The organism is Campylobacter concisus, from assembly GCF_003049085.1.
GTDB classification, from domain to species: domain Bacteria; phylum Campylobacterota; class Campylobacteria; order Campylobacterales; family Campylobacteraceae; genus Campylobacter_A; species Campylobacter_A concisus_H.
Map to the genome: position 1 here is coordinate 1 of NZ_PIQX01000003.1, position 57,671 is coordinate 57,671.

General features: G+C 37.5%; 62 protein-coding genes and 1 tRNA gene (1 of these 63 running past the window's edge). 54 read left to right on the plus strand and 9 right to left on the minus strand.

Annotated elements, in window-relative coordinates:
• The 15 genes from CVT13_RS03920 to CVT13_RS03980 all read left to right on the plus strand — a co-directional run.
• On the plus strand, window positions 1-449 hold a 449-nt coding region (locus tag CVT13_RS03920), incomplete at its 5' end, for a hypothetical protein (RefSeq protein ID WP_107811686.1).
• On the plus strand, window positions 446-712 hold the full coding sequence (locus CVT13_RS03925) for a hypothetical protein (protein ID WP_107811687.1): 267 nt from the start codon (window positions 446-448) through the stop codon (window positions 710-712). The genes CVT13_RS03920 and CVT13_RS03925, both read left to right, overlap by 4 nt.
• Window positions 709-849 (plus strand): hypothetical protein, encoded by a 141-nt coding sequence (locus CVT13_RS10260; protein WP_199907274.1) that lies wholly within the window; start codon window positions 709-711, stop codon window positions 847-849. The genes CVT13_RS03925 and CVT13_RS10260 overlap by 4 nt, the downstream gene beginning before the upstream one ends.
• The gene (locus tag CVT13_RS03930) at window positions 849-1,493 is read left to right on the plus strand and encodes a hypothetical protein (protein WP_107811688.1); all 645 of its coding nucleotides are present in this window, start codon (window positions 849-851) and stop codon (window positions 1,491-1,493) included. The genes CVT13_RS10260 and CVT13_RS03930 overlap by 1 nt, the downstream gene beginning before the upstream one ends.
• Window positions 1,480-1,830, plus strand: a complete 351-nt coding sequence (locus CVT13_RS03935; RefSeq protein WP_107811689.1) for a hypothetical protein — start codon at window positions 1,480-1,482, stop codon at window positions 1,828-1,830. The genes CVT13_RS03930 and CVT13_RS03935 overlap by 14 nt, the downstream gene beginning before the upstream one ends.
• On the plus strand, window positions 1,799-2,005 hold the full coding sequence (locus CVT13_RS10190) for a hypothetical protein (protein ID WP_159071103.1): 207 nt from the start codon (window positions 1,799-1,801) through the stop codon (window positions 2,003-2,005). The genes CVT13_RS03935 and CVT13_RS10190 overlap by 32 nt, the downstream gene beginning before the upstream one ends.
• Before the next feature lie 137 nt (window positions 2,006-2,142).
• Window positions 2,143-2,505: a phage holin family protein gene (locus tag CVT13_RS03940; RefSeq protein ID WP_107811690.1), complete on the plus strand. Its 363-nt coding sequence runs from the start codon at window positions 2,143-2,145 to the stop codon at window positions 2,503-2,505.
• Window positions 2,506-2,516: 11 nt separating this feature from the next.
• Entirely contained in the window at window positions 2,517-3,071 is a 555-nt protein-coding gene (locus CVT13_RS03945; protein ID WP_107811691.1) for a putative peptidoglycan-binding domain-containing protein, read from the plus strand.
• A gap of 534 nt (window positions 3,072-3,605) precedes the next feature.
• Window positions 3,606-5,276, plus strand: a complete 1,671-nt coding sequence (locus CVT13_RS03950; RefSeq protein ID WP_107811692.1) for a retention module-containing protein — start codon at window positions 3,606-3,608, stop codon at window positions 5,274-5,276.
• A complete protein-coding gene (locus CVT13_RS03955; RefSeq protein ID WP_107811693.1) occupies window positions 5,269-5,538 on the plus strand; it encodes a hypothetical protein in 270 nt (89 codons plus the stop codon). The genes CVT13_RS03950 and CVT13_RS03955 overlap by 8 nt, the downstream gene beginning before the upstream one ends.
• Window positions 5,535-5,918, plus strand: a complete 384-nt coding sequence (locus tag CVT13_RS03960; RefSeq protein ID WP_107811694.1) for a hypothetical protein — start codon at window positions 5,535-5,537, stop codon at window positions 5,916-5,918. Before CVT13_RS03955 ends, CVT13_RS03960 begins: the two co-directional genes overlap by 4 nt.
• Complete coding sequence (locus CVT13_RS03965; protein ID WP_159071104.1) at window positions 5,845-8,592, plus strand: hypothetical protein; 2,748 nt, start codon at window positions 5,845-5,847, stop codon at window positions 8,590-8,592. The genes CVT13_RS03960 and CVT13_RS03965 overlap by 74 nt, the downstream gene beginning before the upstream one ends.
• 100 nt (window positions 8,593-8,692) lie before the next feature.
• Window positions 8,693-9,286 carry a LemA family protein gene (locus CVT13_RS03970; protein ID WP_107811696.1) on the plus strand — a complete coding sequence of 198 codons (594 nt, stop codon included), beginning with the start codon at window positions 8,693-8,695 and terminating at the stop codon, window positions 9,284-9,286.
• On the plus strand, window positions 9,286-10,140 hold the full coding sequence (locus CVT13_RS03975; RefSeq protein WP_159071105.1) for a TPM domain-containing protein: 855 nt from the start codon (window positions 9,286-9,288) through the stop codon (window positions 10,138-10,140). The genes CVT13_RS03970 and CVT13_RS03975 overlap by 1 nt, the downstream gene beginning before the upstream one ends.
• A 66-nt stretch (window positions 10,141-10,206) precedes the next feature.
• A complete protein-coding gene (locus tag CVT13_RS03980; protein WP_107811698.1) occupies window positions 10,207-10,887 on the plus strand; it encodes an ABC transporter substrate-binding protein in 681 nt (226 codons plus the stop codon).
• A 70-nt stretch (window positions 10,888-10,957) separates the two neighbouring features.
• Here CVT13_RS03980 and CVT13_RS03985 read toward each other — a convergent pair whose 3' ends face one another.
• Both CVT13_RS03985 and CVT13_RS03990 read right to left on the minus strand, forming a co-directional pair.
• Entirely contained in the window at window positions 10,958-12,208 is a 1,251-nt protein-coding gene (locus CVT13_RS03985; RefSeq protein ID WP_107811699.1) for a polysaccharide lyase family 1 protein, read from the minus strand.
• Window positions 12,209-12,330: 122 nt separating this feature from the next.
• Entirely contained in the window at window positions 12,331-13,428 is a 1,098-nt protein-coding gene (locus CVT13_RS03990; protein WP_107811700.1) for a CinA family protein, read from the minus strand.
• A 95-nt stretch (window positions 13,429-13,523) separates the two neighbouring features.
• Between CVT13_RS03990 and ileS the strand changes: the two genes are divergently transcribed.
• From ileS to CVT13_RS04060, 14 genes are all read left to right on the plus strand, one after another.
• Window positions 13,524-16,280: an isoleucine--tRNA ligase gene (ileS, locus tag CVT13_RS03995; protein WP_107811701.1), complete on the plus strand. Its 2,757-nt coding sequence runs from the start codon at window positions 13,524-13,526 to the stop codon at window positions 16,278-16,280.
• A 99-nt stretch (window positions 16,281-16,379) separates the two neighbouring features.
• Window positions 16,380-17,738: an Asp-tRNA(Asn)/Glu-tRNA(Gln) amidotransferase subunit GatA gene (gene gatA, locus CVT13_RS04000; RefSeq protein ID WP_107811702.1), complete on the plus strand. Its 1,359-nt coding sequence runs from the start codon at window positions 16,380-16,382 to the stop codon at window positions 17,736-17,738.
• A 4-nt stretch (window positions 17,739-17,742) separates the two neighbouring features.
• Window positions 17,743-19,191 (plus strand): IMP dehydrogenase, encoded by a 1,449-nt coding sequence (gene guaB, locus CVT13_RS04005; protein ID WP_107811703.1) that lies wholly within the window; start codon window positions 17,743-17,745, stop codon window positions 19,189-19,191.
• Window positions 19,191-20,297 carry a homoserine O-acetyltransferase MetX gene (gene metX / locus CVT13_RS04010; protein WP_107811704.1) on the plus strand — a complete coding sequence of 369 codons (1,107 nt, stop codon included), beginning with the start codon at window positions 19,191-19,193 and terminating at the stop codon, window positions 20,295-20,297. Before guaB ends, metX begins: the two co-directional genes overlap by 1 nt.
• A gap of 3 nt (window positions 20,298-20,300) precedes the next feature.
• Window positions 20,301-20,492: an exodeoxyribonuclease VII small subunit gene (gene xseB / locus CVT13_RS04015; RefSeq protein ID WP_004317712.1), complete on the plus strand. Its 192-nt coding sequence runs from the start codon at window positions 20,301-20,303 to the stop codon at window positions 20,490-20,492.
• Entirely contained in the window at window positions 20,485-21,279 is a 795-nt protein-coding gene (locus tag CVT13_RS04020; RefSeq protein WP_107811851.1) for a carbon-nitrogen hydrolase family protein, read from the plus strand. Before xseB ends, CVT13_RS04020 begins: the two co-directional genes overlap by 8 nt.
• Window positions 21,280-21,398: 119 nt before the next feature.
• Entirely contained in the window at window positions 21,399-21,752 is a 354-nt protein-coding gene (locus CVT13_RS04025) for an MmcQ/YjbR family DNA-binding protein (RefSeq protein ID WP_107811705.1), read from the plus strand.
• An 85-nt stretch (window positions 21,753-21,837) separates the two neighbouring features.
• Complete coding sequence (gene murC / locus CVT13_RS04030) at window positions 21,838-23,145, plus strand: UDP-N-acetylmuramate--L-alanine ligase (RefSeq protein WP_103616451.1); 1,308 nt, start codon at window positions 21,838-21,840, stop codon at window positions 23,143-23,145.
• The gene (locus tag CVT13_RS04035; protein WP_107811706.1) at window positions 23,145-23,462 is read left to right on the plus strand and encodes a hypothetical protein; all 318 of its coding nucleotides are present in this window, start codon (window positions 23,145-23,147) and stop codon (window positions 23,460-23,462) included. The genes murC and CVT13_RS04035 overlap by 1 nt, the downstream gene beginning before the upstream one ends.
• Entirely contained in the window at window positions 23,456-23,800 is a 345-nt protein-coding gene (locus CVT13_RS04040; RefSeq protein ID WP_107698161.1) for a hypothetical protein, read from the plus strand. The genes CVT13_RS04035 and CVT13_RS04040 overlap by 7 nt, the downstream gene beginning before the upstream one ends.
• Window positions 23,797-26,001 carry an endonuclease MutS2 gene (locus tag CVT13_RS04045; protein WP_107811707.1) on the plus strand — a complete coding sequence of 735 codons (2,205 nt, stop codon included), beginning with the start codon at window positions 23,797-23,799 and terminating at the stop codon, window positions 25,999-26,001. The genes CVT13_RS04040 and CVT13_RS04045 overlap by 4 nt, the downstream gene beginning before the upstream one ends.
• Window positions 26,002-26,076: 75 nt before the next feature.
• Entirely contained in the window at window positions 26,077-27,990 is a 1,914-nt protein-coding gene (locus tag CVT13_RS04050; RefSeq protein WP_107811708.1) for an EAL domain-containing protein, read from the plus strand.
• Between the two features lie 8 nt (window positions 27,991-27,998).
• Window positions 27,999-29,087 (plus strand): succinyl-diaminopimelate desuccinylase, encoded by a 1,089-nt coding sequence (gene dapE / locus CVT13_RS04055; RefSeq protein ID WP_107811709.1) that lies wholly within the window; start codon window positions 27,999-28,001, stop codon window positions 29,085-29,087.
• A 380-nt stretch (window positions 29,088-29,467) separates the two neighbouring features.
• A complete protein-coding gene (locus CVT13_RS04060; protein ID WP_234411970.1) occupies window positions 29,468-29,866 on the plus strand; it encodes a DUF2809 domain-containing protein in 399 nt (132 codons plus the stop codon).
• Between the two features lie 75 nt (window positions 29,867-29,941).
• Here the strand turns inward: CVT13_RS04060 and polA are convergent, their stop codons facing one another.
• Complete coding sequence (gene polA / locus CVT13_RS04065) at window positions 29,942-32,578, minus strand: DNA polymerase I (RefSeq protein ID WP_107811710.1); 2,637 nt, start codon at window positions 32,576-32,578, stop codon at window positions 29,942-29,944.
• Window positions 32,579-32,697: 119 nt separating this feature from the next.
• Here polA and CVT13_RS04070 point away from each other — a divergent pair, with 119 nt between their 5' ends.
• The 7 genes from CVT13_RS04070 (at window position 32,698) to CVT13_RS04100 (ending at window position 38,623) form a co-directional block, all read left to right on the plus strand.
• The gene (locus CVT13_RS04070) at window positions 32,698-33,741 is read left to right on the plus strand and encodes a glycosyltransferase family 4 protein (RefSeq protein WP_107811711.1); all 1,044 of its coding nucleotides are present in this window, start codon (window positions 32,698-32,700) and stop codon (window positions 33,739-33,741) included.
• Window positions 33,738-34,682: a lipopolysaccharide heptosyltransferase II gene (gene waaF, locus CVT13_RS04075; RefSeq protein ID WP_107811712.1), complete on the plus strand. Its 945-nt coding sequence runs from the start codon at window positions 33,738-33,740 to the stop codon at window positions 34,680-34,682. The genes CVT13_RS04070 and waaF overlap by 4 nt, the downstream gene beginning before the upstream one ends.
• A gap of 140 nt (window positions 34,683-34,822) precedes the next feature.
• Complete coding sequence (exbB, locus tag CVT13_RS04080) at window positions 34,823-35,251, plus strand: TonB-system energizer ExbB (protein ID WP_021090579.1); 429 nt, start codon at window positions 34,823-34,825, stop codon at window positions 35,249-35,251.
• Window positions 35,238-35,621, plus strand: coding sequence for a TonB system transport protein ExbD (exbD, locus tag CVT13_RS04085; protein ID WP_072593836.1), 384 nt, complete (start codon window positions 35,238-35,240; stop codon window positions 35,619-35,621). The genes exbB and exbD overlap by 14 nt, the downstream gene beginning before the upstream one ends.
• Window positions 35,596-36,372 carry an energy transducer TonB gene (locus CVT13_RS04090; RefSeq protein WP_035167259.1) on the plus strand — a complete coding sequence of 259 codons (777 nt, stop codon included), beginning with the start codon at window positions 35,596-35,598 and terminating at the stop codon, window positions 36,370-36,372. Before exbD ends, CVT13_RS04090 begins: the two co-directional genes overlap by 26 nt.
• Window positions 36,373-36,534: 162 nt before the next feature.
• Window positions 36,535-36,610 (plus strand) — tRNA-Phe (locus tag CVT13_RS04095).
• Window positions 36,611-36,955: 345 nt separating this feature from the next.
• Entirely contained in the window at window positions 36,956-38,623 is a 1,668-nt protein-coding gene (locus tag CVT13_RS04100) for an anaerobic C4-dicarboxylate transporter (RefSeq protein ID WP_087585498.1), read from the plus strand.
• Window positions 38,624-38,674: 51 nt separating this feature from the next.
• On the opposite strand, the gene flhB is transcribed toward CVT13_RS04100, so the two are convergent.
• A complete protein-coding gene (flhB, locus tag CVT13_RS04105; protein WP_035167257.1) occupies window positions 38,675-39,748 on the minus strand; it encodes a flagellar biosynthesis protein FlhB in 1,074 nt (357 codons plus the stop codon).
• A 133-nt stretch (window positions 39,749-39,881) separates the two neighbouring features.
• Between flhB and CVT13_RS04110 the strand changes: the two genes are divergently transcribed.
• The 3 genes from CVT13_RS04110 to rpmA all read left to right on the plus strand — a co-directional run bounded on the left by CVT13_RS04110 (window position 39,882) and on the right by rpmA (window position 41,537).
• Window positions 39,882-40,844 carry a hypothetical protein gene (locus tag CVT13_RS04110; RefSeq protein WP_107811713.1) on the plus strand — a complete coding sequence of 321 codons (963 nt, stop codon included), beginning with the start codon at window positions 39,882-39,884 and terminating at the stop codon, window positions 40,842-40,844.
• Window positions 40,845-40,953: 109 nt separating this feature from the next.
• Window positions 40,954-41,268 carry a 50S ribosomal protein L21 gene (gene rplU, locus CVT13_RS04115; protein ID WP_021090648.1) on the plus strand — a complete coding sequence of 105 codons (315 nt, stop codon included), beginning with the start codon at window positions 40,954-40,956 and terminating at the stop codon, window positions 41,266-41,268.
• An 11-nt stretch (window positions 41,269-41,279) separates the two neighbouring features.
• Window positions 41,280-41,537 carry a 50S ribosomal protein L27 gene (rpmA, locus tag CVT13_RS04120; RefSeq protein ID WP_002942569.1) on the plus strand — a complete coding sequence of 86 codons (258 nt, stop codon included), beginning with the start codon at window positions 41,280-41,282 and terminating at the stop codon, window positions 41,535-41,537.
• A 45-nt stretch (window positions 41,538-41,582) separates the two neighbouring features.
• Here rpmA and CVT13_RS04125 read toward each other — a convergent pair whose 3' ends face one another.
• The 5 genes from CVT13_RS04125 to CVT13_RS04145 form a co-directional block, all read right to left on the minus strand.
• Window positions 41,583-42,689, minus strand: a complete 1,107-nt coding sequence (locus CVT13_RS04125; protein ID WP_107811714.1) for a glycosyltransferase family 4 protein — start codon at window positions 42,687-42,689, stop codon at window positions 41,583-41,585.
• A complete protein-coding gene (locus CVT13_RS04130; RefSeq protein ID WP_107811715.1) occupies window positions 42,686-43,957 on the minus strand; it encodes an O-antigen ligase family protein in 1,272 nt (423 codons plus the stop codon). Before CVT13_RS04130 ends, CVT13_RS04125 begins: the two co-directional genes overlap by 4 nt.
• A complete protein-coding gene (locus CVT13_RS04135) occupies window positions 43,941-44,612 on the minus strand; it encodes a glycosyltransferase family 4 protein (RefSeq protein ID WP_159071106.1) in 672 nt (223 codons plus the stop codon). Before CVT13_RS04135 ends, CVT13_RS04130 begins: the two co-directional genes overlap by 17 nt.
• Window positions 44,613-44,701: 89 nt before the next feature.
• Window positions 44,702-45,064: a hypothetical protein gene (locus CVT13_RS04140; RefSeq protein WP_107811717.1), complete on the minus strand. Its 363-nt coding sequence runs from the start codon at window positions 45,062-45,064 to the stop codon at window positions 44,702-44,704.
• Window positions 45,061-46,143, minus strand: a complete 1,083-nt coding sequence (locus tag CVT13_RS04145; RefSeq protein WP_107811718.1) for a glycosyltransferase family 4 protein — start codon at window positions 46,141-46,143, stop codon at window positions 45,061-45,063. Before CVT13_RS04145 ends, CVT13_RS04140 begins: the two co-directional genes overlap by 4 nt.
• Window positions 46,144-46,296: 153 nt before the next feature.
• On the opposite strand from CVT13_RS04145, the gene obgE reads away from it, so the two are divergent.
• From obgE to CVT13_RS04220, 15 genes are all read left to right on the plus strand, one after another.
• Window positions 46,297-47,355, plus strand: coding sequence for a GTPase ObgE (obgE, locus tag CVT13_RS04150; protein WP_107811719.1), 1,059 nt, complete (start codon window positions 46,297-46,299; stop codon window positions 47,353-47,355).
• 46 nt (window positions 47,356-47,401) lie between these two features.
• Complete coding sequence (locus CVT13_RS04155) at window positions 47,402-47,737, plus strand: GDP-mannose dehydrogenase (RefSeq protein ID WP_107811720.1); 336 nt, start codon at window positions 47,402-47,404, stop codon at window positions 47,735-47,737.
• 16 nt (window positions 47,738-47,753) lie between these two features.
• A complete protein-coding gene (fmt, locus tag CVT13_RS04160; protein ID WP_107811721.1) occupies window positions 47,754-48,659 on the plus strand; it encodes a methionyl-tRNA formyltransferase in 906 nt (301 codons plus the stop codon).
• Between the two features lie 16 nt (window positions 48,660-48,675).
• The gene (thiD, locus tag CVT13_RS04165; RefSeq protein WP_107811722.1) at window positions 48,676-49,464 is read left to right on the plus strand and encodes a bifunctional hydroxymethylpyrimidine kinase/phosphomethylpyrimidine kinase; all 789 of its coding nucleotides are present in this window, start codon (window positions 48,676-48,678) and stop codon (window positions 49,462-49,464) included.
• Between the two features lies 1 nt (window position 49,465).
• Window positions 49,466-50,101, plus strand: coding sequence for a biotin--[acetyl-CoA-carboxylase] ligase (locus CVT13_RS04170; RefSeq protein ID WP_107811723.1), 636 nt, complete (start codon window positions 49,466-49,468; stop codon window positions 50,099-50,101).
• Window positions 50,098-50,880 carry a ParA family protein gene (locus CVT13_RS04175; RefSeq protein WP_103604270.1) on the plus strand — a complete coding sequence of 261 codons (783 nt, stop codon included), beginning with the start codon at window positions 50,098-50,100 and terminating at the stop codon, window positions 50,878-50,880. The genes CVT13_RS04170 and CVT13_RS04175 overlap by 4 nt, the downstream gene beginning before the upstream one ends.
• 15 nt (window positions 50,881-50,895) lie before the next feature.
• Window positions 50,896-51,756: a ParB/RepB/Spo0J family partition protein gene (locus CVT13_RS04180; protein ID WP_107811724.1), complete on the plus strand. Its 861-nt coding sequence runs from the start codon at window positions 50,896-50,898 to the stop codon at window positions 51,754-51,756.
• A 95-nt stretch (window positions 51,757-51,851) separates the two neighbouring features.
• Entirely contained in the window at window positions 51,852-52,274 is a 423-nt protein-coding gene (locus tag CVT13_RS04185) for a FoF1 ATP synthase subunit B' (RefSeq protein ID WP_054196218.1), read from the plus strand.
• A gap of 9 nt (window positions 52,275-52,283) precedes the next feature.
• Window positions 52,284-52,796 carry a F0F1 ATP synthase subunit B gene (locus CVT13_RS04190; RefSeq protein WP_107811725.1) on the plus strand — a complete coding sequence of 171 codons (513 nt, stop codon included), beginning with the start codon at window positions 52,284-52,286 and terminating at the stop codon, window positions 52,794-52,796.
• Window positions 52,796-53,326 carry a F0F1 ATP synthase subunit delta gene (locus CVT13_RS04195; RefSeq protein ID WP_107811726.1) on the plus strand — a complete coding sequence of 177 codons (531 nt, stop codon included), beginning with the start codon at window positions 52,796-52,798 and terminating at the stop codon, window positions 53,324-53,326. The genes CVT13_RS04190 and CVT13_RS04195 overlap by 1 nt, the downstream gene beginning before the upstream one ends.
• A 14-nt stretch (window positions 53,327-53,340) precedes the next feature.
• Window positions 53,341-54,858, plus strand: a complete 1,518-nt coding sequence (gene atpA, locus CVT13_RS04200; RefSeq protein WP_107811727.1) for a F0F1 ATP synthase subunit alpha — start codon at window positions 53,341-53,343, stop codon at window positions 54,856-54,858.
• A gap of 9 nt (window positions 54,859-54,867) precedes the next feature.
• The gene (gene atpG, locus CVT13_RS04205; RefSeq protein ID WP_107811728.1) at window positions 54,868-55,755 is read left to right on the plus strand and encodes an ATP synthase F1 subunit gamma; all 888 of its coding nucleotides are present in this window, start codon (window positions 54,868-54,870) and stop codon (window positions 55,753-55,755) included.
• Window positions 55,756-55,766: 11 nt separating this feature from the next.
• Window positions 55,767-57,164: a F0F1 ATP synthase subunit beta gene (atpD, locus tag CVT13_RS04210; protein WP_002939420.1), complete on the plus strand. Its 1,398-nt coding sequence runs from the start codon at window positions 55,767-55,769 to the stop codon at window positions 57,162-57,164.
• 18 nt (window positions 57,165-57,182) lie between these two features.
• Complete coding sequence (gene atpC / locus CVT13_RS04215) at window positions 57,183-57,572, plus strand: ATP synthase F1 subunit epsilon (protein WP_002939398.1); 390 nt, start codon at window positions 57,183-57,185, stop codon at window positions 57,570-57,572.
• Window positions 57,573-57,671 carry the start of a MotA/TolQ/ExbB proton channel family protein gene (locus CVT13_RS04220; protein ID WP_107811729.1) on the plus strand. The gene runs 486 nt beyond the window's last position, so only the first 99 of its 585 coding nucleotides appear in the window; the start codon lies at window positions 57,573-57,575; the stop codon falls past the right edge of the window.

Sequence of the window (57,671 nt, forward strand, 5' to 3'; positions counted from 1 at the left end):
TTATGAAAATTTATATTTATGACACCAAAAATAATGAATATCTATACGAGGCAGAAGCTCAAATAGACCCGCTAGCAAGTAGCAAGGGCGAAACGATCTACCTAATGCCGCCAAATGCAACACAGATTGTACCAATTGAGCCAAAAGCTGGCTTTGTAAACGTTTTTACTAATGGAAAGTGGGAGCAAATCAAAGACGAGCGCGGCGAGATCTACTATGACAATGACAACAACGCCATAACAATAACCCGGATAGGGGAAGAAAAGGGACTAAACAAAGAGCCTAAGGTAGATAAAAAGGCACAAGAGCTAACGGAACTTGAAGCCGAGATCGCCGAGTGCGAAAATTATATACGCCACGCCCTAATTATCGGTAATAACGCCGTACTTGAAAACTTAAGGACGGAGTATAAGGAGCTAATCGCTCAAAGAGAGGATCTAAGAAAATGAGCTATTTTTTAATCTGCGTATTGTCGCTAATTTTAGGCGTTTTACTCTGCCCTATTGTGATTTTTCTAAGGGCACGTAAGTGCGACCAGTGGGATAACTCAAACATGACAAACATTATCAGGGTATTTGCCCATTTGGCGGCACACCCTGATGACTTTGCCAAATTTCAATACGAGAATGGTAAAAAACCATTCTGGTACTTAGACAAAGACGAATTCACAGATGTGGTTCAAACTAGACCAACACAAAAGGATAAGAAATGAGAGTAAGAATAAAAAGGTGCGAAATCTGCGCATCAAAGCTAGATAAAGACGGTGCTTGCACTTGGAGCGAGTGTCCAAAATGCCCTAACTATAAAGCAAAAGAGCAAGAAAAGCCAAAAGATAAAAAGGATGAGTAATGCTTAAATTTAAAGAGTTTTTACAGCTCTTTTGCATTATAGCTATTGAGTTACCGCTCGAGATACTTGGCTATTTAATAGTACCTATCGCTTTGGCATTTTGTGATAAAAATAGTGAGCGTTTGCCAAGGTGGGCCAGATGGTTTGAAGATGCAAACGACTACTACAACGGCGAGAACTCTGCGATAAATGGCGATAGTGGCTGGCGTAAAGAGCACTTTAAAGAGCCAAAGAATAGGACGTATTTTGCACGTCTATTATGGCTTTATCGTAACCGAATAGGCTACTTTTCAAGCAGAATAAACGGCGTAAAAGTGAGCGAGATAGAGCCGTCAAGCGTAATCACTCAAGGCAACCCAAGAGTAACAAGTAATGGCGGAGTGATAAGTGATTTTTGTAAAGTTACTTGTAAGCTTAAAGATGGTCGCACTCGTTTTGGACTTTTCAAAACGATCCGATACAAAGGCTTTTTAAGTGGCTTTTATTGTCGTATTTACGTCGGGTGGAAACTGCTCGACGTGGTAGAGATGAACGAATACAACAAGGCTACATTTATGCAGCCAGACGACAAAGAGTATCTTAAGAGCGTGTGGGCGATAAATCCATTTAAAAGGGTACAAGGGAGTAATAATGCTAAGCCCTAGTTTATATCTTAGTGGCTTCTTGCTACTAACTACCCTATTTCTTGGGTATAGGTATCAAAGCTTAGACAATGAGCTAAGCATTACCAAAGAGAGATTAGATGCTAGCGATAAGCTAAACCTTAGGCTAAAAGATGAGATAAACGAGCAAGATAGGCTCATCTCTCTTAAGCTTGATGTTATAGAAAAAGCTAGCAAGCAAAGACAGGTAATAGAGATAAAAGCAAATAAAGTTAAAGAAAGGGTACTAAATGAAGATAAAAAAGATATGTCTAACGCTCTTAACCTTAGCGTATCTTATGTGCTTGATGGGCTGCGTAAGCAAGGAAGCAGTAAATAAGTATGACAAGATACCTAACCACTTGTTACAAGCTCCTATTATTGCAGATAGAAATGTAACAAATCAAAGTGATGCTGGAGTGCTTTTAATAGATGTTTATAGTGGTTATGAGAAGTGCGTAAAAAACTTAGAAGCTATAAAAGAATACGAAAGAAAAAGGGATGGACAAAAATAATATAAGGATGTGCAGATGGAAGCGATCATAAAAAGGACTAAGAAATTTTGGCTGAATAAGATGGTTGTAGTAGAAATAATATTATCCGTCATAATAATGTACATCTTTACTTATAAATTTTAAAAAAGAGGCGGATAATGGACGATCTTATAAACAAAGTAGGCATTTATTTTTGGGTTGTAGTTGTCGGCTTTTTAGGTGGAGCACTAGGATCTATAAACAACAAAGAACAAGCCATAAATAGAGGACGTAAAGTATTAAATTTTATAGTTGGCACTATTAGCTCAGGTTTTATTTGCTGGATATTTTTTGAAATAACATCATTTTTTACAAATAATAATGATCGCTTTAGTCTTGCAGTCGGTGGCTTTTTTGCTTGGCGTGGCACAGCTTGGATATGTGCCATAGTTGATAAAGCGATTGATAAAAAAATAGATAGCTTTGGCGGTGGCGGTTATGATGATTTTTCTACAAAACCGCCAAGAGATTTAAATTTTTAAAGGATTAAAAAATGAAAAACTTTACTAACGCATTTTATACATTAATGAGCTTAGAATTTAACAGCCCTAAAGACGCACTACACAAAAACCCAAACGAAAAAGGCTTAACTTTTATAGGTATTTATGAAGCTGCTCACCCAAGTTGGCAAGGCTGGGGGCAAGTTAGGGCGGCAATAAACGCATACGGTGATCTTGAAAAGGCTAGCGTCGCCCTATACAATGATGACGCATTAATCGAAAAAGTAAAAATATTTTATAAAAAAGAATTTTGGGACAAAATGAGGCTTGACGAGGTAGATAGTGAATTAAAAGCGTGTGAACTTTTTGTTTTTGGTGTAAACGTAGATGTAGTACCAGCAGTTAGGGTTTTACAAAGGCTTTTAGGTGTAGTGGTGGATGGCATTATGGGTGCCCAGACTCTTAAAGCATTAAACAACTACGACGAGCGAGCCTTTGACGTTGATTTTGATAGAGCAGAGATTGCTTATTATAGAAATCTAGTAAAAGCAAGACCTGAATATCATGTTTATGAAAGAGGCTGGATCAATAGAGCCGAAAAAGTATAAGCAAAAATATCTTTTAGCTGATGTTTTGGCTGACTAATATTTTTAAAATAGCGTATAATAAGCGATAAAAGTTGATTTTTCGAATCTCTCTCTACCCGCCACTACTTATAGATAATCATAAATTTTTATTATTGTTTAACATTATTTTTTTGAACATCTTTATATAAAATTTCTGCGTTAGAAAATTGCTTAACTGTATAAGTAAAATTTCATGACAATCGCATATTTTTTGAAAAATTATGATTTTTTTGGTTATATTGTTGTTTCAAACTAATTAAAAATATCTTAAATTAAGTTTTTATTATAAAAAGTATTATATTTTACATGATTAATTATATCGACAATCAAAAAACTATTTTTTTGATAAAAGCTCAGAATTCGCTTTTTACAAACTATTGACATTTGGAATTTATATGTTTATTTAATATATTTTTTTCTTAAAATATAAAATTTCTCATATAAAGTTATATCTTATAAAGATAGTATATAATCACGCAAAAATTTAAATAATACAAAAAGTAATAAGCAGTAATCTTGGCTAAAGAAGCTGGAGTGGTAAAATTTATTAGTGGCAAGGCGGTCGCTATCGATCAAAACGGAAATGAGAGAGAGCTAAAAGTAGGTGACATCCTTTATATGGGAGAGAGCATCAAGACAAGCGATGCGGCTGATAAAATAACAATCGTTTCAAATAATGGAAAAGAGATTACGATTGTAGGCAATGATACACTTGCGTTAAATCAAAGTACTATAGGCGCGGAGGGCTTGGCAGATGTTAGCGATTTGCAAAATGCTATTTTAAATGGCGGAGATTTAACAAAACTTGAAGAGACCGCAGCTGGTGGAAACACTGCTGCTGGTGGTGGAGATGGTGTTAGTCTAAGTGACGCTAAATTTGCTGAGGGTGGTCACTACTCAAACATTAATGCAACATATAGAAATTTAAGTGATACAAACAGAGCTTTTGCATCATACGATAGCCCAATAAGCGGATACAATGGTGGAGATGATACTATAATCCCAAGCAATCCTCTTGTAACTTTTATAAGCGATCTTAATAACGATGGTACTTTAAGTAGGGTTGAGCATGCACGCGATACAAATTTAAATATATCAAAAGTTCTTATTACAATTCCAAATGATGGCACAGTAAGGGCTGGAGATATACTAAATATCACTATAACTAAGCCAGATGGTAATACTGAAAATAAAACAATTCCTATCACTCCAACTATCATAAGCAATGGTTATCAGTTTGATGTACCAATACAGACTGGCAAAATTTCAAAAGTTGATGCAACTATTACAAATTTTCAAGGAAATGTTAGTGGTAGAAGTGAAGATAGCGTAACTTCAAGTGGCTTTAGTGCTCCAGAGGTTAAATTTACAGAGGATAACAGTCCTGATAATAATCTATTAACATATACTGAAAATGCTAAAGATAGTAAATTAAATGAAACTCCAGTACTTATAACTGTAAAAGATGTGATTGTCGGAGATGTGCTTCACGTGACTTTAACAAAGCCTGATGGCACAACTGAGGTTAAAAATGTATCTATTGATCAAAACATAATAGATAATGGATATAAGATAAGTAATATCCCAGTTGAGCACGGTAAGCCTTCAAAAGTAGAAGCTTACGTAGCAGATAGTACAAACACGATGAGAAGTGCAACTGCAAGCGACTCTACTACTCTTGATGTGAAGCCGACTTTGACATTTACAGAGGATCAAGACAGCAAAGATGGTGATGGTTATTTAAATGATCAAGAAAATAGTAAAGACAATGACTTTAGAAGCACTACAGTAGAAATAACTCTACCAAAAGATGTAGTTATTGGCGATAAAATCGTTATAACTTATACCGATCCACTAACTAAGCAAGATACAACAAAAGAAATTTCCCTTACACAAGAGATGATTGATAATCAAAAAGTAAATACCTCTCTTCCGATATTTCCAGATGTAAAAACATCAGCTAGTGTTCATGTGGTAGATAAAAACAATGTTCGAAAAAGTGAAAATTCAGATCAAGATAGTGTAATGCCTATTGGTAGAAATTTGTATATGACACTACCAGAAGAAAAGACTCTTCATGAAATTTCAAGACAAGAGAGTATGGATGAGCATGAAGTAAATGAGACAACAGCTCTTATAAGACTTCCGAATAAAATAGATAATGGTGACAACTATAAATATGAATGATAAAGGTGAGGTAACAAGTATAACAGAGATCGGCAATGGCGGACAAAATTTCCCATTGACAAAAGAGAGTTATAATCAATACTCATTTAAAGTACCAGGCTTTGATCTAAGAAATGGACAAGATACGACTATCAGAGCCAGCATCACAAACATGACACCAGGCAGACATACATCTATAAATGAGTCAGAAGTATCGGCTAGTTTAGAATATGTAAAAAACCTGAAGTTATCTTTGGAGAGGCTAATGGCACTAGGAGTATGAGCAGAGAGCAAGCTATGAGTGATGGTAATCTTAATAGTACAACAGTTACTATAAAGCTTCCTAAAAATGCAGTAAGTGGAGATAAACTAACTGTAACTATAAAAGAGCCAAATGAAGCTACTGCTAGAGAAATAAAATACACTATTGGAAAAGATAATAATGGTAAGTTCTTTGTAAAAGATAGCGATGGCAATAAAATAGATACAGAAACAGATGGCAGAAGCTTTAAAATTTCTGGCATTAAAACAGCAACTGGTCTAGAAACTAAAGTAACAGCTGAGATAAAAGATAAAGATGGTATTCAGCATGCAGAAAGATACAAGCACAGTTACTATCTCAAATATAAACGATATGGCGGTATATTTCAAAGAGGACGCTGACCGTAACGTATCTTTAACGAGAGCAGAGAGTAAAGACGCAGATGGCGACCTACATAAAACGACAGTAGTAGTAAAAGTGCCAAATAACGTTATAGCTGATGATGTGGTAACTGTAAAAATAGATAATGGTACTTCACCTGAGACTAAAAAGTATAATGTTATAAGCAATGTAAATGGAGAAATAAAGTTAAAACATGTAAAAGAAGATGGTACTAAAGAAACCATTACTACAAATGCTACAAAGAATAATGAGATAGAAATTCCTGGCGTAGATATCGTACCAGGCAAAACCATAACTGTAAAAACAAAAACTACTGATGCAAAGGGTAACGGTAAAGCTGAAGCTGAAAATCACAACATCCTTGAAACGCTTAATGATGACATGAGAATCACTTTTGAAGAAGATACTGACAATGATGGCATCTTATATAATGCTGAAGCAAATCGTGATCACAGTGAAAACACCACAACAGCAATCATCAAGCTTCCTTCTAATTTTGTTATAGGCGATAAATTAGTAATAGAAATTACCGACAAAAATACTGGTGCTAAAGTAGAAAAAATATATGAGATCACTACTGGTGCTAACAATAATCTAGTAGTTAAAAATGGTAGCGAAGAGCTAAATATCGCTACTGATAATAAGGGCAATAAAGTAGTTAACTATACACTTGGTTTGACAGAAGATCATACTACTATTATTAATGCCAAGGTTGTTGATAGCAAGGGTGCCGATAAGGTAGAGACAACTAGTGATATCACACTTGATGCTCAAGGCAATGGATCTGGAAGCGGATTTAGACTATTTATAGATGAAGATATAGATAGAAATGAAGTGTTAAGTAGAGATGAAGCCATGAAAGATCAACACTTAAACACTACTTCGGCAACACTTCAGATACCAGTTAGTGTAAATCCAGGCGATACTATAAAAGTCAAAGTAAATGGCGGAGCAGAAAAAACTTATACTGTTGCTTCAAATAATGGTACAACCGTTACCATAAATGATGCAGATGGTAGCCTTGTTACACTTGAGCCTGGTAACAAACTAAAAATTCCTAATGTTCATATAGACAAAGATCATCCTGCAGAAGTGGAAGCTACTATAGGTGGAGTAACAAAAACAGCCAAAGCTACGCTTCAGGCGATGGATATAAAAGATCTAAAGGTTGAATTTGTAGAAGATAATGCAAGTAGAGATAATGTAATAGATAGAGATGAAGCTTTATTGGATGGTAGAATAAAAGAAACAACTATAAGTGTTCAACTACCATATAATGTTGTAGCCGGTGATAAAGTGGCAGTGACTATCAAAGAGCCTCAAGCTAACGGCTCTACGTCAACTAGAACTGTAACTTATACTGTCACAGGAAACGCTAATGGTAAAATTTCACTTACAGATGATAGTGATACTACTCATACTCCACATGAACTAGAAAATAACACTATAAAAATTCCTGGCGTTGCTATGCTTCCAGATCGCGAAACTAGTGCAGTAGCTACTATAACAAATGGTGCTGAGACTACAACTAGCAGCGAAGCAACAGCTAAACTTGCACCTTTAAGTGAAGCGGGATTAAGTGTAAGCATAGTTGCTGATAAAAATGATAATGGCATTATCTCAAGAGATGAGTCAGGTAGTAAAATTTCAAAGGTTTATGTTTCTATCCCAGGAAGTGTGATAGAAGGCGATAAGATAGATGTCAAGATAACAAATCCTAATGGATCTATCTTAACTAAACATTATGAAGTTATGGGAAAAGATGTAAATGGGAAAATTACACTAAAAAATTTAGATGATAATTCTCAACAAACGCTTGGTAGAGATACCCCACTTGATCTTGATGCTACTATCGCAGTTGATAAAGAAACAAAAGCTGAAGTTACTCTAACTGACACATTTGGTGAGAGTAAAACAGTAAGCGATACGGCACACGCTGAGATCGATGCTATAAGAGGCATCATGTTTAATAAAGATATAAAAACCTCAGAAAGTGGCGAAAAATCTACTACAGTCAAAGTTTATCTTAATGAAGATGCTAGAGAAGGGGATACGGTAGAGTTTAAATACACTAATCCAGACAATCATACACCAACCAAGACTGCAACACATACTCTATCAGCTGCAGATATAGCAAAAGGCACATTTGACCAAGAGCTTGATATCAATGCAAGATCAGCCTATGATCTAAATGTTAAAGCCTCACTTAAAACTTCAGATGGCTTAGAGTCTAAATCTTATGAGCCTTATAAACCACTTCATATAGGCGTTGAAAACTATACGGTTAAATTTGACGCAAGTAAAGATATGAAAGGTGGCGAAGGTCATGATACTTTGGTGTTTGATAAGCAAATAGTTGATCTTAGAGGCATTAATAATCTTGATTCAAAAGTGGAAAGCTTTGAAAATCTTGAGCTTAAAGGAAAGACAGAGATCAAATTTAATGTACAAAATATCCTTGATATCACTGATAACCCTGATACGGTGCTTAAGATAAAAGGTGGTGATGTTGATGCTAATGGCAATAAAATCACAAAAGTTGATCTAGACCACAAATGGACTGCTGATTCTAACTACGATGCTAGTGGCTTTAAGGGCTACACAAGCATAGATCAAATAAATGGTAAAACTATCCATATCCAAATAGACGACAAAATCCAAACCGATCTTTAATCCCCAAAATGAGTGCGTAAATTCGCACTCATTTTAAACTCAAACTCACATTATTTTTTAAGTCTTGTTTTACTAATATTTGCTCCTTAAAGGAGAAAATGTGAAAAATTTAATAGCCGTTATTATAGTTATTGCTGCACTTGCTTTTGGTGCTTTTAAGTATATAAATTCATTTGTTGCGCTTGATGAAAATGTAAATGCAAAGTGGTCACAGGTGTTAAATCAATATAAAAGAAGAGCTGAGCTTGTGCCAAATTTGGTTGAAACTGTAAAAGGCTACGCAGCCCATGAACAAAAAATTTTTGAAGATGTGGCAAATGCTAGAAGCAAGAGCATGCAAGTAAGCGTTGATGCAAGTGGTCTTAGCGATGAAGCTAAGATGAAAGAATTTATGACAGCACAAAGCTCATTTGGCTTGGCGCTTGGCAGACTGATGGCAGTTAGTGAGAACTATCCGGAGCTAAAAGCAAATCAAAATTTCTTATCTCTTCAGAGTCAGCTTGAAGGTACGCAAAACCGCATAAGCGTAGCAATACACGATTATATCGAAGCTGTAAAAGAGTATAACGTAGCCCTTAGAAGCTTTCCAAATAAATTTATAGCAAGTGCTTTTTATCCTGAGCTAAAGCCAAAACAAAATCTTGAAATAAGCAACGAAGAGAAAATAAATCCAAAAGTTTCATTTGAGAAATGATGAAGAAAATTTTTGCTCTTTTATTTTTTACATTTTGCTTTTGTTTTGCCATAAATTTTAACGAGCAGATAAATGACGAGGCTCAAATTTTCTCTAAAAATGAGAAAGCTGAGCTTTTGGGCTTGGTGCAAAATTACGAGCAAAATAGTACGACGCAAATTGCTATCGTGACGCTTAAATCACTAGAAAATAAAAGCATAGAAGATATCTCTCTTGAGGTAGCTAGAGGCTACAAGCTGGGACAAAAACAAAGCAGTAATGGAGTGCTTTTAATAATCGCTCCAAACGAGAGAAAAGTACGTATAGAAGTTGGTTATGGGCTTGAAGGCGTACTAACTGACGCTATTTCTAGCCAGATCATAAATGATGTGATAGTGCCTAAATTTAAGCAAGGCGATATGGGCGGTGGCGTCATAGAGGGCACAAAAGCTATCATAAAAGTAGCTAGTGGCGAAGAATTTGAAAGCGAGAGTGATGATGAAGAGATGCCATTTGGAATAGTTGCCTTTTTTGCTGGTATGATCTCGTGTTTTGTCTCTGGCTTTTTAGGTAAATTTTTTATGCGAATTGGCTTTAGTGCATGTTTTGCAGGGCTGATATCTACGGTATTTGATAAATTTTTTGGCGTGCAAAATTACTTCATTGTCTTTGCCATTGTGTTTGTAATATTTTTTATTATTTTAAAAAATGCCTTTAAAAAAAATACTCAAAGCAAAAATACACACAGTGATTTCGGGCGTGATAGATCAGACTCAAATAGCAGTGGCAACGGCCATTCAAGCAGTTCAAGAGGTGGTGGCTTTAGTGGCGGCGGAGGCGGTTTTGGCGGAGGTGGAGCAAGTGGCAGTTGGTAAAATTTCATCAAAGATTAGTTTGTAAAACTCAAACCCTTTAAAATATATAAAAACTTAGGAGCAAAGATGCTAGCTGGTGAGTTGCTTAAAAGCCATTTTGCTAAATTTGATCTAGTGGCAGTGCTTAGTAAATTTTTAGAGCAAAGTCATTTTGATAAAGAAAAATTTGATCTGCTTAAACAAAATAACTTTAAAATTTTAGATAAAAATATAAAGCAAGAGATAGTTGGTACTACTGGTTTTAAAGAGTTTTTTGACGATAAATTTCAGAGCTTTTTATGCGAGCTTATGCAAAGTAAGGTTTTAATTGTTTCTGGCAAAGAGTATAAATTTAGCGAGCTTGAAATTTATACTTGTTTTGACGCAAATACTTATAAACGGCAGTGTGAGGCAGGAGAGATTTACTTTCATAACTTTGGTTTTGACATATCTTTTAAAAGTGATCTATCACTTTATGGTGGCGTTTTAGTAAGAAGCCTAAAGCCCTTAAACGGGCAAAATTTTATCTTGGGACCAAGAAAATGTGCCTTGCATATCTTAAATAGCAAAATGAGCAATCTAAACTTTGATCTAAAAGAGGCTGATTTTAGAAAAGATAAGATTACTTTTACGTCACGTATTAGATCATTTTGCGATGAAAATCAGCAAGAAAATGATTGTCTTAGAGCATTTACTGCTGAGTTTGAAAAAGCCTTAGAGTTTGATGAAAATTATAAAAAGAGATTAAATGCCTATAAAAAGGGGTGAAATTCATCTTTTTATCAGCTTTTGCGGTGAGAAATTTAGCCCCAAGCGGCTTGCTCGGGGCTTTGATTTCTTATCTTATAACGTCTAGTTTGCCGGTGCCGGCGTTTTTATTTACCTCGTTTTGGACATTTGAGGCTTTGAGGAGCTCAAATTTATATGGAGGCTCAAATGGCGGCTTAGTTAGCTTTTCGCAAACGCTGCCTTTTTTTGAAAGGTCTATGTTGCCGCTTTCAAAAATTGTGCCTTTGTTACATTTATAGCTTATCTTAACACCTTTTGCAAAGTAGTTGTTTTGAGCGTATATTAGCGAGCCAAAACGCACGCCAATGGCGTATTTTTGGTCATAGAAGCCATCTTTTGAGTCGTAAAAGTTGTTATAGACGTGCACCTTTGCATTGCGTGCCATAGGTAAGCGTTGCGCGCAGTTGTCAAAAATGTTATGAGCGACCGTTATCGTCCTTGTTTCGCTGCTGCCGTCTGAGTCTCTTGAGCCTATTAGCATCGTTTTGTCGTGGTTTTCAAAAATGTTGTGCGAGATCGTGATAGCCGCACTATCTCCCTTGATGTCGCATAGTCCGTCGTAAGTCTGCCATTTGGTAAGCTCTCCGCCTGCTAAATGCACATGACCAAGCTCGACCGTGTCCTTAAAATGGCAGTGATCTACCCAGATGTTTTTGCTTGATTCTATGCTAACGCCGTCATATTGTGCGTTAAAGCCGTCATTTTTTTGTACATCTGGAAATGGATCAAAAGTATCTTCGATCTTCATATTGCGGATTGCGATATTTTGGGCATTTTTTAACAAAAGCGAGCCGCCTTTTATGCCTGAGTTTTCGCCTAAGCCGATTATTGTGGTGTTGCTAGCTACCGGCACTACGATGATCTTTTTGTACTCGTTGGCTAAATTTTTGCGAAGCGCTGCTAACTTTGGATCTTGCGAACCGTCTAAATTTGCACGGCATGAAGCGCCGTAAGCCTGTATAAATTTGGCATAAGAGCTAAACTCGCTACCGCTAATCTCACTTATAAATTTATCCAGCCCATCGCTATTGCCATTTTGTGGGATCTTGCCTTCGCTAAGGTCTATGAGCCCATCCACATAGATGACGTAACCACCCATTTGAGCGTATTTTACGAGTTCTTGTCTATCTTTTACGACGACTTCTTTACTCTCTTTGCCGGCGTATCCGCCAAAATTTTGCTCCGCACCAATGCTAGCGTAACCAAAAGGCGAGTCACTTGCTTTTATCTCGCCAGCTTGTGTCTCAGCACCAAATGCAAATAACGCGCCAATGGCGAGAAACAATATCTTTTTAAACATCTTTAGCCTCCCAAATTTAGCTTTTTATTTTTGATCTTCTGTTAGAAAATCGCTGCCGAATTTTATTTTGGCTCATTAAATTTAGCGTAAGACTTTTATAAATTTTTAGTAAAAGCGAAATTTTACGCGAAAAATATCTCGCTTTTTAGACGAAGCAGGCAAAGATAGGCGCTTAGCACGCTTTGTTCTCTAATGTAGTTGCGATCTCCTTTTAAAAGTAACCTCTCAACCTCGATGTTGCCGTTTCTATCGCCAGCTGCGACATATACCGTGCCAACTGGCTTACTAGCTGTGCCCCCACCAGGTCCTGCTATACCGCTAATAGCAAGTGCAAAGTCCGTATTTGTCGTACTTAGCGTGCCTTTTACCATCGCTTTTACGCAAGGCTCACTCACGGCTCCATAAGTTTCTAAAATTTCATCCTCGACGCCCAGCCACTCGTGCTTTATGTGATTTGCATAAGTTACTAAGGAGCCATCAAAGCTAGCTGAGATGCCGCCATATCTTGCAAATTTAGCCGCCGCAAGTCCAGCCGTGCAAGACTCGGCAAATGAAATTTTAAGCCCCTTTTGCATAAGTTTGTTTGCCACGAAGGCAATCACATCTTTTTGTGGGATAAATTTTTGTGAAAATAGTGTTTTTACCCCTTGCAAAAAGCTCTCGATCTGGCCAAATTTATTGCTTTTTGCTTTAATGAGTATTAAATTTGGTAGGATCTGAGCAAGAGTGATATCAACCTCGTAAGTTTTAGCAAGTGGTAGCATGAGAATTTTAGCGCTATCAGCGTCTATGTCTATGAGGTGAAAGTAGCTAAAATCAGTCTTGAAATCAATTAAAAACTCGCCGAGTTCTTCATTTGGATTAGCTTTTATGAGATTTATTTGAGCGTTATTTAGTTTGACTAAAAAGCTATTTTTTGTGTAGTCTAAGCTATCTTTAAGTGCAAGTGTCGTGCTATCTTTTAGCTCAAGCGAGCCCCCAGTTAGCGTCGCTATGATCTTTGCAGCGATGGCAAAATTTTCATCCGAGCCAAAAATGCTTACAAAGTCGTAATCTTTTGATAAATTTTCGATGATAAAAGGTAGCTCTTTGCTATTTTTTGGAGCAAAACTGACCACTCCAAGCTCGCCAAAATGATCCTCGTAGCTTTGAAAAATGTAGTTTAGAAATTCTCTATTTATCTCAAGATCTTCGCCTATTATCAAGATACTTTGTCTCATTTTTAAGCTCCTTTTTTTGCCCCATTATACTATTTTTCAGTGTGATTTAACCAGCACAGGTGTAAAATTAGCAAATTTTAAAATCAAGGTAAAAAATGGACTACAAAGAGACACTTTTACTCCCAGAGACAAATTTCCCGATGCGCGGAAATCTCCCACAAAATGAACCACAAAGACTAAAATCATGGTACGAAGACCGCAAGGTTTACGAAAAAATGAAGAAAAATCGCCAAAATGCGGTTAAAAGCTTCAACATCCACGACGGCCCTCCGTATGCAAACGGCCACCTTCACATCGGCCACGCGTTAAATAAAATTTTAAAAGATATCATCACAAAAACGCACTATTTTTACGGCGAAAACGTCCGCTATGTGCCAGGCTGGGACTGCCACGGTTTACCTATCGAGCAACAAGTTGAAGTAAAGCTTGGCGATAAGAAAAAAGAGCTTAGCAAGGTCGAGATCAGGGAGCTTTGCAGACAGCACGCGAGAGAATTTATAGACATTCAGCGAAATGAATTTAAAGGCCTTGGCATCATCGGCGACTTTGAAAATCCATACATGACGATGAAATTTGAATTTGAGGCTGACATCTACAAAGCACTTTGCGAGATCGCTAAAAAGGGGCTTTTGGTAGAAAGAAGCAAACCAGTTTATTGGAGCTGGGCAGCTAGATCGGCGTTAGCTGAAGCTGAGGTCGAGTACGAGGAGAAAGAAGACTACTCTATTTACGTAGCATTTGAGCTTGATGGCGACGCGCTAGAAAAGCTTGGCGTAAAAGAGGCAAGCGCTGTCATCTGGACTACCACGCCTTGGACACTCCCAGCAAATCAAGCCATAAGCCTAAAACCAGATGAAATTTATGTGCTAACGGCTGAAAATTTGATATTTGCAAAGCCACTACTTGAAAGCGTTGTGCAAAGCGGCCTAAGCAAAGGCGAGGTCAAAAAAGAGTTTAAATCAAGCCTGCTTGAAAACACTCACGCGATAAATCCACTAAACGGCAGAAAGTCTAAATTTTTACTAGGCGATCACGTCATGATGGATGGGGGTACTGGACTTGTTCATACAGCTCCAGGACACGGCGAGGACGACTACTACGTCTGTTTGAAATATGGCTTTAGTGAAATTTTGATGCCAGTTGATGATAGTGGCTGCTATGATGAGAGCCTAAAACATCACGGACTATTTAGAAGTGACGTGGTAGACGAGTTTGTCGGTATGCACATCTTTAAAGCAAATGAGAAAATTTTAGAGCTACTTGGCAAAAATTTGCTTAGCGTCTCTAAATTTAGACACTCTTATCCATTTTGCTGGAGAACGCATAAGCCTGTTATTTATAGAGCCACAAAGCAGTGGTTTATCGCTATGGACGAGGCTAAACTAGGTGGCAAAACGCTTAGACAAACAGCGCTAAAAGAGCTTGAAAGGGTTAAATTTTACCCAAGCGTTGGCATAAAAAGAATAGGCTCAATGATAGAAAATCGCCCAGACTGGTGTATCTCTCGTCAGCGTGACTGGGGCGTTCCGATCGCGTTTTTTAGAGATAAAGCGACAAAAGAAGTTATATTTGATAGTGAAATTTTAGACCACATCGCAGGCATTTTTAAAGAAAAAGGCGCTGATGCGTGGTGGGCGCTAAGTATAGACGAGCTTTTACCAAAAGGCTCAAAATACAAGGCTGAAAATTTAGAAAAAGTGATGGACATCCTTGATGTTTGGTTTGATAGCGGCTCGACGTGGCATGCGGTCTTGCAAAGCGACAACTATGACGCTGGCAAATACCCTGCAAGCATGTATCTAGAGGGCTCAGATCAGCACCGCGGCTGGTTTCAAAGCTCGCTTCTAGTAAGCACAGCTATAAATTCTCACGCACCTTACGAGAGCATCCTAACTCACGGCTTTACAGTCGATGCTAAGGGCGAGAAGATGAGTAAGAGCAAGGGTAACGTCATCGCTCCACAAGACGTGGCCAAGACTCATGGCGTAGAAATTTTGCGCCTTTGGGTTGGTATGAGTGATTATTCAAGCGATTTAAAGATAAGTGAAGATATATTAAAACAAATAAGCGAACAATACCGCAAAATCCGCAACACCATACGCTTTTTACTAGCAAACGTAAATGATCTTGAGAGCTTAAATACAGAGTTTAACATCCTTGATAAATGGATATTAGCACGTGCTAAAAAGGTCTTTGATGAGGCGAGCGCTTGTTTTAGAAACTACGACTTTTCAAAGGGTTTTAACATCCTTTTAAATTTCCTATCAGCCGATCTTAGCGGCGTATATCTTGACGTTTGCAAAGATAGGCTCTACTGCGACGCAAAAGACGCATCAAGAAGAAGATCAGCTCAAAGCGCAATGGCGATCATAACAAAGGCACTTTTGCCACTCATCGCTCCAACGCTTACTTACACCGTTGATGAGGTGATGGACTACGCTCCAAAGATCATCAAAGGCGATGCAAAAGACGCGTTTGATCTAGTCTATGAGCCTATCAAATTTGATCTTAGCTTTGAAGATGAGCTGCTTTTTGCCAGCAGGGAGAAATTTAATGAGATCGTGGATGTTCTTAAAAAGGACAAAAAGATAAAATCAACTCTAGAGCTAAGCTTGGAGACTACAAACCACAACATCACAAGCTACGACGAGCGCGAAGTGGCCGATCTTTACATGGTAAGCTCAGTTAGAGCTTATGATGATAGCGAGCCACTAGCCGAGTTTGAGCTTGAGGGTGATAAATTTAAGATCATAGCAAGCAACCTTCACAAATGCCCAAGATGCTGGAAATTTAACGCTAGCAAAGAAGATGCGCTATGCCCAAGATGTGAAGAGGTCATAAGTGCTAAGTGAGCCAGTAAGCGCAACTATCATAGTCGCAACGATCGCTGCAGTGGTCGTTGTTAGCTTGTTTGGCATATTTTTGGTTAATAAATTTAAAGGATAAAAATAGTGGTAACTTTAAAAGAAGCTTTGAAATTTTCAGCTGAAGAGATAAAAAATTTAAGAGCCGAGCTTGAGGCGAAGATCATAAAAGAAAAAGAGCTTGGCGCTTATGTCGAGCAGCTAGCAAATTTAGAGATCGCAAAACTAGGCGAGGGCGTGCCTATCGCTATAAAAGACAACATCCAAGTAAAAGGCTGGAACATCACGTGTGCTTCTAAAATTTTACAAGGTTACGTAGCACCTTATAACGCAACTGTTATCGAAAAGCTACTTGGCAAAAATTTAGCTCCATTTGGCCGCACAAATATGGACGAATTTGCGATGGGAAGCACAACTGAGAGCTCATTTTACGGCAAAACACTAAACCCACTAAATCACGCTCACGTCCCAGGTGGCAGTAGCGGTGGCTCGGCAGCAGCAGTCGCAGCTGGCCTTGCAGTGGCCGCACTTGGTAGCGACACTGGTGGCTCGATCCGCCAGCCAGCGGCATTTTGCGGATGTGTGGGGCTTAAGCCAACTTATGGCAGAGTGAGCAGATATGGCCTTGGCGCATACTCAAGCAGCCTTGATCAAATAGGTCCTATCGCTCAAAACGTAGAAGATGCAGCTATTTTATATGACGCGATCGCTGGACATGACACAAAAGATAGCACGAGTGCAGATGTGCCGTTTGTGAGCGTTAGCGATAAGATAGATGGCAACAAAAAGCTAAAAATTTGTGTCATCAAAAACTACGTAGAAAACGCAAGCGAGCAGACAAAAGCTGCTTTAAATTTAGCTATAGAAAAGCTAAAATCACACGGACACAGCGTAACTTACACAAATTTTGAAGACTCAAAATATGACGTCGCTGCCTACTACATCATCGCAACCGCAGAGGCAAGCGCAAATTTAAGCCGCTACGATGGTGTAAGATACGGCAGACGCGCGGATGCTAAAAATTTAAAAGAGCTATATGTAAATTCGCGATCTGAAGGCTTTGGCGAAGAGGTAAAAAGAAGAATTTTACTTGGTACATTTGTACTAAGTAGCGGATATTACGACGCTTACTACATCAAAGCGCAAAAAGCAAGAGCGCATATAAAAGCTCAGTACGAGAAAATTTTAGAAGAAAATGATCTCATATTCATGCCAGTTGCTCCAAGCACAGCTTATAAATTTGGAGCACACAGCGATCCGCTTCAAGCCTATCTAAGCGATATCTACACGATAAGCGTAAATTTAGCAGGCCTACCAGCTATCTCTGTGCCAGTTGGCAAAGATGATCAAAATTTAAACGTGAGCGCCCAGCTCATCGCAAAAGCGTGGGATGAACAGACCTTGATAAATGGTGCTAAGAGCCTAGAAAATTTAATAAAAGGATAAGAATATGAAGATAGTAAAGAGAGCTTTAACATTTGAGGATGTGCTTCTTGTGCCGCAATACTCTGAAATTTTGCCAAAGCAAGTTGATGTAAAAACCAGGATCAGCAAAAATGTCACGTTAAATATCCCGATCGTCTCTGCTGCGATGGATACGGTGACTGAGCATAGAACTGCTATCATGATGGCGAGGCTCGGCGGTATCGGCGTTATCCACAAAAATATGGATATCGAAAGCCAAGCAAAAGAGGTCAAACGCGTCAAAAAAAGCGAAAGTGGCGTCATCATCGATCCTATCTTTATAAATCCAGAAGCGACCGTGGCTGAAGCTCTAAGCCTTATGTCAGATCTTCATATTTCAGGCGTTCCAGTCATCGACAAAGACCGCAAACTAATAGGAATTTTAACAAATCGTGATTTGAGATTTGAGACAAATATGAGCACTTTGGTAAAAGACCGTATGACAAAAGCACCACTTATCACTGCACCAAAGGGCTGCACGCTTGATGATGCGGAGAAAATTTTCTCTCAAAATAGAGTTGAGAAGCTACCTATCGTCGATAAAGACGGTAAGCTTGACGGACTTATCACCATAAAAGATCTAAAAAAACGTAAAGAGTATCCAAATGCAAACAAAGACAGCTACGGCAGACTTCGCGTGGCTGCGGCTATTGGCGTGGGTCAGATAGAGCGTGCCAAGGCACTAGTTGATGCTGGCGTAGATGTCATCGTCATCGACTCAGCTCACGGCCACTCAAAGGGCATCATCGACACTTTAAAAGAGGTAAAAGCAAATTTCAAAGTCGATGTCGTAGCTGGCAATATCGCAAACCCAGCAGCTGTAAAAGACCTAGCAGAAGCAGGAGCTGACGGCATAAAAGTAGGCATCGGACCAGGATCTATTTGTACCACAAGGATCGTTGCTGGCGTTGGCGTGCCTCAAATTTCAGCTATCGATGACTGCGCAAGCGAAGCAGCGAAATACGGTATCCCAGTTATCGCAGATGGTGGTTTAAAATACTCAGGCGACGTGGCAAAAGCTCTTGCTGCAGGTGCAGCTTGCGTTATGGCTGGTAGCTTGCTTGCAGGTTGCGAGGAGAGCCCAGGCGAGCTTATAACATTCCAAGGTCGTCAGTATAAAGTATATCGCGGCATGGGATCGATCGGTGCTATGACAAAGGGTAGTTCTGACCGCTACTTCCAAGAGGGCACCGCTCAAGACAAGCTTGTGCCTGAAGGCATCGAAGGCCGTGTGCCATTTGCTGGCAGCATAAAAGATGTGATACATCAGCTAATAGGCGGCCTAAGAAGCGCTATGGGTTATGTCGGCGCAAAAGATATCCCAACTCTTCAAGAAAGAGCTGAATTTGTCGAGATAACAAGCGCTGGACTAAAAGAGAGCCACGTCCACGACGTAGTTATCACTCACGAGGCACCAAACTACAAAGTTAATTAGTGTTAGACCTGCAAACTAGAACTATTAAATTTAACGAGCCACTCTATCTTGAGAGTGGCCGTATGCTATCAAATTTCAAGCTTATTTACGAGACTTACGGCACGCTAAATGCTGATAAAAGCAACGTTATCGTAATCTGTCACGCTCTAACTGGCTCACACCACGCTGCTGGCACCTACGCAGGCGATGAGAAAGCTGGCTGGTGGGACGGGCTAATAGGCAGCAAAAAGGCGGTCGATACCGATAAATTTTACGTTATTTGCGTAAATATCTTAGGCTCGTGCTTTGGCTCGACTTCGCCACTAAGTGTGGATAGAAGTAGCGGCAAAGAGTATAGGCTAAATTTCCCAGTTCTTGCCATAAGCGACGTGGTAAAAGCGCAAATGAGGCTATTTAGCGAGCTAGGTATCACAAGAGCAAGAACCGTGATAGGCGGTAGTCTTGGCGGTATGCAAGCACTTTGCTACGCTATCGAGTTTCCAGAATTTGCGCAGGATATCATAATGCTAGCAAGCACCTACCAGACTAAGCCATGGGCGATAGCGTTTAATAAAATCGCCATCGAAGCCATTTTAAACGATGAAAATTTCAAAAACGGCGAATACGACGCAGAATTTATAAGAAAAAATGGTCTAAAAGGCATGGCTTACGGCAGGATGGCAGGTCATATCAGCTTTTTAAGCCCTGATAGCATGGATGAGAAATTCGGGCGAAACTATGTTGAGACAGACGGCCTTTATGAGCTTTATGGGCGCTTTCAGGTGGATCGCTACATGGAGTACAACGGCTACAACTTTCCAAAGAGGTTTGATCCGCTAAGCTACCTATATATCGTAAAAATGATGAATATCTTTGACTGTACAAGGCACTATGACAATCTAAAAGACGCCCTTGCGCCGATAAAAGCAAACTTACATCTAATCGCTTTCAAAGGCGATCTACTCTTTCCGCCATGCTGTATGAGAGAAATTTATGACACACTTTGCGAGATGGGGCGAGGAGAGAATACAAATTTCGTAGAGATAGATAGCAACTACGGCCACGACGCATTTTTGGTCGAAATAGAAAAATTTGATGGATATATAAAAAATATATTAAAAGGATAGAAAATGGAGCAAAAAGAGCAAAGCTTTGAAGAAAAATTAGCCCTAGCAGATAAAATTTTAAACGATCTAAACAAAGATGATGTGAGCCTAGAAAATAGCATAAAGCTGCACGAGCAGGGTAAAAAGCTCTTAAATGAAGCAAGAGAAATTTTAGAAAATGCAAAACTTAGCATAAAGCAGGTGGATGATGAGTAGAATTTGTGCTCTTCAGCTACCAACGCAGCCCTTAAGCGAGGCTAGGCTTGATTATTACCTAAAAATTTGTGCGGATGAAAACGCAAGGCTGGTTGTGCTTGGTGAATATGTGCTAAATAGCTTTTTTAAAGAGCTCATTAGCATGCCAAAAAGCCTTATAAAAGAGCAAAGCGAGCGCAAAAAAGAGGCTCTTTTTGCAATGGCAAAAAAGTATGATCTAAATATCGTTGCACCCATTGTAAATCTAAAAGGCAAGGAAATTTTTAAAAGTCTAGCTAAATTTACCCCAACACAAGTAAAGCTATATGATCAGCAAATTCTCATGCCTTACGCTCACTGGAATGAGGCGAAATTCTTTAATAACACAAGCGATGAGCTAAATTTGCCTATTTTTACCTACGATAAATTTAAGGTTGGCGTCATGTTTGGCTATGAGGCGCACTTTGATGTGTGCTGGGCCTATATGAGCGCCAAAAAGGTCGATATCGTGCTCGTGCCAACGGCTTGTACATTTTTTTCTCAGGCGCGCTGGGAGGAGCTTTTAAAGGTTAGAGCCTTTACAAACAACGTCTATGTTCTCCGCGTAAACCGCGTAGGAAGCCACAAGAGCGATGATGTGCAGTGGAGTTTTTACGGCGATTCGATGCTTATTAATCCATTTGGTGAAGTTAAAAATAGGCTTGGTAAAAATGAAGAGATGATGATAGATGAGCTTAGCAAAAAGGAGCTTAGCGAGGCTAGAAGCACTTGGGGCTTTATGCAGATAGAGGCGAAATTTAAAAGATGAAGTGCTGTGCCTAGGTAGAAAAGAGCAAATTTAGCAAAAGTTATCACGATTGTGAGTTGAGTAATGTGTCATCACAACTATGATAATGATCGCTCTTTAAAGGAATTTTGGAGTGAAATTTGAAACGAAGTGACGTTGAGGGATATATAAAAGAGAAATTTGACGTTTTAGGTGAGCAAATTTTCCCAAAATATCCAAAATTTAGTGCCTTTCGTCACAAGAAAAATGAGAAGTGGTTTGCGCTGATTATGCAGTTAAGCGCTAGCAAGCTTGGGCTTGAAAGTGATGAAATGATAGAAGTTTTAAATCTAAAATGCAGTCCAGATCTAGCGATGGTGCTAGTTGATGAGCAGCAAATTTTTAAGGCATATCATATGAATAAAAAGCACTGGATCAGTGTAAATTTAAACTCCAAAATCTCACAAAAAACAGTTTTTGACCTGATAGACGAGAGCTTTAGCTTAAGCAAATAAAAGCCATTTTCAGCCTTAAATTTAGTAGTTTTTGTTAAAATCACGAAAAACTTAAGGATAAAATTTGCAAGAGCTAAACAACGAAATCAAAAAAGTCCATTTCATAGGCATCGGTGGTATCGGCATCTCAGCCATCGCTAGATTTTTACACGAAAAAGGCCACAAGATAAGCGGCAGCGACATCAAAGAGAGTAAGACGACGCTAGAGCTAAAAGATGAAGGCATCGAAGTCATCACGCCGCACTGCAAAGAGGCGATAAAAGACCAAGACTTTGTGGTCTACTCGGCCGCGATAAAAGAGGATAACATCGAGCTAGTGGAGGCCAGGAGAAAGGGCATAAAGTGCTTTTCTAGAAAAGAAATTTTGCCTTATGTGCTTGAGGATAAGTGCGTCTTTGCAGTAGCTGGCGCGCACGGTAAGAGCACGACTTCAGCGATGCTAGCAAGCCTAATCGAGGGCTCAGTGATCATTGGCGCCATATCAAAGCAGTTTGGTTCAAATATGCGCTACGCCAAAAGCGATAACGTCGTATTTGAGGCTGATGAGAGCGATTCGAGCTTTCTAAACTCAAACCCATATCTAGCCATCGTCACAAACGCAGAGCCAGAGCACATGGAGCACTACGATTATGATCTAGCTAAATTTTACGCAGCCTACAAGGGTTTTTTGGAGCGTGCGAAAGTTAGGGTGATAAATGCTGAGGATGAGTTTTTAAGCACGCTTAAGCTTGATGCGATCAGGCTTTACCCAAGCACCGACATCACGGAGCTTACAATGGTTGTAAGAGACTATCAGCCATACACCAGCTTTAATCTTAAAAATTTAGGCAAATTTGAAGCCTTTGGCATGGGTGAGCACATCGCCATAGACGCATCTTTAGCCATCCTTGCTGCGATGCATGAGACACCGCTTAAAGACATAAGAGAAAATTTATTAAATTTTAAAGGTATCAAAAAGCGTTTTGACATACTTAGTGCAAACAAAAATTTCGTCCTAATCGACGACTACGCGCACCATCCAACCGAGATAAAAGCAACGCTAAAATCAGTCTTTGAATACGCCAAAATTTTAGGTATTAAGAGCGTCACAGCGATATTTCAGCCACACCGCTACACAAGACTTAGCACAAATTTACCTGGCTTTAAAGAGTGCTTTAAAGGCGTTGATGAGCTTGTCATTTTGCCAGTTTATGCAGCTGGAGAAAATCCGATTGAAGTTGATATGAAGAGTGAGTTTAGCGAGTATAACCCGATCTTTACAGACAAGGTCGAGAGGGTTGAAGAGGGCATAGAATTTACAGATGAATTTGGCGTGAAAAACCGCCTAAGTGATGGCATCGTAGTTGGCTTTGGAGCGGGCGATATCAGCGTGCAGCTAAGGGGCGGATATTAATGGATCTAAGCACTTTCAAGCTTCAAGATGAAAATGAAATTTTAAAAGAGATAAAAGAAAAAGAGCTTAGTGAAGAAGAAATTTCAAGCCTTATAAATTTAGGTAAAAAAGATATCTTGATCGCGCTTGCAAGGGAGCAAAAGCTAAGTAGCACTCAGATAAAAGAGATGCTACCAAATGCCCCGTATATGGCTGTTTGCTTGCTGGTTGAAAAGCAAGATATCAGCGAGGTTAGGGCTGAAATTTTAGAAAAGATCGAGCCTCATGCTGAGCTTTACAAAGAGCTCATCGCAAAGTATAAAGGCGTGAAATGGTAAGAAATTTGATAATAATCGCCGGCGTGATGCTGCTTTTTGGAGCGATCTGGGCGATAAAAGATGAAAAGATCAGCAAAGGCGTAAAAGCGCTTGTTAGCGCGGTGCTTGTAGCGATCCTTGTTTGCGTCTATTTTTACGAGCAAAATTTATCAAAAAATGAGGACGCCATCTCAAAGCTAGTTAGCGATTTTAAACAGGGCAAAGTGCTAAAATGTGGCGAATACAACGTTAGCGCTGAGAAATTTAACTATGAATTTGGCACGGCTTCATTTTTAGCTAAAAGAGAATTTAGCGATCTCTCAGGCGTCATCGTGCCTATAAAAAGTTGTGAGCAATGACTGAAGAGATATTTTTAAAGCTAGATCTTGGCGAGTATCTGGATAAATTTAACTCCTTTTTAGCAAGGCAAAAACCGCTATTTTTACAAGGCGACAGCAAAATCCACTTTGAAAACATTAGCGAGCTTTCAAAGTATGATTTCAAGGCACCTGACGAGATAAAAGAGCTTGATGACGCGCTTATGAGACTTAGCAAGCAAGCAGTGCTTCACATCAGCGAAATTTACGAGTTTGCAAAGATCATTAAGTATTTTTCATATCTAAAAAAGCAAAAATTTGAAGGTAGGCTTGGCGAGTGGATCGCTAAAGTTGAAATCCCTGAAGCGATGAGCCATATGGCAAACAGCTTTGATGAAAATGGCGAGTTTAGCGACAGCGTTGATGAGAGATTTGCTGCGATAAAGCAGGCATTTAGCGAGAAAAAGCGCCAGATCGACGCTGAGCTTAAAAAGCTCATCTACTCAAAACACATCACGCCCTATCTAGTCGATACCCAGACGCACTACATCAACTCGCAAGAGGCACTTTTAGTGCGTGGCGGTTTTAATCACGCCCTAAAAGGCACCGTGATCGCTAGAAGCTCAGGCGGCTACTTCTACGTCGCACCTGCAAGCACTGAGCGCCTAAAAAAGGAGCAAAGCGAGCTGCTTGATAGAAAAGAGGAGATCATTTTTGAGCACTGCAAGAAATTTAGCTTGCAGATGAGCAAGAGCCTGCTTTTTTTGAAATTTATAAATAACGCTTTTGATCAGTTTGACGCATATCAGGCTCGTGTAAATTTGGCTAGATCACGTGACTATGAGTTTGTTTTGCCAAATAGCTCGCATGTCATAAAGCTTGAAAAGTTTGCCCATCCAGCGCTAAAAAACCCAAAGAGCGTGAGTGTGGATTTTAGTAAAAAAGTGCTTTTAATAACCGGCGTAAATGCTGGTGGTAAGTCGATGCTCTTAAAATCGATCATCTCAGCCACGCTTCTTGCAAAGTATCTGCTGCCTATGCGTATCGACGCAAACCGCTCAAGTATCGGCTCTTTTAAAGAATTTGACGCGATCATAGAAGATCCGCAAAGCGTGAAAAACGACATCTCGACCTTTGCTGGCAGGATGGTGCATTTTGCAAGGCTTTTTACTAAAAAATCTATCATCATAGGCATCGACGAGATCGAGCTTGGCACCGACTTTGAGGAGGCTGCGAGCTTGTATGGCGTCATGATAGAGCGCCTCATCACTCAAGATATCAAAATGATCATCACGACCCACCACAAGCGCCTTGCGATGCTATTAGCTAAAAACCCAGAGGTTGAGCTAGTGGCGGCACTTTACGACGAGGCGGCTCAAAGGCCTAAATTTGAGTTTTTAAAGGGCACGATCGGCAAGTCTTATGCCTTTGAAACGGCGGCAAGATACGGCATATCTCAAAATTTAGTGGCTCAGGCAAAGAAAATTTACGGCGAAGATAAAGAGAATTTAAACGAGATCATCACAAAGACGCTAAATTTACAAACCAAGCTTGACGAGGGCATAAAAGAGGTCACGGCAAAAGAGGAGCGACTGGAGCGCTTGCTTGAGGAGCAAAAAGAGCTAAAAGAGAAAAATGAGATCAAGTTAAATGCGACTATTTCAAAGCTTGAAAAAGAGTATTATGAAGCGATAAATGCGGCAAAAGCTGTTATAAATTTCAAGGACATTAAAGACAAGCAAAGGGCGCTAAACGTGGCAAATGAGAAAAAAGCCGCCATCGTTAAGCCTAAAAAAACTGAACGCGAGAGCCTAAAAGTAGGCGATAGAGTGAAGTATGAAAATATCAAAGGCACGGTTTTAAGCATCTCTAAAAACGATGCGATGATCGAGTCAAATGGTATAAATTTACGCGTGCCACTAGAGCTTTTAAGAAAAAATGGTAACGAAGTGGTCTTGCCTAAAAAAGGCGGCGTAAGTTTAAACGTAGATAAGCCAAAAACGGCTTCGCTCTCGCTTGATCTGCACGGCATGAGAGCTGACGAGGCGATAGCAAAGCTTGATAAATTTATCTCAGATAGTCTTGTTATGGGATTTGATGAGGTTAGCGTATTTCACGGTATCGGCACTGGTAAGCTTGCCTTTGCAGTTAAAAATTTCTTAAAAGAGCATCCAAGCGTGAAAGAATTTTTTGACGCACCGGCAAATCAAGGCGGATATGGAGCTAAAATAGTCAGGCTTTAACTTTTTCCCAAAAGTTAAAATTTATTTTAAGGTTGATATAATCAGGGCAAGTACACAAAATAAGGGAAGTAACTTTTGAGTAACAAGGACGAGCAAACGGGTAAAAATCTAAACATCACTAAAACTATTATAGGTTTAGTGTTTGTTTTGGGAAGTATTTTTTTAGTCGAAAACCTGGCAGTTTTTTATTTTAAATTTAATAATGCTTCTGCTGAAAATGGTTTTAATCTTCGAAAGAAAGTTGATTATTTGACATATCAATATGTTGATTATTTCAAAAATGTCAGCAAATATGATGTCGCAAATTTCCAATCTTACATTAACGATAGCGCTATGGGTGATGTTCTTTTATTAAAGGATGATAATAAAAATGGATACAAGGTCGTAGCGTCTTCAGATAAAAGAATAATAAATCAAGAGTTTAACGACAAAAGCTGTGGAAATATCTTTGCTCATAATTTCCAAAAAGATTATTTTTGGGCAAAAATTTTGCCAGAAAACGCTGCTCAAGTTTGTATGTTTGTACCGGTTGGAGAATATATATTAGGCTTTAAAGGAAAGGTCGATCAACGTATTACCGGTACGCATGATGAGTACTTTTTTGAGTGGCTTTTAAACAATATGGCTTTAACATTCATCTTAAGCCTCGTTGGTGCAATAGTTGCTTTATCTACTTGTATATGGTACGCGGTTAAATATATAAAAGAAAAAAATAACTATAATGCATTAAAAACAGATACTAAAAAACAGATAGAAGAGCTTGGAGAAAAGCTTTATATCGATCCAATGACTGGACTTTTAAATAAAACAGCATTGGTGCGTGATATTAATAGCTATGAAAATCCTAAAGTAGTGCTTATAGATATTGACGATTTTGGTAAGATGAATGACTTTTACGGTAAATTTGCATGTGATCAGATTTTGGTAAAGATGGCTGATTTGATCAGTGAATTTGCCAAAGATGAGAATATGAAAGCTTACTGCATAGAAGCAGATAGGTTTGCTCTGGTAGAAGATAGCGATAGCTTTATCGATAGATATGAAGATATGGTTGAAGATTTGATAGAAATTTTTAAAGGTCGTATGCTAAGTATAGTCGATGAAGATGGTAGAGAGATAGAAGGTATCGAGATACATAGCACGATAGGCTTTGCTCTTGATAGTGACCAAACACTAAGAAAAGCAACAATAGCGTTAAAAACAGCAAAAGAGCAAGATAAAGACTATGTTTGCTATTTCAAAGGGCTAAATCAAAAAGAGGAATACGCAACTCAAATAGAACGCTCCAAACTGATACAATACGCCACTATAAACAACAATATTGTTCCTTATTTTCAGCCGATAGTTAATGACCAAAAGGTACCTGTAAAATACGAATGCTTGATAAGACTTTTAGATAGAGGCGACATTATATCACCAAATGTCTTTTTAGATATCTCAAAGCGCATTAAGCGTTATGCTGATCTTGAGAAACAACTCATTAAAAAGTGTTTTAAGCAGCTTGTAGAGGATAAGAATTTAGTACTTTCTATAAATTTAAGCAGTAGAGATATGATCGATGGTGATGTTAGCTCACTTGTTTTAAATTTATTAAACAAGCACAATGTTGCCGGCAGAGTAGTATTTGAGATCGTTGAAGATGAAGAGCTTAAAAATTTAGAGAGAGTTTCAAATTTTATCGAGCGTGTAAAAAGCATGGGTGCAAAGATCGCTATTGATGATTTTGGCTCAGGATATTCAAATTTTTCTTACATCATAAAGATCAAGCCTGACTACGTGAAGATCGATGGCTCTATTATAAAAGATATAGACATAAATAAAGATTCACACTCTATCGCAAGTGCGATCGTAGCATTTGCAAAAGACCTTGGTATAAAAACTATTGCTGAATATGTGCATTCAAAAGAGATATTTGAAATCTGTAAAGAGATCGGTGTAGATGAGTTCCAGGGCTTTTATTTTGGTGCACCAGAGCGTGCCGGCTCATAAGGTGCTTAGTGGTAATTAGCTTTTTAAAAGAGCTTTTAAGCTTTCGCTCTATCACACCTAATGATGCTGGAAGCTTAGAGCTTATCGCTAAATTTTTGCCTGATTTTGAGGCAAAATTTATAGAAAAAAATGGTACAAAAAATCTCATACTTTCTAAAACTTATGGAGACGGCGAGCATCTAGCTTTTGCTGGGCATGTTGACGTCGTGCCTCCAGGTGAGGGCTGGGATAGCGAGCCATTTACACCATATGAAAAAGATGGCTACATCTACGCAAGAGGCGCACAGGATATGAAAAGTGGCGTGGCTGCTTTTGTTTGCGCTGCTAAAGACGCAAAATTTGATGGCAAACTAAGCCTCATCTTAACAAGCGATGAAGAGGGCGATGGCACATATGGCACGCCTTTAGCACTTGAATATTTACGCGAAATAAATGATTTGCCAAAATTTTGCGTAGTGGCTGAGCCAACTTGCGATAAAAAATTTGGTGATATCATAAAAGTTGGCAGACGTGGCTCAATAAATGGCAAGATCGTGATAAAGGGTGTTCAAGGGCACGTGGCATATCCTGAAAAGTGTGTAAACCCGGTAAATTTAATAGCTCCACTTTTAAGTAAAATAGCTGATCACGATATGGACGCTGGGAGCGAATTTTTTGGCCCAAGCAAGATTGTGGTAACTGATATCAGAGGTGGCATGCAAGTTTGCAACGTAACTCCAAGTGAGCTTAGCATAATGTTTAATGTGAGAAACTCAAATTTAACCGACATAAATGATGTTGAGAGCTATCTTAGAGAGGTCTTAAAAGGGCTTGATTACGAGCTTAGCATAAAACAAAGCTCAAAGAGATTTTTAACGAATAAAGATAGCAAAATAGTAAAAAATTTAATGGCTTCTGTCACAAAGTTCACAGGCGTTACACCGGTTCTAAATACAAAGGGCGGCACGAGCGATGCAAGGCACTTTTCTGAATTTGGCGTAGATGCGATAGAATTTGGCGTGATAAACGACCGCATACATGCTAAAAACGAGCGAGTTAGTGTTGATGAGGTAAATAAACTTTATGAAATTTTTAAAGATTTGATAGAAAAATTTTAATCCATAAATTTCATTATTTTTAAACCAAAAATTTATTAATTGTCTAAAAAATATTTTCAAAAGCTATTTTGATTGATATTTTTTGTCAAAGAATTTTAAGATTAAGAAATTTTCTTTATTTGGCAATATTGCTATTATCCGTTACAATTCATGAAATAGTCGGGTTTTGGCAATTGCAAGTAAAACCTAATGGAATACTCTTTTTAACGAGCATAAGGTAGAAGTTATAAATACATTTGTGGGCGAAAAATATATCCAGTATAATCCTGGCTTTAAAGATGGTATGGATATCATTTCTAATTTGTAAAAAAGTAAAATTTCAAATAAATAAAAAAATGCAAGTAAAACGAAAAATATACAAATCTTTTCAATACGAGAAAATGAGACATAGCTTGCGAGCTAGATTGTTCTTTTTGCTCGTGGCAATCGTGATTTTGGCAATCGAAATTTTTATCGCAGTTTTTGTCAAAGGTGGCTTCGTGCGCCATTATTTGGGTGATGTGCTAGTTACGGTGATGCTTTACGCATTTGGACGAGCTGTGTTTAAAACTACACCAAAAATTTTAGCATTTGAAATATTTATCTTCTCGCTATTTATAGAAATTTTACAATACTTTAAAATGCTTGAAATTTTAGATATTCATAATTTAATAATACGCATAGTCTTTGGCGGAACATTTGACGTTAGCGACATCGTATGTTACGCGTTGGGCTGCTTGCTGGCTTATTTGACTGATACCATTTGCTTTCTGCAAAAGTATAAAAGTCCAAAGATATAGTGATAAATTACAACTTTATTTTTAAGTGTAAAGTAGGAGTTAATCATATTAAAAACTCCAGCAAAATTTATCCGTTTATTTCAGCTCGCCCCAATTTTTGGCGATATTTAGCGATGTTTTAAGTGGCACATTTAGCGTGTAAATTTCCTCCATCGTCTTTTGTGTCGCCCTACCAAATTCCTGTGCAAATTCGTCTTTTACTTCAAAGATCAGCTCGTCGTGGATCTGAAGCAACATTCTCGCGTTTTCATCTAAATTTGCTCTAACTTTTACCATCGCCATCTTGACTAGATCTGCCGCAGAGCCTTGAAAAACTGTATTTACCGCCTCACGCTCAAACATGGCTATTTGCATAGGTGTGGCACTTTTAAAGTCAAAATAACGCCTTCTGCCAAGTAGTGTCTGCACAAAGCCGTCGTTTTTGGCTGAAATTTTTATGCTCTCTAAAAACTCTTTGATCGTCGCAAATGCCTTAAAATAGCGCTCTATATACTCTTTTGCCTCGGCTCTTGTGATATTTACTTGATTTGCCAGCTTGCTTGAGCCCATGCCGTAAATGAGGCCAAAATTTATACTTTTTGCCACGGCTCTATTTTGCCCGTCACTGCTACCAAATATGCTAATAGCCGTCCTTGCGTGGATATCCTCGTCATTTTTAAACGCCTCAAGTAGTGCTGGATCACGGCTAAAGTGAGCTAGCAGCCTAAGCTCGATCTGGCTGTAGTCAAGCCCCACAAAACTATATCCCTCACGCGCCTCAAAGCACTCTCTGACGTCCTTTGCGAGGCTGCCGCGAGCTGGGATATTTTGTAAATTTGGATTTTTACTTGAAAGCCTGCCAGTGCTCGTGCCAGTTTGCAAAAAGCTCGTGTAAATTCGTGAGCCCTCATCCTTTTTCGCAAGTGCTAAAAGTGGCTCGCAGTAGGTGCTTTGCAGTTTATATAGCTCCCTGTAAGCTAAAATTTTCTCTATCACTGGATGAGCGTCCGTAAGCTCAGCTAGCACGCTCTCATCGGTGCTATATCCTGTTTTTGTCTTTTTTTTGGTTGGGAGTTTTAGATGCTCAAAAAGTATGACGCCAAGCTGTTTTACGGAGTTTATATTGAAATTTTCGCCGCTTAGCTCGTAAATTTCACTTGTTAGCGCCTTTAGTTTGGTATCGTTTTCAAGGATGAGCTTTTGCATCTTAGCTTCATTTATCTTGATGCCGTTTTGCTCCATGTCAAAGAGCGTGAGGATAAAAGGAAACTCGTGCGTATCGGCAAGGGCTAGTAAATTTTTATCAAGCGTGTTTAAAAAAGTTTTATAAAATTTAAGCGTTATCCAAGCGTCCTCGCTCGCGTATTTAGCAGCATTTTCTAGTGGCACATCGCCAAAAGTTTGCCCCTTTTTGACCACGTCTTCAAATTTGATCGTGTCGTAGTCATAAAGCCTCTTTGCTAGCGCGTCCATGCCGACACTTGAGTTTGGATCGCTAAGCCAAGCAAGGATCATTGTGTCTTTAAAATTTGCTGGGGGATTTAGACCTAGGTTGTTTTTCACGATCTCAAAGTCATATTTTAAATTTTGTCCGATCACGCAGCCTTTGTAAATTTGTTCTATCGCCCAAGTGGCAAATTTTAGGCTGACTTGCTGCGGCACACCAAGGTAGTTGTGAGCCACTGGCACGTAGTAGGCGTCCTCGTCGTTAAAGCAAAAGCTAAAGCCAACGATCTTTGCACTCCTGCTATCAACGCCTGTGGTTTCGGTGTCGAAGGCGACGATGGTCTCTGGCGTGATGTTAGAAAGTAGTTTTTCGATGCTTGCCTCATCAAGGAGTAAATTTGCTCTAAAGCCAAGCTTAAATTCAGCATTTTCCTCTTTTTGCAAGCTCTTAAGAAGTCTATTTAGATCGTACTCTTTTAAAATTTCTGAGATATTTATCAGAGGATTTTGCTCTGGAAATTTAGAGTGTTCAAGATCAAATGAACTAACTGCGTCATCAAATAAAGTGGCCAGCTTTTTGCTCAAAAATGCTTCGTCTTTTGCAGCTGCCAGCATATTTTTAGTACGCTCGTTTCTAAGAAGGGCTAAATTTTCATAAATTCCCTCTAGACTGCCATACTCAGCCAAAAGCTTCTTAGCTCCCACTGCACCGATGCCTTTGACGCCTGGGATGTTGTCCGAGCTATCGCCTGCGATCGCTAGAAAGTCCCTTACCTGAGCTGGATAGACGCCATACTTTTCAAAGCAGCTTGCGCTATCATGATCAATCTTGCTTTGTGGGCTGTAGATGCTCACTTTGCCGTCTTCTATGAGTTGGTAAAGGTCTTTATCGTGGGTGACTATTCGCACAAATATATCTTTGTCTTTACAAAATTTAACCGCACTTGCGATGATATCATCGGCCTCGTAGCCCTCACGGCTAAGGCTGTAAAGTCCCATTTTTTCTATCATATCTATGCAAACTGGAAGCTGTTCTTTTAGTTGAGCTGGCGGCTCGTTTCTGTTTGCTTTGTAATCACCTAAAATTTCGTGACGTAAGGTCTTACCTTTGCTATCAAGAGCAAAGATGAGATAGTCGCTTTGGTATTCATCCTTGAGGCTTGCTATAAAATTTGCAAAGCCACTAATCATACCGCTTGGCTTGCCCTCACGGTTTTTAAGTCCACTCATGGCGTAGTAGAGCCTAAAAAAGAAACCAAAAGTGTCAATAATCGTAAGTGTTTTCATTTTTATCCTTTGCGTAATTTTATGAAATTTAGGCAAAAAATAGGCTGATTTATAAAAATTTTTGATATTATGGCGGACATTACAAATAAAAAATCACAAAAACAAAAAGCTTTGAGGTTATGAAAAAAATAGTTTTTTTACGTATCAATCCAAACGCAGTCGGTGGTGCCGAACGCTATTTAAGAAGGCTTACCAAAGCCCTAAAAGACGTAGGTATAGACACATCTATACGCTCATATCTAGGAGAGGCTAGGATCTCATCATGGAAAAAGGCTTTGAGATTTAACGCACAGGTAAAACGCCAGAAAAAAAGTGATGAGGTATATTTTAGCTTGGAGCGAGTGAGCTGCGCAGATATTTATAGAGCAGGGGACGGCGTGCATAAAATTTATCGTGCCACAAAGCCATTTTGGTGGGTTAATCCTCTAAATTTTGTCTATCCATATCTAGAAAAACGCTGCTTTAAAAATTCTAAAAAGATAATCGCAAATTCAAACTACATAAAAGAGCAAATTATTTCAGCTTACGGTGTCGATGAGTCAAAGATCGTTACCATTTACAACGGTATAAATTTGCCACAAAAGGTAGAAAAAGGAGAAGCAAAACTTAGCGTATGCGAGGAATTTGGACTTGATTATAATTTACCAATTGTGCTTTTTGTCGGAAATGGCTTTAAAAGAAAAGGAGCAAAGGACTTTTTGCTTCTTGTCTCAAAGCTAAAAACGCCAGTAAATGCGCTAATAGTAGGCAAAGATAAAAATTTAAATTCATATAAGAAGCTAGCAAAAAAGCTAAAAATAAATGCATTTTTTACAGGTGAGCAAAAAATGACTGCAAAATTTTATGAAGCAAGCGATATTTTTATATTTCCAACACACTATGAACCATTTTCAAATGTCGTTCTAGAGGCACTTAGCTTTAAAAATATTGTCTTTACAACGGCTCAAAATGGGGCAGCTGAAATTTTAGAAAATCGTTTTGTTATGCGTGAACCAAATGATGAAAGTATACTGGAGCTAGTGGAGCAGGTGCTTAATGACAATGACATGATGAGAGAGCTGCAAGAGGAGTCATTTTTACTTTCGCAAAAATTTAGCATAGAAGAAAATGCAAGCAAAACTCTTGAAATCATAAACGAAGTGCTAAATTTGGAGCAAAAGTGAGAGTTTTTATAGAGCTTCCAACCTGGCTTGGAGATGCTGTAATGGCGAGCGCAGCGATAGAAAATTTAAGTAAAAATGCTAAAAATATTGTATTTTTTGGCTCTTATGTGGCTTGTGAGCTTTACAAATCACATCCAAAGTGCGAAAAAGTAGTCATTGACGATAGTAAAAAGCAAAACTCAAGATATTTAAGTCTTATAAAAACGGCTAGCAAGCTTGGAAAATTTGATATCGTTATTAGTTTTAGAAGCTCATTTGCTAGTAAATTTTTGCTATTTTTTCTAAAAGCAACGCAAAAATTTTGCTTTAAAAAGAGTAGCGAGAGCTTGCATCAGGTGCAAAAATATCTAAATTTCATAAAGCAAAGCCTAAATTTAAAAGAAATTTCAAACGAACTAAAAATTTACTATGAAGCTAAAAAAAGCGAGCAAAAGCTCCTCGTGCTAAATCCAGGTGCTAGCTACGGAAGTGCCAAAAGGTGGTATCCGCACTATTTTGCAGAGGTTGCACTGCACTTTAAAGATGAATTTGATGTAAAGATCACTGGCTCAAAAGCTGAGCTTGAAATTTGCAATGAAATCGAGCAAATGCTCTTACAAAATGGTATGAAATGTGAAAATTTGGCCGGAAAAACAAGCATAAAAGAGCTTTGTGAGGTTATAGGTTCTATAAAAAATGGCATCTTTTTGACAAACGATAGTGGTCCTATGCATATCGCAGCTGCTTATAAAGTGCCACTTGTGGCTCTTTTTGGACCGACTAAATTTAAAGAGACTAACCCATGGCAAGACGAAAGTGCAAAGATAGTGCATTTAAATTTAGAGTGTATGCCATGTATGAGGCGAGTATGTCCTATAAAAATACATGCCTGTATGAAGGAGCTTACGCCAAAAATGGTTATTGCTGAAATAGAGCTATTAAGAAAAAAATTAAATTTTTGAAATTCTAAACATAATTAAATATATACATACAAAATTAAAAATTTTTAGTTTTTATTTGATTACATTTTTACTAAACATTTGACATTGGTTATCAATATAGCTATAATCACGCAAAAATTTTTACTAAGTAAGAAGGTATTATGGAGCTAATTAAACATCACATTGATCATGTAATTATTGCGATTTTAGGCATTATGAGTTTTTTTGTACTTTGGTATACGATTGAGCGTATTATTTTTTATTCACGCGTTGATATAAAAGGCTACAAAAGTATCGAAGCGCTTGAAGAGGCACTAACCAAAAATTTAACCACACTTTACATTATCTACTCAAATGCGCCATATGTAGGACTTCTTGGTACAGTTGCTGGTATTATGATCACATTTTATGATATGGGAATGGCAGGCGGAATCGATACTAAAAGCATAATGGTCGGCCTCTCTCTTGCGCTAAAAGCAACTGCTTTTGGACTACTTGTGGCGATACCAACTTTGATGATTTACAATGGTTTTGTCAGAAAAGTAGATGTAATGCTAAATAGATACAAGGCTGAAAATGCGTCTAAATAAAAAAGATGGGTTAAATATTGTCCCATTTATTGATATTATGCTTGTTTTGCTTGCTATCGTGCTTAGTATTTCGACTTTTATTGCTCAAGGCAAGATAGCTATTGATCTTCCAAGTGCAAACAGTGCTGAGCAAAGCAAAGAGGACGATAAAAAGGTAAGCGTAGTAATTGATAAGGATAATAAATTTTTTATAGATGATGTAGAAATTTCTGAGAACGAACTTAAAGATAAACTAAATGCGGTTGATATAAAGACATTGATCGAACTAAAAAGCGATAAAAATTCGAAATTTGATAGCTTTGTCAAAGTAATTGATATATTAAAAGAGAAGGGCCACGAAAATTTTGCAATCCAAACAATCTCTGAATAAAATTTCAAATTACAGCGGCTTAGCTGTTTCGCTTGTAGTGCATGGAGCAGCAGTATATTTTTTGCTTTCACATAATTTTGATGAGATAAAAATAGGAGAGCAAAAACCGATAAAAATAGCTCTTAATTCATTTACTCCAGTGCCACAAGTCTCAGCACCTCAAATAGCGGAGCAAATGCTTATCCCAGAGCCAACTCCACCAGCTCCACCACCACCGCCAGAGCCACCAAAACCTGAGCCAAAGCCAGAACCAAAACCTGAACCTAAAAAAGTGGAAAAACCAAAGCGTGAAATAAAAAAAGTAGAGCCTAAAAAAGAGAAAAAAATAGAACCAAAACCTGAACCGGTGATTGCTCAGCCAGTGCAGCCTATTGTACCGCCAGCTAGTGTAAATACAAATTTACCAGCCAATAACAAGTCTATCGCTGCAGCTCCAGTTCAAAATGTAACACCTGAGCTAAATTTATCAAATTCGCAAGGTGATGAAGATTTTACGAAGGTTATAATCGCGGTTAAGAGGCATAAAAGTTACCCAAATAATGCTAGACGTATGAAGCATCAAGGTGTTGTAGAAGTTAGGTTTTTACTCAAGCAAGACGGCAGCATAGATGAACTTAAAGTTAGCAAAAGCTCTGGGTTTGAGTCGCTTGATAATGGTGCTTTAGAAAATATTCAAAGAGCAAGTTCTGAGTTTCCAAAGCCTAAACAAGATCGTTATCTGCGATTTCCGATTTCATATACACTAAAATAAATTACAAGCTTATTTAAGCTCGTAATTTATTATTTGCTTTGTAGAATTTCTTTTATATTTCAAGTCAAAATAGAAAAACATAACTTATTTTATTTAAAAAAGTGTGTATTTTAAACTTGCTTTAAATATTAAACATGTATAATCTGACTTTCTTTAACAGGTGGTTGGATAGCTCAGTCGGTAGAGCAGCAGACTGAAAATCTGCGTGTCGGCAGTTCGATTCTGCCTCTAACCACCATTACCTTTCTTTAAATATTAACCCCTTTCTCTTAGTTCTATTAAATTTAGTATTCACAATGTTTTTATGCTATTTTTCTAGGTTATTTATAAAATTTAAATAAATTTTTATTATTAATAAATTTAAAATATAACAATGCTATTTTTATCTTATATATTCTAAGTCAAATAAAATCTTCAAGATCAAATAAAAAATTTGCAAGAGATAATCTTATAAATTTTACCATGAATAAGCCTTCTTAATCAAAATGTTATATTTGTATCAAATCATCCTTAAAATATAAGTTTAATCTAAATCCATAAGAGATATAATCTTGATTAAATTTATATTAACTTAGGAGGTTTCATGGATTTTCTCATGAATTTAAGTGAAGGCATGCAGTTTGCTATCCAGCTTCTCATCGTCCTTATCTGTTTGTTCTACGGAGCTAAAAAAGGCGGTATCGCACTTGGTATGCTAGGCGGTATCGGTCTTATAGTCCTCGTTTTTGGATTTAATATCGAGCCTGGTAAGCCAGCTATTGATGTTATGCTAACTATCCTTGCTGTCGTTGTGGCAAGTGCTACACTTCAAGCTAGTGGCGGTCTTGATGTCATGCTTCAAATAGCAGAAACCATACTTAGAAAAAATCCAAAATATGTAAGTATCTTAGCTCCATTTGTAACATGTACGCTTACTATTTTATGCGGCACTGGACACGTTGTTTATACTGTGCTTCCTATCGTTTATGATATCGCTATCAAAAATGGTATCCGTCCAGAGCGTCCAATGGCAGCAAGCTCGATAGCCTCACAAATGGGTATCATCGCAAGTCCAGTTTCAGTTGCTGTTGTAACTCTTACAAGCTTTCTTATTAATGCTAAAACTCACCTAGCTGGCTTTGATGGATATTTAGATCTTTTAAAGATTACGATTCCATCAACATTTTGTGGCGTTTTAGCGGTAGGAATTTTTAGCTGGTTTAGAGGTAAAGATCTTGATAAAGACGAAGTCTTTCAAACAAAGCTTCAAGATCCTGAGTTTAAAAAATATGTTTATGGCGATAGTGCGACACTTTTAGGCAAAAAGCTTCCTGGTTACCAATGGGCTGCGATGTGGATATTCTTAGGCTCTATCCTTGTAGTTGCGCTTCTTGGATATTTTAAAGATCTTCGTCCAAGCTGGACTACTTACAAAGACGCAACAGTCGTTCAAGTAATAGCTAACCTTCCAACTGAACAAAAAGTCTTAAAAACCTTAAAAATAAAAGATGCTAGCATCCAAACAGAGGCGGCTGAGTTAAAAGTAGCAAACGATAAGCTAAATGCTAATCAAAAAGCTCAATCAGTCAAAATCATCGGCAAAGATGCAAATCAAACTCTTACTCGCACGGCTGATGGTGCAGTGACATATATAAATGAAAAAGGCGCAAAAGAAGAATTCCAAGGTGCTTACATCAATATAAGTAACAAACAAGCATCTTCAAAAAGCCTAAGTATGGTTCATGTTATCCAAATTTTCATGCTTTTAACTGGCGCTATCATTTTAATCTTTACACCAACAGATGCTAGCAAGATCGGTAAAAACGAGATATTTAGATCAGGCATGATCGCTCTTGTTGCAGTATTTGGTATCTCTTGGATGGCTGAGACTATGTTTGCAGTGCATACTCCGATGATGAAAGAGGCGCTAGGAAGCATCGTAAAAGAGCACCCTTGGACTTATGCGGTTATGCTCTTGATTATCTCAAAATTTGTAAATTCTCAAGCTGCGGCCTTGGTTGCATTTGTGCCATTAGCATTAAATATTGATGTTAATCCTGCTATCATTCTAGCCTTTGCACCAGCTTGCTACGGATACTACATCCTGCCAACATATCCAAGCGACCTTGCGGCTATTCAGTTTGATAGAAGCGGTACGACACATATTGGTAAATTTGTTATCAATCACAGCTTTATCATTCCGGGTCTTATTGGTGTTATATCCTCTTGTATATTTGGCTATATTTTTGCAACTGCTTTTGGATATCTATAATAGATAAATTCTCTTGCTACTAGTAATTTCTAGTGGCAAGAGCAGAATTTATCAAAGCTTATCTTTAAATTTTTGTTTATTGCTCATATAAACGAAGCTTAGCACTTCAGCCACGGCCCTAAAAAGATGTGCTGGTATCGTATCATCGACTTCACAAATTTTATAAAGTTCTCTTGCGAGTGGTGGATTTTCATAAATTTGCACACCATTTTCAACGGCTATTTTTTTGATTTGCAGTGCTAAAAAATCAACACCTTTGGCAAGTATTATCGGTGCCTCGTCGCGGCTTTTATCATATCTTATCGCCACGGCGTAGTGAGTAGGGTTTGTGATGACTACGTCAGCTTGTGGGATATTTTGCATCATTCGACGCTTGGCTGCACGCATTTGCGCTTGACGAATTCTGCCTTTTACCTGAGGATCTCCTTCCATTTGCTTATACTCATCTTTTATCTCTTGCTTGCTCATACGAAGGTCTTTAAAATATTGAAAACGCACAATGAGAAGGTCGATAAGTCCGATCACGAAAAGTATAAAAAGCATAACGCTAACTAGGATAATGAGCTTTTCTTTTAGCCAAGCAAGCTGATCAAACATAGAAAAAAAGAGCGTGTGCGGTAGCTCCTTTATAAATTGTAAAAAAAAGTAAAATCCAACACCAAAGACGATGCTAACTTTTAGCACGATCTTAATGCTATCTATCACTTTTTTCATCGAGAATAAATTTTTTAGCCCTTTTAGTGGGTTTATCTTGCCAAAATTTGGCATTATAGGCTTTGTGGTAAAGATAAATCCAAACTGCATTACATTTGCGATGACACCAGCGATCGCCACACAGATACAAACCGGAAGTATCATAAGAAGCGACCTTGCAAAGGTATTTACGACGATCATTTTTACAGTTGGCAAGGTAAGTGGCTGACCGATAAATTTTGAGTAATAGATATAAAGTGAGATGATCTGTTCTTTCATAAAATTTAGCATTGCAAGTAGTACGCCAATAGCGATGACAAGGGTCACGAACCCAGCCAGGTCCTGACTTTTGGGAACGTTGCCGTCTTTTTTGGCATCTTCTATCTTTTTGGGGGTCGCTTCTTCGGTTTTTTCCTGATCTTCGCCTGCCATCTTTATCCTAAGCTTGCTTAAATTTGGGGCGATTATAGCCAAAATGCGGTTAAACTATCCGCTAAAGCCACTTTTTGCACGTGGAAAATTAGGCGTTTTTGGCTAAAATTAGCAAAAATAAAGGGCAAACAAGATGTCATTTTTAGAAGGCTTATTTAACATTTTTAAAGCCAAAAAACTACCAAAAAGCGACGAAGAGCTACTTTTAGACGAATATGTAAGCATTTACACCCAAATAAAAGAGAAAAATTTAAACGAATACGACTTTTTATGTGAGCTCATACGATTACTCTCTTTTTCAAGAGCTAGACGCTACAACTTTTACCTTGAAAAGTGCCTAAATGAGGGCGACGCCGAGGTACTAAATGATCTCATTTTTCAATACGCTAAGCTAAATTTACTCCCAGGATGTAGCGGCGGATATGACCAGTGTGAGAAGCTCATCCCAGCATTTTTTGCTATCGCTTGTGGTGACACAGATAGTATGGCAAGGATATTTCCAAAAGGCCTACCACCTAGCAAAAACGGCTATAAATTTCTATGCGTGATGCATGATTTGCTCACGGCGATGCTTTGGCAAGATGAAAATTTACTTACCCCTGCCTTAGAAAAAGCCCGTACTTTTGCAGAGTCTAAAAAGCCAACAAACGAAAGAGAGGCGATTAAATTTGTGCTTGCCTTGTATGAAAAAGATACGGCCGCTATGAGTGAGCATTTGCAGAAATTTTGCTCTACATTTGGTAGGACAGATGCACCTAAATTTGAAAAATGCCTCTACATTTTCGCACACGGACTTCACGCTTTGGCACGCTACTTTTTACCGTTTGAGCTCTTTAAAGAGATCAAGCTTCCAAAGAATGAAAATTTTAGTAAATTTTACGCGCAAAGGCTCTTTCAAGACAAAATTCCTAAGCTAAAACTTTACCTTACTTTACCGCCTGAGTTTGAACTGATAAATGTGATTTTAAATGCGCCAGTAGTCAAAACACTGATATATCAGCCATATTTGCCAAATGATAAGACATTTTTTCTGGATCACGATGCGATGATTAAAAATTTAGCCGATGAGATCATAAAATCAGGGGCATTAAAGTAGAATTTATAAACTTTTAGCTAACATTCACACCTTACAACCAACAAAGCTCCATAAATCTTTTGCAAAAAAAAGTGCTTTTTGGTCTTACCAAATTTTAGAAAGGTAGAGTATGTCAAAATACGCTATATTTAAGCATGGCGGTAAGCAATATCGTGTTAGTGAGGGCGAGTACCTTAAACTAGATCACTTTAGTGCTGAAGCTAAATCAACCGTTGAGATTACAGAAGTTTTGGCTGTAAATGACGGCGAAGTAAAGGTAGGTGCGCCATTTGTGAAGGGTGCAAAAGTTGTTCTTGAGGTCGTTAATGAAGGCAAAGACAAAAAAGTAGTTATCTACAAAAAACGCAGACGTAAAGACTCAAAACTAAAACGCGGCTTTAGAAGACAATTTACACGTGTAAAAGTCGTAAGTATCGCAGCTTAAGGAGATAAGATATGGCACACAAAAAAGGTCAGGGTTCAACCCAAAATAACCGTGATAGTATTGGACGCCGATTAGGTGTTAAGAAATTTGGTGGTGAGTTCGTTCGTGCTGGAAATATAATCATCCGCCAAAGAGGAACAGCAACTCACGCTGGAAATAACGTAGGTCTTGGCAAAGATCACACAATTTTTGCATTAGTCGATGGCTTTGTAAAATTTGAAAGACTTGATAAAAACAGAAAAAAAGTATCTGTTTATCCAGCTGCATAATCCTTGGGGCGAAAGCCCCTTTTTCTTTTAAATCCACTCAAAAATTTAATTTATCTTTTCTAATTCTTTGATTATTTTTCTAGCTCTATTTTTCCAAGTATTTTCACTTATACTTTCATAAGCATTTTTTGAAATTTTATTTAGCTCATCATTACTTAATGTCTTTATATAGTTAAATTTTTCTTCTAAACTTTTTTCATCTCCTGCTTCATACAAGAAACCATTTTTGCCATCTTTTACTATTTCAGCAACTGGCGGAAAATTTGGAGCTAAGACAACGTTTGAGTTTGCCATATACTCAAAAAGCTTTAGTGGAGTACTATAAAGAGAATAAGCACTTTTTACACTAGGTATTATCAAAATTGTATTGTTTTCAATGAGGCTTTTTACAACCTCATTTTGAGGCAACACCCCTTCAAAGCATACTAGATCTTCGATCTTTCTTTCTTTAAGAGTATTTTTTAAATTTATAAAACTATTTCCACTATTCTTACCATACAGCTCGAGTTTTATCCTAGTTTTTAAAGCAAAATCCAGCATCAAATCAAGGCCTTTCCATAACAAGAATGAGCCATAATAGTTTATACTTGAAAAATCAAAATCTTTCTTCTTAAAATCATAATCTTGCTTGCAACCGTTATAAACAACTGCCGATTTTGCTATTTGTAAGCCAAAAAATTTTCTAAGCTCATTTAGTGTACTGCTATTATGCGAAAAGACAAAATCAGAATTTTTTAGTATCTCTTTTTCCATATCATAAAGTGCTTTGTTGCCCAAAGTAAAACACTCATGCGCTTCAAATACAACCTTTTGATCGGGTATTTTATTTTCTAGTAAAAATTTAGCTATCTTTAAATGCCTTGTGTAAAATATTGCATCTTTATTTGAGTCGTTATTTATTATTTTTTTTAGAAAAAAGTTAAAAATTTTATTACTTTTTAAAAATAAAATCCTTTTTCTTACAAACAATATGTCATTAGCTTTTAATTTTAAAGAAAATTTCTCATTTACCTCATTTAAATTTAAAGGGGCTTGTGGTAAGACTAACTTAGCATCACAGATATTGCTAAGCTCAAAAAATGTATTTAGAATTGCTATCTCTCTTGCATTGCCTTGCGGAATTTGTTCTGGATATATGTAAAATAGTTTCATAAATCACTCCTTGTCTTTGCACAAAACACTATAAAAAGACCAAGCATTACATAAAGATGAGTAAAGTATATGGTCTCAAATAGTCCTCTAAATATATAAGTGCAAAGTATGCTTCCAAATATTGCTATATAAAATTTGTTGTTTGACAAATACCTTTTAAAGGAAACAAAAAGCATATAAAAAACAAGCGCAACAAAAAAAGCAGTACCTACTACACCGTAATGATAATACTGACCAATAAATACTGGCTCGTCATGATGTGGGTACTTGGTTCCGTCAGCACCTATACCAGTTGGGCCAAGGTCGTCATTGTTAATATTTTTATCATTTAAAAATTTAGTATATTGCTTACCACCAAAACCTATGCCTATATAAGCTCTATCAGAGCTAAAAAGAAGCGGTAATCTTTTTGTTAAAATATCTACTCTACCAGAAGTATAAAATCCTTGTGAAATCTTAAATTGCAAAAGCGTGGAGTTATAGTAGATGCAAGCAGAGGCAACAAGTAAAATTGAGCAAATTATTATAACTTTTTTATTAAAAAGATCAATTTTTTCCTTCTTAGATATTAAAATCAACATAACTACTAAGCTCAAAGCAAGTGCAAGCCATGAACCTCTTGCTCCTGTAAGTAAAATAAAAATTAAGCCAATGATGATATTAAAAATAGTAATAAAAAATTTATAAAAATTATTTTTTATATAAAATAGTGATATCAAAGAAAAAATGAATAAATTATCAAAGAAACTTGAATAAAATCTGTCTATAGGCTGCCGAACCAGCTGCGGGTCTTGTAAATTTAAGAGAGTATATTCTTCTATTCCTTTTACAAAAAAATGTAAATTGTCTAAACTTAAAGCTACAACCATGGCAAAAAACAACCATTTTGAATTTTTATAACTACCATCATGCCAAAGGAGAATAATAAAAATAAATACAAAAGCTCGTTTAAATTCACTAAATGCTGAAAAAAATGAATTCTGGGTAGTGTCATAAGGAAAAATTGATATTCCAAAAACATATAAATTTAGCAAAATAAAAAGCAGCAATATAGTTTTATTGTTTTTTATATTATTTTTTATATTTTCTAATGTATTTTTAGTATTAATAATAAAAAGAATCATAGTTGAAAATAGAGCCAAATATATACCTAAATTCTTCACAGCAGTAATATGTTCGTTATATTGACCTATCAAAAAAAGAGATAAGAAAAATAAAATAGCTCTTTTTAAAAATATTATTAATTTTGGCTTATTTCGAATTATCATTTAAAACTTCTTCATAAATTTTTTGTACATCATCAGTAATTTTATCCCAGGAAAAATTCTCTTCACACATTTTTCTAGCGTTTGTAATAATTTTTAATTTATCCGAATCCTTTAAATTTAAAATATACCCCTTTATATTTTTAGCAAAATTCTCAAACTCAAAAAGCTTACAATTTTCACCATCCAGCATATACTCTTTACTACCACCACCTGCTCTTGCTATAACAAAACTCTCACAGCTCATGGCCTCTATGCCAACCATACAAAACGACTCTTTGTCATTTAAAGGGATGATTGTAAAGTCAAAGTCATTATATGCGGCGTGAACTTTATCTGGTGAGATATTGTCAAGAAATTCTATATTGTTTAGATTGTATTCTTTTATCTTTTTAACAAGACTTTTGTAGTATTCATAATTATCTTTTCTTTTAATTATTTCACCTATTATTTTAAAATTGTACTTAGGTAAATTTTTAAATTCTCTTGCTAGTTCGATCATATATTCAACATTTTTTTGGCTAACTATTCTTCCCACAAAACCAATAATAATTTTTTTATCTTTTTTAAAATTTATTTTTTTAAATTTATCTATATCTACACCATTTTTTATAACTTTATAAATTTTTGCATTTGGTAGACCTTCAAAATTCTTCATAAGAAAATCACTACAAGTTATAACGGCATCAAGCTTATCAAAATTTTTATTTTTAAAATCATAAAAATTATGCAGGTGAAGGATCACTTTTATATCTTTATTCCAAGTTTTATCTTTTTTGCTAACTTCTCTACACCATTATGATAGTTTTGAAAATGCACAATATCAGGATTTATTTTTTTTATCTCATTGAAAACTCTATCATTATAAGAGTAGACGTCCCAGCCTAATATCTTTTGAAAAATTCTTTTATAAATTTTTGAAAGACGAATTCTGTGATGATAAACACCATCTCTATATTCTTTTAATGGTAAAAATTCATCATCTATGCAAATAGTGTGAGGCTCATAAAACCAAAGCCTCTTTGCTACTTCATTTGTCCAAGTCTGAACAGCAGCACCCTTGAGCGGAGGTATGGCATAAAAATTACTTACATAAGCTACTTTTTTCATAATTCAACTAGTTCCTGTGCAAATTTTGACCACTCGTACATACTTTTTATGCTCTCTCTTGGTCTTAAATTTTCTATATTTTCTAGCGTTAAATTTATCTTTTCTATCATGTCACTTTCATCAGAAATTTTAAATTTATACCCATTTACTCCGTCTTTTATTATTTCTTTCATGCCGCCATTTATGCTAACTACACAAGGTTTATTGGCAGACAAGGCTTCAATTACGGTTATACCAAAAGCCTCATGACCAATGCTTGGCTGCAGATAGACGTCGCAGGCGTTATAATACTGATTTAACTCATCATGCCCGATAGCGCCGACAAAAATGACCTTTTGACTTACATTAAGTTTGCTTGCTAGCTCTCTTAGACATTGTAAATTTTCACCATCGCCAACAAGCATAAATTTAGCGTTTTTGATCTTGTCTATATTTTTCACCATCATGCCAAAGCCTTTCCAGCCAACTACTCTACCAACGCTTCCTATCAAAATTTCATCACTCTTTACGTCAAATTTCTCTCTTATTTTTTCTTTTAGTGATGCATCTGGATAAAACTTCTCTTTATCTACACCATTATAAACTACTTTTATCTCTCTGCCATATCTTTTTCGTAAGATGTCAGCATTTGCGTCACTCACACTAATGATTTTGTCAATAAATTTAACAAAAAAGCGATCAAAAAAATAAAAATCCTCTCCACCACTTACAAATATGATCTTTAAATTTTTATCATGTTTTTTAAGTATGTATGCTACAAAAAAATCAAATGGTTTATGAATAACTAAAACATCAAATTTTTGAGACTTCAAAAATTTTCTAGCATTAAAATAAAAACTAACTCTCTCAACAAATTTCCTAAATCTATTGCCTAGTTTTAAAATCTTCTCTCTTGGATAAAAGTCAAACATTTTTATATCAATATTGCTTTCTTTTAAAAAGGCTGGTACAAATTTACCTTGTCCAGTACAAATAGTGACTTTATGGTCTTTCATAAGCTCTTTAGCCACAGAATAATAAAAAGTCTCAACACCACCTATTTTTAATGCAGTTGTTACATTGTAAAGCAGAATTTGCAAAATTTTATTCCTTGAGTTAGTTTTGGGCTAATTCTATCATAAAAGCAGCTTTCATATTGATGAGATTTAATAAAAAACAAATTTTAATTATTTAAAAGATATAATCCAGCCCAAATTTAAAAATAAAAAAAATAGATAAATTTAAGGTAAAAAATGTTTATAGATAGTGCAAAATTGACTCTAAGTTCGGGGCATGGTGGAGCTGGAGCTGTGAGTTTTCGCCGTGAAAAACACGTCATTTTAGGTGGTCCTGATGGCGGAGATGGCGGAGATGGCGGAGATGTTTATTTTGTTTGTGACAACAACACCCATACTTTAGCAAATTATAAGGGCAAAAGAGCCATGAAGGCTGGCAATGGTGAAGCTGGCATGGGCAAGCGAATGACTGGTAAAAAGGGCGAAAATTTAGAACTCATAGTCCCTCCTGGTACAGCCGTTTATGATGCACAGACAAATGAACTACTCTGTGATATAGTTAGCGAGGGTCAAAAGACGCTATTTTTAAAGGGCGGTAAAGGCGGACTCGGAAATTTTCACTTTAAAAGCTCTATCAACCAAGCTCCAGAATACGCACAAAAAGGTATGCCTGAAGAGAGCATTGAAGTAAGGCTCGAGTTAAAGCTCATTGCTGATGTTGGTTTGGTGGGCTTTCCAAATGTTGGTAAATCAACTCTTATTTCAACAGTATCAAATGCCAAACCACAGATCGCAAACTACGAATTTACGACGCTTACACCAAAGCTTGGCCTTGTCGAGGTCGATGAGTTTAGCGGCTTTGTCATGGCTGATATCCCTGGTATAATCGAGGGAGCTAGCGATGGACGCGGTTTGGGCGTTAAATTTCTAAAGCATATCGAGCGAAATAAAATTTTACTTTTCATGATAGATGGAGCAAATTATAGAGGTATGAGCGAGCAGTTTAGTGTGCTAAAAGAAGAAGTTGCTAAATTTTCAAGCGTGCTTGCCAGCAGGGACTATGCTATCGCGATCACCAGAGTCGATGCGGCGGAAAATTTAGATGAAAATATAAAAGAATTTATGAAATTTTTAAAGCTAAAACTAGAGCAAAACGGTAAATTTATCTACAAACAAGATTTACTCAGCTTTGATCATTCAAAACCATATTTCATTTTGCCGATCTCATCAGCGACAAATGAGAACATCGATGAGCTTAAATTTGCACTGCTTGAGCTACTAAAAAAAGAGCTTTGAGTTGCAACTTTTTAGTGCTTTGGGCATAGATTTTTAAGAGTATAAAATGAAGAAAATTTTTTGCATTATGCTATTTTGCTTTAGCGCATATAGCTGTGATCCAGCGGATCCGGCGTATATGTTTTTGGATTACAATGACATAGATCGTGACAGCATGCTAAATTTAGATGAGTGGACGTCCTGCAAAGTGCCATCAGCGCTAAAAATAGCACCAGATCTATGCACTAGTGAGGAATTTAAGAGGCTGGATCTTGATCGTAGTGGCAAAGTTAGCATTAATGAGCTAGGAAGTTTGATATTTCAAAAGATTGACTGGCAAGAAGATCCATGCGCCTCTTGGCTGACTGGCAGTAAAAACGTAGATCAAAATAAAAGTCGTTGAAATTTAAAGGAAAGTGATGAATGTAGTTTTTATGGGTACGCCTGATTATGCTGTTAGGATACTTAGGCATCTAAAAGAGGCTGGCTTTAATATAAAAGCAGTCTTTACCCAGCCTGATAAGCCGGTTGGTAGAAAGCAAATTTTAACTCCAAGCGAGGTAAAAATTTACGCGCAAAACGAGCTAGCAGGAGTGCCTGTCCTTACTCCAAATACACTAAAAGATGAGGCGGTTGTTGCCGAGCTAAAGGCATTTGAGCCTAAATTTATCGTGGTTGCCGCATACGGTAAAATTTTGCCGCAAAGCGTGCTTGATATCGCGCCTTGCATAAATTTACACGCTTCTATCTTGCCAAAATATAGAGGTGCTAGCCCCATTCAAAGCGCGATCCTAGCAGGCGAGAAGCAAACTGGCGTCACAGCTATGCTAATGGATGCTGGGCTTGACACTGGCGATATGCTAGACTTCATCTACACGCCTTGCGAAAATAAGATGTCAAGCGAGCTTTTTAGTGAGCTAGGCGAGCTTGGCGGCGAGCTAATCGTAAAAGTGCTTAAAAATTTTGAAAATTTAAAGCCACAAAAGCAAGACAACACGCAGGCCTCGCACTGCAAAAAGATAAGTAAAAGCGACGGGCTTTTTAGCTTTGATGAAGAGGCGGGGCAAATTTATAATAAATTTCGCGCGCTCACACCTTGGCCAGGGCTTTATCTGGCAAGTGGGCTAAAAATTTTATCGCTTGAGCTAAGCGAAAAAAGTGGCAAAAGCGGAGAAATTTTAAGCATAGAAAAGGACCACATCGTGGTTGCTTGCAAGGGTGGGGCGGTCAAAATTTACGAGCTTCAAGAGCCAAGCAAAAAGCCAACAAACGCAAAAGCCTATATAAATGGTAAGCGCCTTAGCGTTGGCGATGAATTAAAATAAATTTAAAGGAGCGGTTATGAAAAATGCGTTAAGTATAGCAGGGGTTGATCCAAGTGGCGGAGCTGGAGTTTTAGCTGATATAAAGGTATTTATAGCACACGGCGTATATGCGATGGGAGCGATTACGGCGGTCACTGCTCAAAATACAAAGGGCATATTTGGCATGCAGCTAGTTGATACTAAGCTCATTGAGGATCAGATCAAGGCGATATTTGATGATATAAAAGTTGATGTGATAAAAATAGGCGTTGTCCCAAGCGTTGAGATCATAAAATGCGTCGCAAAAACGCTAAGAGAGATCAAAAATTTACCACCAGTAGTGCTTGACCCAGTTATGAGCTGTAAAAATGGCGACATCTGGCTAGAGGGCTCGGCAAAAGACGCGATCGTGGAGGAGCTTTTCCCACTTGCAAGCGTAATCACGCCAAATATCTTTGAAGCGCGCGAAATTTTAAAGCATGAGCTAAAGGGCGAGAGCGAGCTAAAAGAGGCTTGCAAGGAGCTTTTGAAATTTGGCACAAAGAGTGTTTATCTAAAGTGTGGCGAACTTGATGGCAAGTCACTTGATATATTTTATGATGGCAACGAGTATGAAATTTTTAGCGATGAGCGCATAAAAACGACTGCCACTCACGGCTCAGGCTGCTCGCTATCAAGCGCGATCGCTTCGAATTTAGCAAATGGCCAAAGCCTAAAAGAGAGCGTAAAAAATGCGCATGATTATATCTTTAACGCTATCAAAAACGCGGTTATCATCGGCGGTGGACAAAATCCGGTAAATCACTTCTATAAATTTAAGGTGTGATTTGAAAGTAGAGTTTTTTCAAAGTCTGCCTTCGACACAGGAATTTTTGATAGACGCCCTAAAAAACGGCGAGATAAAAGCTCCGTATATGGTTGTGGCGTATAATCAAACAAAAGGAGTCGGTAGCCGCGGCAACAGCTGGGAGGGACTTGGCGGAAATTTATTTATGTCGTTTTGCATAAGTGAAGATGAGCTGTCAAGCGACATACCACCGCCTTCGATCTCAATATATTTTTCTATGTTGATGCGTGAAGTCTTGAGCGAACTTGGCTCAAAGTGCTGGTTAAAATGGCCAAATGACTTTTATGTGGACGAGCGCAAGATAGGTGGCACTTTAACAAATAAAGTAGATGAAATTTACATTTGTGGCATGGGGATAAATTTAGCTAGCGCGCCTGAAAATGCGGGCATTTTGGATATAAAAACTAGCGTAGATGAGCTAGTTTGGGGCTTTATTAGCATGCTTGATAAAAAGATTTTATGGAAGCCAATTTTTAGCAAATTTAGGATAGACTTTTGCAAGTCAAAAGGTTTTATTACGCATATTGCAAATAGAGCTGTTTCGCTTCAGGATGCTGAAATTTGTGATGATGGAGCGATCTTACTAAATGGGGAAAAGGTATATTCTTTAAGATGAGCGAGATAATAACAATAGCTAATCAAAAAGGCGGCGTTGGCAAGACCACAACAGCCGTAAATTTAGCCGCATCACTGGCGGTTGCTGAGAAAAAAGTATTATTGATAGACATCGATCCACAAGCAAACGCGACAACTGGACTTGGCTTTAGTAGAAGTGACTATGAGTTTAACATTTATCACGTCTTAACAGATAGAAAAAAGCTCTCGCAAATCGTGTTAAAAACTGAGATCCCAACACTTTTTTTAGCTCCGTCAAATATAGGGCTTGTCGGTATTGAACAAGAATTTAACGATCAAAATAAGGACTATAAACTGATCCTTAAAAATAAAATTTCAGAAGTTGTAAACGACTATGATTTTATTATAATTGATAGTCCTCCAGCACTTGGTAGCATCACGATAAATGCTCTTAGTGCAAGTGATAGTGTTATCATCCCGATTCAATGTGAATTTTACGCACTTGAGGGCTTAGCTCAAATTTTAAATACGGTTAAGATCATCAAAAAAACGATAAATCCAAAGCTAAATATAAAAGGCTTTTTGCCAACTATGTTTAGTTCGCAAAATAATCTCTCAAAAGAGACGATTGCTAATTTAAAGCAGCATTTTGAAAATAAGCTCTTTAAGAGTAAGGACGGCAAAGAGGAATTTGTGGTCGTTCCAAGAAATGTGAAACTTGCTGAAAGCCCAAGTTTTGGTAAGCCAGTGATACTTTATGATATAAAATCACCAGGCTCGATCGCATATCAAAATTTGGCATATTGTATTTTAAACTAAAAAATAAGGAAAAAAATGGCTAAAAAAGGTGGATTAGGGCGAGGACTTAGCGCGATACTTGAAGATGTAGAGCAAGCCTACAGCAAAGAGATTGCAAATTTAAATGACTCTGAGATAGTCGAAGAGATAAATATAGATGAAATTTTACCAAACCCATACCAGCCAAGAACACATTTTGACGAGGAAGCTTTAAAAGAGCTAAGTGCCAGTATTAAAAGGCACGGACTGATCCAGCCAATAATCGTCATCAAAAAAGATGATGGCTATATGTTAATAGCTGGTGAGCGCAGATACCGCGCTACAAAGATGCTTGGAGCAAGCAAGATAAAGGCGATCATCGCTGACATCAAGTCTCAAAATTTAAGAGAGCTTGCACTTATCGAAAATATTCAACGTGAAAATTTAAATCCGATCGAACTTGCAAAGTCGTATAAAGAGCTCATAAATGAGTATAAGATCACACAGGATGGCTTGGCAAACATCATTCATAAAAGTAGAACACAAATAACAAATACGATGAGGCTTTTACTTCTTAGCGACTATACGCAAAAACTTTTACAAGAAGATAAACTCACGCAAGGCCACGCTAAAGTTATAGTTGGGCTTAGCACCGAAGAAGAAAAGATGGTTGTTGATACGATCATCGGTCAAAAGTTAAGCGTTAGAGACACAGAAATTTTAGTAAAAAAGATAAAAAACAAGGAAGAGATAAAAGACAAAAAAACAAAAATTTCTGAGGAAATGAGTAAAAAACTATCAAATTTACAAGAAATTTTTAAAAATTTAAAGATAAAGACAAAAGTAAAATCTAGCAATCTAGTTTTAGAATTTAATAATATTTCACAGGTAGAAGAATTTATTGCTAGGCTAAAATAGAATTACAAATTTATTTTTATTTTTAGTAATTTATTGTAAAATCAGACTTTAATTTGAATATTAAATAAAACTTAATGATAAAATAAGGAGAGTGGATGTTAGAAATAGATGTGCCATTGATGCTTTTAACGGCTGTCGTTTTCTTAGTATTGATCGCTATTTTGAATTCCTTGCTTTATAAGCCAATGCTCAAATTTATAGATGACAGAAATGCCTCTATAAAAAATGATGAAGAGAGTACTAGTAAAAATGCAAGTGATCTAAGTGTTCATGAAAAAGAGATTGAAGAGATTATATTAAACGCAAGGACTGAGGCCAATAAAATAAGGCAAGAAGCCTTAAATTTGGCAAAAGAAGAGTCTTTAAAAGAAGTAAATGCCGTAAAGAGTAGTTTAGAGGCTAATTATAATGAATTTTTAAATGCTCTAAGCTCTCAGAAAGATAACTTAAAGGCAGATCTATCAGCTAAACTACCTGAACTTAGAGCGGCTTTAAATGCCAAGCTCTCTAAAATTTAAAGGAATTTTATGAAGATAAAAATTTTATTTTTTCTAGCACTTCCATTTTTAGCATACGCTAGCGAGCATGGTGGAACAAACTACGACATAGTCGAGAGAACGCTAAACTTCTTACTTTTCTTTGCTATTTTGGTCTATTTTGCTGCTAAGCCACTAAAAGCTCTTTATCAAAGTAGGATTGATAGGATTGCAAATAAGCTTGAGAGCATCCAAGAGAAGCTTCGTGAGTCAAAAGCTAAAAAAGATGACGTTTTAAAGCGTGTAGAAGAGGCTAAGCAAAACGCAAACGCTCTAATCGAAACTGCTAAAAAAGAGGCTTTAAATTTAGCTGCTAAGGTTAAAAGTGATGCTCAAAATGATATAACAAATCTTCAAAAGAGTTACAAAGAGCAAAAAGAATTTGAAGAGCGCAAGATGACAAAAGGCGTTGTAAATGAAATTTTGAGCGACATTTTCTCAAGTGATAGCCTAAAAGTCGATCAAAAAGAGCTTGTAAATATCATACTTAAAAAGGTTAGCTAATGAATGAAGTAGTAGCTAAAAAATACGTAAAAGCGATCTTAAGCGACGTAAAATCAAATGAACTTAATGTATTTGTTGAAAATTTATCAGAGCTGGCAGCAGCTTTTGCTAGCGATAAATTTAAAAGCATTATAAGTTTGCCTACTTTAAAGGCTTCACAAAAGGTTGAATTTGTACTATCTTTGGTTAAAAATCAAGATGCTAAATTTGCAAATTTTATTAAGCTTCTTGGCGCAAACAAAAGACTAGAGCTTATCCCAGCGATATTAAACGAGATGAAGATAGAGCAGTCTCTACTTGAAAATACATATCGTGGCGAGATCATTGGAAATTTTGATCTAAACGCTGATCAGTTAAAAGCTCTAGAAGAGAATTTCTCTAAGAAATTTAACTCTAAGATCAAGCTTGATGGCTCAAAGAGCTATTACAACGGCGTAAAAGTTGAGTTAGATGATTTAGGTGTCGAGGTAAATTTCTCTATCGACAGACTAAAAAGTCAAATGAGTGAATATATATTAAAAGCAATTTAAAAAGGAGTGAAAGCGTGAGTGTAAAAATTAAAGCTGACGAAATTAGCACGATAATCAAAGAGCGTATCGAAAATTTTGATTTAAGTGTTGATATAGAAGAGACCGGTAAAGTCATCTCAGTCGCTGATGGCGTTGCTAACGTTTATGGTTTGAAAAACGTTATGGCTGGCGAAATGGTTGAGTTTGAAAGCGGCGAAAAGGGTATGGCTCTTAACCTTGAAGAGAGCAGTGTTGGTATAGTTATCCTTGGAAAAACTAGCGGTATCACAGAAGGAAGTTCTGTAAAAAGACTTAAAAAACTTCTACGCGTTCCAGTTGGCGATGCATTGATCGGTCGTGTTGTAAATTCACTAGGTGAGCCAATCGACGCAAAAGGCCCAATTGAAGCTACCGAATCTCGCTTTGTTGAAGAAAAAGCAAAAGGTATTATGGCTAGAAAGAGCGTTCATGAGCCACTTCAAACAGGTATCAAAGCGATTGACGCACTTGTGCCAATCGGTAGAGGTCAAAGAGAGCTTATTATCGGTGATCGCCAAACTGGAAAAACAACAGTTGCTATCGATACTATTATCAACCAAAAAGGTCAAGATGTCATTTGTATCTATGTAGCTATCGGTCAAAAACAATCAACCGTTGCTCAAGTCGTTAAAAAACTTGAAGAGTATGGCGCTATGGACTATACGATAGTTGTAAATGCTGGTGCTAGCGATGCAGCTGCGCTTCAATACCTTGCTCCTTATGCTGGTGTAACAATGGGTGAATATTTTAGAGATAACTCTCGCCACGCGCTAATAATCTATGATGACTTGTCAAAACACGCGGTTGCTTACCGTGAGATGTCTTTGATCTTAAGAAGACCACCAGGCCGTGAAGCTTATCCGGGCGACGTTTTCTATCTTCACTCAAGACTTCTAGAAAGAGCAAGTAAGCTAAATGACGCACTAGGTGCGGGATCTTTAACAGCTCTACCTATTATTGAGACTCAAGCAGGAGACGTTTCAGCTTATATTCCAACAAACGTTATTTCTATTACAGATGGTCAAATTTTCCTTGAGAGTGACCTATTTAACTCAGGTATCCGTCCAGCGATCAACGTTGGTCTTTCTGTATCTCGTGTTGGTGGTGCGGCTCAGATCAAAGCTATCAAACAAGTTTCTGGTACACTAAGACTAGACCTTGCTCAATACCGCGAACTACAAGCGTTTGCTCAATTTGCAAGCGACCTTGACGAGAGTTCGAGAAAACAACTAGAGCGTGGTCAAAAGATGGTTGAAGTACTAAAACAACCTCCATATTCTCCGCTTCCAGTTGAGAATCAAGTAGTTATTATATTTGCTGGTGCTAAGGGTTATTTAGATGACGTTGCAACTACAAATGTAACAAAATTTGAAGCAGAGCTATATCCATATATCGAGGCAAAATACCCTGAAATTTTTGAGCAGATCAGAACTAAAAAGGTTCTTGATAAAGAAGTAGAAGAAATTTTACATAAAGCGTTGAAAGATTTTAAAGCGACTTTTGCCGCTAACTAGGGCTAAGATATGTCAAATTTAAAAGATATAAAACGAAAGATTAAGAGCGTCCAGAACACTCAAAAGACGACGCGTGCGATGAAACTTGTCTCAACAGCAAAGCTTCGCAAAGCTGAAGAAGCTGCACGCTACTCTAGAGTTTACGCACTTAAGATCAATGAGGTTTTATCAGAGATAGCTTATAAGATCAATCAATATGCTTCAGTTATGACTGAGAGTAAATTTTTTAATACAACAAAGAGTGTAGAAAAGGTTGATATTATATTTGTTACCGCTGATAAAGGGCTTTGCGGTGGCTTTAATGTCCAGACTATAAAGACAGTTAGGCGCATGATCGATGAGCTAAAAGCCAAAAAGATCAAAGTTAGACTAAGAGCTGTTGGTAAAAAAGGTATAGAATTTTTCAATTTCCAAGGCGTTGAACTACTTGAGACTTACGTCGGAGCTAGCTCTTCTCCTACATATGAAAAAGCTCAAAAGATCATAAAAGACGCCATTGATGACTTTATAAACGGCATAACAGATAAGGTCGTACTAATACACAATGGCTATAAAAATATGATTTCTCAAGAGATTAGAGTAAATGATATTGTGCCTATTGAGCCGTCTAAGATAGTTGCGGTTGAGACAAATTCTTTGATGGAATTTGAGCCAGAAGACAACTATACTAAGATTATGGATGAATTGCTCAATAAATATTTTGAGTATAGTATGTATTATGCTTTAGTTGACTCTTTGGCGGCTGAGCACAGTGCTAGAATGCAAGCTATGGATAATGCAACAAACAATGCAAAACAACGCGTCAAACAGTTAAATCTTGCTTACAATAAAGCAAGACAAGAGTCTATTACCACTGAGCTTATTGAGATCATCAGTGGTGTTGAATCAATGAAATAAAAGGAGTATGAATGAAGGGTGTTATTAGTCAAGTTATGGGCCCTGTGGTCGATGTTGACTTTAATGACTACTTGCCGAAGATCAATGAAGCTATCGAAGTTTTCTTTGAGGTTGAGGGCAAGAAACATAAACTAATATTAGAAGTTGCTGCTCACCTAGGCGATAATAGAGTCAGAACGATCGCTATGGATATGAGCGAGGGTCTGACTCGTGGCTTAGAGGCTAAAGCGCTTGGTGCACCTATAAGTGTGCCAGTTGGCGAAAAAGTTTTGGGTAGAATTTTTAACGTAGTTGGCGATTTGATCGACGAGGGCGAGGGTATAAATTTTGATAAGCATTGGTCTATCCACCGCGATCCTCCTCCATTTGAAGAGCAAAGTACGAAGAGTGAAATTTTTGAAACTGGTATCAAGGTAGTTGATCTTCTAGCTCCTTATGCAAAAGGTGGTAAAGTAGGCCTATTTGGTGGTGCTGGTGTTGGTAAAACGGTTATTATTATGGAGCTTATCCACAACGTTGCATTTAAACACAGCGGCTATTCTGTATTTGCAGGCGTTGGTGAGAGAACTCGTGAAGGTAACGACCTTTATCACGAAATGAAAGAAAGTAACGTTTTGGATAAAGTTGCCTTATGCTATGGCCAAATGAACGAGCCACCAGGAGCAAGAAACCGTATCGCGCTAACTGGTCTTACAATGGCTGAGTATTTCCGTGATGAGATGGGACTTGACGTTTTGATGTTTATTGATAATATCTTCCGTTTTTCTCAATCAGGCGCAGAAATGTCAGCTCTACTTGGACGTATCCCATCAGCTGTTGGTTATCAGCCAACTCTTGCAAGTGAGATGGGTAAATTTCAAGAGAGAATCACATCAACTAAAAAAGGCTCAATTACCTCTGTTCAGGCTGTTTACGTTCCAGCTGACGACCTTACAGATCCAGCTCCTGCTACGGTTTTTGCTCACCTTGATGCTACAACGGTTCTTAATAGATCGATCGCAGAAAAAGGTATCTATCCAGCTGTTGATCCGCTTGATTCAACATCAAGAATGCTCGATCCACAAATTTTAGGAGCAGATCACTATAAGGTAGCTCGCGGCGTTCAAGCTGTGCTTCAAAAATATAAAGACCTTCAAGATATCATCGCTATCCTTGGTATGGATGAGCTTAGCGAAGAAGATAAGCTAACTGTTGATAGAGCAAGAAAGATAGAAAGATTCTTGTCTCAACCATTCTTCGTTGCTGAAGTATTTACAGGTAGCCCTGGTAAATACGTAAGTCTTGACGAAAATATCGCTGGCTTTAAGGGAATTTTAGAAGGTAAATATGACCATCTACCAGAAGCAGCATTTTATATGGTTGGAAATATAGATGAGGCTTTAGCTAAAGCTGAGAAACTTAAGGCTTAAATTTAAAAAGGAAGCGTAATGGATAAATTACATTTAGAGATCGTAACTCCTCAAGGTCAGATATTTAATGATGACGTGAGTAGTGTAGTGCTTCCAGGTAGCGAGGGTGAGTTTGGTGTTTTGCCAAACCACGCCTCATTAATATCTCTTTTAAAAGCAGGTATTATAGATATAGAAGATAAGCATAAAAAGCATGATGTAGTTGCTATCAACTGGGGTTATGCAAAGATCGACGAGGGCAAAGTAGTTATACTAGCTGACGGTGCGGTCTATGTCTCTGGCAATAGTGAAAGCGAGCTTGCAAATTCATTAGAAGCTGCTAGAAATTTGATAGAGAGTATGAGCAGTGATACAAATGCTTTTGCAGCAACTATATCAAAAATGGAAAATGTAGTGAGAGCAAGATAAGTGGGCGGAATAGATATATTTTTAAATTACATTCAAAGAAGTAGTTTTATTACAATTATAGTTTTAACTTGGTTGTCAATATATTTTATAGTTAGTTTC

Bases quoted from the DNA above. Each gene is read 5' to 3' on its own strand.
- CVT13_RS04110 (WP_107811713.1), top strand. From the start codon at position 39,882: ATGTCATTTTTAGAAGGCTTATTTAACATTTTTAAAGCCAAAAAACTA.
- CVT13_RS04130 (WP_107811715.1), bottom strand. From the start codon at position 43,957: ATGATAATTCGAAATAAGCCAAAATTAATAATATTTTTAAAAAGAGCT.
- CVT13_RS03980 (WP_107811698.1), top strand. From the start codon at position 10,207: ATGCTAGCTGGTGAGTTGCTTAAAAGCCATTTTGCTAAATTTGATCTA.
- CVT13_RS03930 (WP_107811688.1), top strand. From the start codon at position 849: ATGCTTAAATTTAAAGAGTTTTTACAGCTCTTTTGCATTATAGCTATT.
- rpmA (WP_002942569.1), top strand. From the start codon at position 41,280: ATGGCACACAAAAAAGGTCAGGGTTCAACCCAAAATAACCGTGATAGT.
- CVT13_RS03945 (WP_107811691.1), top strand. From the start codon at position 2,517: ATGAAAAACTTTACTAACGCATTTTATACATTAATGAGCTTAGAATTT.
- CVT13_RS03990 (WP_107811700.1), bottom strand. From the start codon at position 13,428: ATGAGACAAAGTATCTTGATAATAGGCGAAGATCTTGAGATAAATAGA.
- CVT13_RS04070 (WP_107811711.1), top strand. From the start codon at position 32,698: ATGAAAAAAATAGTTTTTTTACGTATCAATCCAAACGCAGTCGGTGGT.
- CVT13_RS04020 (WP_107811851.1), top strand. From the start codon at position 20,485: ATGAGTAGAATTTGTGCTCTTCAGCTACCAACGCAGCCCTTAAGCGAG.
- CVT13_RS03965 (WP_159071104.1), top strand. From the start codon at position 5,845: ATGCAGAAAGATACAAGCACAGTTACTATCTCAAATATAAACGATATG.
- flhB (WP_035167257.1), bottom strand. From the start codon at position 39,748: ATGGCAGGCGAAGATCAGGAAAAAACCGAAGAAGCGACCCCCAAAAAG.
- CVT13_RS04185 (WP_054196218.1), top strand. From the start codon at position 51,852: ATGTTAGAAATAGATGTGCCATTGATGCTTTTAACGGCTGTCGTTTTC.
- CVT13_RS03985 (WP_107811699.1), bottom strand. From the start codon at position 12,208: ATGTTTAAAAAGATATTGTTTCTCGCCATTGGCGCGTTATTTGCATTT.
- CVT13_RS04155 (WP_107811720.1), top strand. From the start codon at position 47,402: ATGAAGAAAATTTTTTGCATTATGCTATTTTGCTTTAGCGCATATAGC.
- atpD (WP_002939420.1), top strand. From the start codon at position 55,767: ATGAAGGGTGTTATTAGTCAAGTTATGGGCCCTGTGGTCGATGTTGAC.
- CVT13_RS04100 (WP_087585498.1), top strand. From the start codon at position 36,956: ATGGATTTTCTCATGAATTTAAGTGAAGGCATGCAGTTTGCTATCCAG.
- obgE (WP_107811719.1), top strand. From the start codon at position 46,297: ATGTTTATAGATAGTGCAAAATTGACTCTAAGTTCGGGGCATGGTGGA.
- atpG (WP_107811728.1), top strand. From the start codon at position 54,868: ATGTCAAATTTAAAAGATATAAAACGAAAGATTAAGAGCGTCCAGAAC.
- CVT13_RS04175 (WP_103604270.1), top strand. From the start codon at position 50,098: ATGAGCGAGATAATAACAATAGCTAATCAAAAAGGCGGCGTTGGCAAG.
- CVT13_RS04195 (WP_107811726.1), top strand. From the start codon at position 52,796: ATGAATGAAGTAGTAGCTAAAAAATACGTAAAAGCGATCTTAAGCGAC.
- CVT13_RS04125 (WP_107811714.1), bottom strand. From the start codon at position 42,689: ATGAAACTATTTTACATATATCCAGAACAAATTCCGCAAGGCAATGCA.
- exbD (WP_072593836.1), top strand. From the start codon at position 35,238: ATGCGTCTAAATAAAAAAGATGGGTTAAATATTGTCCCATTTATTGAT.
- CVT13_RS04190 (WP_107811725.1), top strand. From the start codon at position 52,284: ATGAAGATAAAAATTTTATTTTTTCTAGCACTTCCATTTTTAGCATAC.
- CVT13_RS03975 (WP_159071105.1), top strand. From the start codon at position 9,286: ATGAAGAAAATTTTTGCTCTTTTATTTTTTACATTTTGCTTTTGTTTT.
- CVT13_RS03935 (WP_107811689.1), top strand. From the start codon at position 1,480: ATGCTAAGCCCTAGTTTATATCTTAGTGGCTTCTTGCTACTAACTACC.
- guaB (WP_107811703.1), top strand. From the start codon at position 17,743: ATGAAGATAGTAAAGAGAGCTTTAACATTTGAGGATGTGCTTCTTGTG.
- fmt (WP_107811721.1), top strand. From the start codon at position 47,754: ATGAATGTAGTTTTTATGGGTACGCCTGATTATGCTGTTAGGATACTT.
- CVT13_RS03955 (WP_107811693.1), top strand. From the start codon at position 5,269: ATGAATGATAAAGGTGAGGTAACAAGTATAACAGAGATCGGCAATGGC.
- CVT13_RS03960 (WP_107811694.1), top strand. From the start codon at position 5,535: ATGAGCAGAGAGCAAGCTATGAGTGATGGTAATCTTAATAGTACAACA.
- xseB (WP_004317712.1), top strand. From the start codon at position 20,301: ATGGAGCAAAAAGAGCAAAGCTTTGAAGAAAAATTAGCCCTAGCAGAT.
- thiD (WP_107811722.1), top strand. From the start codon at position 48,676: ATGAAAAATGCGTTAAGTATAGCAGGGGTTGATCCAAGTGGCGGAGCT.
- CVT13_RS04060 (WP_234411970.1), top strand. From the start codon at position 29,468: ATGAGACATAGCTTGCGAGCTAGATTGTTCTTTTTGCTCGTGGCAATC.
- CVT13_RS04045 (WP_107811707.1), top strand. From the start codon at position 23,797: ATGACTGAAGAGATATTTTTAAAGCTAGATCTTGGCGAGTATCTGGAT.
- polA (WP_107811710.1), bottom strand. From the start codon at position 32,578: ATGAAAACACTTACGATTATTGACACTTTTGGTTTCTTTTTTAGGCTC.
- CVT13_RS04035 (WP_107811706.1), top strand. From the start codon at position 23,145: ATGGATCTAAGCACTTTCAAGCTTCAAGATGAAAATGAAATTTTAAAA.
- CVT13_RS04040 (WP_107698161.1), top strand. From the start codon at position 23,456: ATGGTAAGAAATTTGATAATAATCGCCGGCGTGATGCTGCTTTTTGGA.
- CVT13_RS03925 (WP_107811687.1), top strand. From the start codon at position 446: ATGAGCTATTTTTTAATCTGCGTATTGTCGCTAATTTTAGGCGTTTTA.
- CVT13_RS04140 (WP_107811717.1), bottom strand. From the start codon at position 45,064: ATGAAAAAAGTAGCTTATGTAAGTAATTTTTATGCCATACCTCCGCTC.
- CVT13_RS04180 (WP_107811724.1), top strand. From the start codon at position 50,896: ATGGCTAAAAAAGGTGGATTAGGGCGAGGACTTAGCGCGATACTTGAA.
- CVT13_RS03940 (WP_107811690.1), top strand. From the start codon at position 2,143: ATGGACGATCTTATAAACAAAGTAGGCATTTATTTTTGGGTTGTAGTT.
- CVT13_RS10190 (WP_159071103.1), top strand. From the start codon at position 1,799: ATGGGCTGCGTAAGCAAGGAAGCAGTAAATAAGTATGACAAGATACCT.
- exbB (WP_021090579.1), top strand. From the start codon at position 34,823: ATGGAGCTAATTAAACATCACATTGATCATGTAATTATTGCGATTTTA.
- ileS (WP_107811701.1), top strand. From the start codon at position 13,524: ATGGACTACAAAGAGACACTTTTACTCCCAGAGACAAATTTCCCGATG.
- CVT13_RS10260 (WP_199907274.1), top strand. From the start codon at position 709: ATGAGAGTAAGAATAAAAAGGTGCGAAATCTGCGCATCAAAGCTAGAT.
- atpC (WP_002939398.1), top strand. From the start codon at position 57,183: ATGGATAAATTACATTTAGAGATCGTAACTCCTCAAGGTCAGATATTT.
- rplU (WP_021090648.1), top strand. From the start codon at position 40,954: ATGTCAAAATACGCTATATTTAAGCATGGCGGTAAGCAATATCGTGTT.
- CVT13_RS04135 (WP_159071106.1), bottom strand. From the start codon at position 44,612: ATGAAGAATTTTGAAGGTCTACCAAATGCAAAAATTTATAAAGTTATA.